The following is a 57671-nucleotide window of genomic DNA, read 5'->3' as shown; positions in this document are numbered from 1 at the left end:
CACTAATTCCCGATGGTAATGGTGAATTCACTGAAGGCATGGGTCTATTGGTAGATAAATCAGACTTGGGGTTTGGGAAGCGATCGTGGCGCTATTCTATGCTGGTGAGAGATGGTGTAATTAACCAGATGTTTATTGAGCCAGAGGAGCCAGGAGATCCCTTTAAGGTGTCCGATGCTGAGACAATGCTCAGATATATCAACCCCCAAGCAGTTAAGCCCGAAGTAGTTTCCCTGTTTGCAAAAGTGGGTTGTCCATTCTGTGCCCGTGCTAAGGCAATGCTCAAGGAACATGGCATTAACTACGAAGAAATTACCTTGGGTAAGGATATCACCACACGGTCGTTAAAAGCAGTTGCGGGTGCAACAACAGTTCCCCAAGTGTTTATCGATGGTAAATTAATTGGTGGTTCTGAGGCATTAGAAGCCTACTTCGCTGCTAAATAGTTTTCACTAGGGACGCACAGATGTGCGTCCCCATAACGCGTTCAAAGATTGCTCTTTTAGTTTTGAGGTTTAGTAACGGCGATCGCGTTTCAAGTCATAAATCACTTTCTTTAAATACCATTTATCCGATTGACCTTGGTGCATCTGCTGCTGTTTGAGTAGTCGTTCGTCCCTCATCACATCACCATTAAGTAAAACAAATAAACGTTATCTTCTAATTATTTCAAAGAGAATATGTTTGCCAGAATTCGTCTAATTTTAAGTCAATTTTTTAGCAAAACAAGAACAATCAACAACGAACCTCTGAATAAAGTAAGTTTGATTGTCATTATTATAATTGATGTTTTTATCTTAATTAATGTTTTTACCGGACTCGATGATATTAGTAGATGGCAGATAAGTCCTACTGAGGCTTATCCATGTTATTCAGAATGGCAAAGTTATCGGACAAAAACTACTAAAGACAAAGACTACGAAATTGTTAGACTTTCATTACCATCTTACACAAGCAATCAACTAAGTTTTCGGCGAAACTATCAACAAGCCGAAGCAGGACATCTGGGTAAGGTTTCTCAAACGTGTTTGCAATATGCCGATTACAAAGATAAGATTAACAATCCTGAAAAGCAGCAAATTATTAAAACTATCGATCAAAAACAAGCAAAAATTAGTAGACTTGAACAAACCAATGGCACTATTAAATCTCAGTATGACTCAACGCTATTAGAAAAAATTGCAGGTCAGGGTCGCGAACAATCAATTAATCAAGTGAGTGCCGAAAAAGCTAAACAGGCATTAGAAGAAAATAATCGCCAAATTTCTACTCTTAAACAAGAAAATTCTACTCTTAAAAATGAACTACTTGCCAAACCGGAAAGTATTAATTTTATAGCCTTTCTTAAAAATGACAATCAATTCCGAGAAGTTGACAAAGGCTATCAGCAGGCATCATTTTGGTATCCAAGTATCCAGCTTGCTTTTCAGTCACTCTTTCTGCTACCTTTAATTATCATTGCCTTATCAGTTCACAAATTTGCTCAAGGAAGAGGATATGGGCTTGTATCGCTAATTAGCTGGCATTTGCTCGTCATCTTTTTTATACCACTAATTGTTAAAATATTTGAGTTTCTGCAAATAGGTGCAATATTTAAATTTTTATTTGATATTATCAGCGCCCTTTTTGGTGGTTTGCTTTTCCTGATAAATTATATTTATATTTTGCTGATTCCAATTATTGGTTTTGGAATTATCCAGTTTTTTCAAAAATTTGTCTTTAATGTTAAAGTCCAGGCAGCTAGCAGAGTTCAAAAATTACGCTGTGTAAATTGCGCTAAGAAAATTCGACAGGCTGATACTTACTGTCCGCACTGTGGCTATTATCAGTACATTGAATGCCAAAACTGTCATAATATTACTTATAAACATTTGTCGTACTGTAAACATTGTGGAACTTCTCAAGATTCCAGTAATTTGTAATCAGTAAAGTAGTTAATCGGTATTTTTAACTTAGATATGGAAAAAGTAGAAAACGCTAATCAAGAGAGTCAGTCACCACTTTCTTTTCTGACAAATCTGTTGATTGCTCGTTGGCGATCGCTCTTACTCCTCTTGATCGGAGTATATTTACCTTTGCAGGTCTTTGAAATTCTGACAGTGAAGATATGGGACAATCAAGCAGGCTTCCTGTGGGATGTGCCTATTCTCTTAGCAGTTCATTCTACAGCCAACCCACAGTTAGATGTTTTAGCAGTGACACTGGCTACAATTGGTTTACCTTGGACGGCGCTAATAATCTTGGGTGCGATCGCACTTATATTACTACTACAAAAACGCTGGCGATCGCTAGCTTATTTACTCACCGCCTCAGTGGGAAGCATCATCATCAGCCGCACAGCAAAGGAATTAATGCATCGAGTGCGCCCCCAATTATGGCAGTCTATTGCGCCTGAGTTTAGTTTTGCATTTCCCAGCGCTCATGCCATGACGAGTATAACTTTGGTAGCAATTTTACTATTCTTAACTTGGGCTAGCTCTTGGCGCTGGTTGGTTCTCATCTTCGGTAGTTTATACACAATAGCTATTGCGTGGTGTCGTCTCTATCTGGGGGTACATTTTCCTAGTGACATTCTCGCAGGTTGGATGGTTGCATTAGGTTGGACAATTGGTGTAAGTCTAATTATCAAACCGTATAAAACTACAGCCAAATCCACAGATAGCGATCGCCCTAAAGATGAAACTACCTTACTGCCTGAAGAAAGAAAGTTGATAACTGAGGAATAATATTCTTTCTGCTGAAAGGATTTTATATCCTCCTAAATTCCCCTGAAAATCTGTGACTTTGATTCTGTTGTTCCACTTTTTAAGAAGGATTACTGAGGAGCAATAAATTCCTCAGATTACAAACAAATATTTTTCAAACAACCTCTTAACTCAAAAACCATTTAAATTCAGCTATAAATAAACTTTTTAGACTTATTACGAACCTTGCAAAAGGTCATTAATTGAACTTATCCTCTGTTTGATTTGTTCCGTCAGAGAAATTCTTAATAAGTCAATGGTTTCGGCTGAAAAATTGAGTAATCCCAAAGCATAGAATAAGCTTGAAATGCCAATAACCAAAGCTAATAATCTCCCAAAGCAACCGGGATTAATTTCCACAAAGCCTAACTTAGATTGTCCAATAATGGCAATTGTTATAAAAACAATTCCTGCTATTAAAAATGTGCTATTTGGAGTTAAATCTGTCATTTGCCGATTAAGATGCCTCAATATTTATATTCTAACTATTATTAGTTTAAATTTCTGCCCTGACTATATACAAAAAAATTGTTGCTCAACATCCACCCACCCTACCCTAATGAGAATCTGGTCATTGCCGTATCGGTGTTGGATATCACGATATGCTAGAATTTATTGTATATTCTAATTTCTAAACCTATTAGGCAGCAAATAGCACAATTGTGTATAAATCGTTCTATTTAGCTCAGATATTGCAAAACAAACCTAGATTCTGCAACAAGGGAACTGACTCATATACCTCTGTAGAACTAGCCCCTTCAATGTGACTTCCAAAATCTCTGCGTCTCTTTTGCCTCTGCGGTTTAAAAATAATTTATTCAACCACTCCAGCCGCAGAGAAAAGAGGAATTATTGTCCAAAAATTTTACCCACCTTGAAAGGGCTACCTGCATCTGATTTTAACCTCAACTTTGCTTTTTACTATTTTGCTGAAACCATGTATTGGTAAAACTTTCAGCACTAAAAAGCCCGAGTTTTATTCCTTTTGTAGTAGACTTTAGTTTAGTTTATATATTAAAATACACTAAGCCGATAGGAATAGTGGTTTTATGGAAAGCGTCCAAAACGTCAGTCAAGAATTGAATGTAACAGGAGAAACAGTCCTAGAAGATTTACAACAGTCTACTCCAGAAGAGTTCAAAAAAGATATTTTCAAAAAACTCAGAGGTGGATTTTTTCTAGTACTGGGATATTTATTGTCACCACTATGTTGGTGGAATGACTTACTATTCAATCTGCCAATAGCTTATGGTTTTGGGTATGCATGTAGCTTACTTTCCCCAAAATTACTTCTACCTTGTTCAATTATAGGATACTGGCTCTCTAATATTGTGGGAATTCTCTTGATGCAATTCGGTTCTAAGGACATTTTTCAAAAAGAACCTCAAGAGCATAACCTCAAAAAAGAATTATTTACTGGTCTAATTTCTTCAACAGCTTATACCCTGCTGATTATATTATTGATCCAGTTGAAGATTCTCGATTCTCCAATTTTATTCTCCAACAATTAATTTAGCCGAGCGAATTTCTACAAAACAAAAAAATACCCGAATTCTTCAAGAATTTGGGTATTTTAGCCTTTGGATAAAGAGCCAACTATTTAATTAGTCAAATTTTAAAAGTTCACTTAAATTCAACAATTTTGGAGCATCCTTACTTACAATTAATGGCAGCTTACCATTCCATTTTTCTATTGCTTGCCTTTGCAGTATTGGCGGAGTTAAACCATCACGTAATAATCTGTGTGCCTCCGCTTCACCTTTGGCTAAATTAACTTTTGCTTCAGCCTCTTTTGTTGCTTTCAGCGCGACAAACTCTGCTCGTTTTGCTTCTTGTTCAGCAATCTGCTTCGCTTCCACCGCCTCACCAAACCGTTCTGAAAAATGGACATGAACTAGAGAAATATCATCAACTGCAACGTGATAGCTACTCAGTCGTGTAGACAATACATCATCTACTCCGCCTTTGACTTCTCCTCGTTTAGTAATAATTTCTTCAGCAGTATACTTTGCCATGATTGCCTTTATGACTTCTTCAACTGCTGGGTTAATAATCCGCATAACTACAGCTTGTTCATCTCCAATTTCTTGAAAAATGGCGTTTGCTTCCTGGGGAATAATATGCCAATTGATAGCTACATCGGCGAAAACATTTTGTAAATCTTTAGAAGAAGCCTCAGCCGAAATTTCCTGTTTTTGGACTCGAATGCTCAACTTTTTTACAGTATTGACTACAGGAATAATTAAGTGAAGTCCTTCTCCTAATATCTGGTTTTGTACTTCACCAAATTTCATCAATACACCACGTTCACCTGCATTTACAATCACACAAGGTGTGAGAAAGAGAGTTATCAGGAATAAAAGAGCAGTCAGTTTACCGGCACTGTTAAAAGTTGTATTTTTTATCATCTGTGTGAAACATGTATGCGTCTTGCATAGAGACACATATTTAGGAGTTGTAAGCTTCTTCTGGTCATGCTCTTATAACTTTGACTCTAAGTCAATTTTTATCTCCCTTTAGACAAGGTAACAAATCATCATTACCAATAAGTAGCAAGTTCCTGAATGAGCCAGCGTATAGGCATATAGGTAAGTCACAAATCTGTAATTGACTACCCTAACTTGGAGATAGTGAAGGTTTAGGTAGCTTTATGTTTACATAAATTACTGTAATAATATCGAAAAACAGTAGTATTTGAAAAAATAAAGGCAGTTCTTGCACGAGAGACTGCTAAAGGGAGAGCGCGAAAATCTGGACTGAAGCGATCGCCTGATTGAGAGTAATGTTATAGTAATATGGGCAATGCACTAACATTTCCCTCAAATCACGACATTTGAATATAGAGATAGATACTCAAATGTGTGAAAAGTACCTGGAGAGGTGTCCGAGCGGTTCATGGTGACGCACTCGAAATGCGTTTTGGGGAAACCCAACGGGGGTTCGAATCCCCCTCTCTCCGTTGAAAAGTATTCCTCTCGACGTAAGACCGTTGTGTTTTTATTGATGAGTGCCTTTTAACTTTTTACTTTTGCCTTGTTCGGTGAGATTAATTTTAGATTAAAGACAAAATCTAAAATTGACTAATTATTATCATCTTGTAGCTTTTCCTGCAATTTGCGATCGCTCTGCGGTTGATTATCAGTCTGTGAATTGTGCTTTTCCAGTGTTGGTACTACCACAGCAGAAGGATCTGACTGTTTCGATTGTGTGGGTGGTGTTGTTGGTATAACCACAGAATTTGGCGGAATCACCGGTTGAGGGGAAGCAGAATTCTGGTTAGAAGTGGGTAAGTTCTTTTGTGGTGATGGTGCGGGCGAAGCACTCCGAGATGACCTGATTGCCCGTAATTTCTCCACTAGCGAGGGTGTGGGGGAAACGCTAGGTGATGGTGCAGATTGCTCCAAATCGCTGCGTTGTGATTCTTGTGTAGGACTGCTGGGAGTTTCTTGTGGGGAAGAACGGCGATTACGCCGCCGCTTGGAATTAGAAACAGGTGTTGATTCGGTTGTTGAGGTGGCGTTAGTCTCTTTACCATTCTCGGAATTAGGTACTTTCGCATCTGGTTCTTGAGTTGGCTGTTCAAAAAGCGGCTTTGTGGTTGGCTGCGGCTGAGATTTCGGTAAGATGCTAGTGATGCCAAAACCTGCCGTAGCAGCAACCAGGGCTACGCCCATAGCAATTAACATTGATGAGCGAGGTTTTTTAGTCAGTATATTTTCCTTGGCGATACCTGGGTTGGGCTGCGCCAACACCGATGGTTTATGAATGCCATTTTGGGCAGTTTTCCCCAGCAAAGTTGCGGCTTGTTGGGCAGATAAATTGACAGTTGGAACTGCATAAGTTGCTAAAGCTTGCGCTGACAGATTCGCCTCATTTCCAGGTAATAGTTGTAACCATTCAGCAACTGTCGCTGGGCGAAAACGAGACTCCACCGCCATCCCGCGCATTACTGCTTGGTTGACAGCAGCACTCAAGTGTGGTTGCAGTTCGCGGGGAGAAGGCATTTGTTCGCGATCGCGCAATAATGCTGGCATCGGAACTTGTGCTGTCAACAGTGCATACAAGGTGGCGGCTAAACCATAAACATCGGTGGCTGGTGTGCGCGATGCTTGCGTCAAATACTGCTCAATTGGAGAATAACCTTCAGAAACTAGACCCGTGTGAGTCTGCCGGACGCTACCATTAAATTCCCTGGCAATGCCAAAATCAATTAATACTACTTCCTGGGTTCCAAGGCGTTGGATAATATTATCTGGTTTGACATCTCGGTGTAGCAAACCATTGTTGTGTACTACCTGCAAAGCTGCCCCAATTTGCCGGATGTAATGAATTGCTGTGGCTTCAGGTAAGGTTATTCCTGGTAATACAAATGCGTCTCCCAAGGTTTCGCCACGAATGTATTCCATCACCATGTAAGGCAGTCCGGCTTCCACAAAAAAGTCACTGACTCGGACTATATTTGGGTGGATACACGTAGCTAATCGTCTGGCTTCATCTTGGAATTGGCGCTCAAATTTCGCAAAATCAGGATGTTGTCGCAGCCGTTCATTGATGGTTTTCATCACCACCTCCTGACCCAAGTAGTGATGGGTAGCTTTAAACGTAATGCCAAAGCCACCCCGCCCTATTTCTTGAATTAGGGTATATTTTCCATCCTGCAAAATTGTGCCTGCTAACATAAAGAGTCCTGATTCCTGAGTGAGCAGATAAGTAGCGATTCCTGAGTCTTGAGGGATTCCCAAAAAATTTTCCCATATTTTTTATATAGGGCAGCGTTTCCGCCTGTCTATTTTACGGGATGATTTACCCGGATTTCTCACCACATCTCTCAAAGCCTTGTGCAGGGAAGGATGGGCAGGAGAGCGGGGGAGCAGGGGAGCAGGGGAGCAGGGGAGAGTTCAAAAACCAAGTTCTTTCCCCTCTGCCCCTCTGCTCCCCTGCCCCTCTGCCCTTCTGCCCCTCAAGCTTGTGAGAAATACGGGTTTAGTTGTTGGAACTCTCAAAGTGAGAAAGACCTCCCCGCGATCGCAAGAGTTTTATCTTTTTCAGATGATAACGCGAGAGTCAATAAATCTTGAAGTAGGAAACAGGCTTAAGCTGTCTTCCACCTGGACGATATTGGCGAGGAAGTACGGCTTTAGGCAACGAGCAATTCCGTGATTTGGCTTGAGAACACCAATTTAGTAATCTTTAATAATTAATAACCAATCTATTTAATGCAATTGACAATTGCCTCAGACAACGCGATCGCACAGTCAGTAAAGCAATTAATTGAGCGGGTACAATTTAGAGACTTTTCCCCACCTTTTTTAGGTGGGTTGGGGGGGATCAAAAAGTGCCTAAAATTACAGCCAACCACTTTTAAAACATCCTATTAGACATAGTTTCAACGTTAGTGCAGAAATTAAGCGAACGGATAGTTTTGACTGTTCTTTTTTCAGTTTTTCTGATAAATCCGGTTAAAATCGCTGACCTATGCCTAAATGCACTTTGCTTTCTCCCTGGTCATTAATGCCATAATCAGCCCGAATTAAGCCTAATGGTGAATTTAAGCGCACTCCAGCCCCATAACCAAAACCATACCCTGGTTTGCCTCGTACACCCGCAGGATCTCCTAATACAGTATCACCTGAGCCTAAGTCAGAAGCAAAGTCGGCAAATAATACACCCCCGACGATTGGTAAGACGGGAAAACGATATTCTGCGGAAGCTAATACATAACTGCGACCACTTCCCACATCGCCTGAATCGTAACCGCGCACTGAATTGGAACCACCTAAGTTAAAGCTTTCGTAGGGTGGTAAATTTCCAAGGACGGTACCAGCTTGCAGATTCACTGCAAATACTTGTGGCTGTTTGGTGTTAAATAATTGGACTGGTAAATATTGGCTGTAATTGGCTTTGAGACGATTTAGGGAAATATTCCCTTGACCAATGGGTATAGATTGTTCTGTACTCAAACTCAAAACGGAACCTTGAGTTGGGTTGAGGGGATTATCTCGTTTGTCTTTGGTGGCGGTGAAGGATACGGTAGTTAGGTCATCAATACCAGTTCCACTTGCGGAGAGGGGATTGCCCTGAACGTCCGTTGGGGTAATATTACCTTGGCGATCGCGAATACTAGTTCGAGTATAGTTTAATCCTAATGAGGTATTCCAGTCGTCGATTGGTCGCTGTAAGCTGACACTTCCACCAATTTTACCTTCCCGCACTGTGTCGCCGTTAGCTAGCTTAATCCTGTCATCAAAGGTTTCCGAAAGTTCCCGATTCCGAAAACCATTTATAGTGTACCCCAAGCGATCGGGGTTTGTTGTCCGATAGGGGCTGACAAATTTGCTATTAAACTGCAAGTCTCGGCTACTTACACCAACATTCAAGCCTAAAGTATCATTAATACCGCCGACATTCTGATCTTGATAGCTGATTGTACCTATCAAACCCTGGTCGGCATTATAACTCCCGCCCAAGTTAACACCACGCGCCCCAGTTTCTTTAAGTTGATAGACTAAATCAAGTTTTGTCGCATCTCCTTCTAAGGCGACATTCACAGTTTCAAATAAACCAGTCTGATATAACTGTTGGATATCTTGTTTAACTACATTTTCTTGGAAAATTTGACCAGGTTTTAGTTTGAGTTGCTGTTGCAGAAAATCTGGTTTGGTACGTCCCCCAACTGGATTACCCTTGCTATCAACGGTTTTACCCTCGTCGTTGACAAAACGAAATTTGATCTCACTCACCAAGCCTTCAGCAACATTCACAGTGAGAATGCCTTGAGAACTGGGTTTAATTGATAGGACTCGTGCTAAGTTATAACCATTGTCGGCGTACCATTTGTTAATTTGTGCTACTGCTTGCTGGAGTCTAACCGGACTGATAGTGGTTCCGATTTGAGATTGCAACTGTTGTTGGGCTACTTGGTAAGTGAGGACTTTAGCACCAGATAATTGCAGCGATCGCACAATCACCGGTTGCACTTGATAAACTACATTTAATCCAGCCTGTGTGCTAAAGCTATTCACACTGACATTGCTAAATAAACCTGTATCCAAAATTGCCGCTACATCTTTTTGTAGTTGGCTTTGACTGGTTTCTCCACCAGCCTGGGTTTTAATGACTTTACGAATGATATCCTGCAATTCTTGATTTGCTCCCACTACCTGGACATCTATAGCTGTAACTACTAAAGTGTTTTCAGTAGCAGGGGTTTTGGGAGATGCAGAGGGAGTGGGAGAAAAAGGGAGTGGTACGGAAGAATTTGCCTTGTCTACTTTGTTTTCAGCAAGCGGCTTGAGAGTTGGCTTGGCTGTAGGGGAGGTGGGGGAAATAGGGAGGATGACTGCTGAGTTTAAGATTACTGGGGAATTTTTGCTTCCACCTGTTTTTACTGCGATGGGATTTTGAGAAAATTGTTGTGCAACTATAGTTTCTGGGGAAGCAATTGTCTCTATGCGTGTGGGAGTGTCTTCAATTATTGGCACTACCAAGTTACCAGCTTTTGCCGTTGGAGTAACAGTTTTAGTCGATGCAGCCGTTGCTTGCTGAGTGACATTGGCAGCAGCTAAAGTAGCTAAAGTAAAAATTGCAGTAGCAGAAACTCGCATAATATTTAACCTAATTAACTGGGAGTTATATCAATTTTGGATTTTAGATTTTAGATTTAAAGACTTGACTAAAAAGCAGGTCTTAAGAATTTTAAACAATACATCCTTTCCGAATTTGCTGTTAGTTGTAGAAAAGTAAAGAAATAGCGATAATACTAACTTCCAGCTTCTTCGCCGATTTTCCTTTATACCTCTTACCCAAACAGACAGTTAATTTTGATATTTTGTTTCTATGAATAATGCATCCCGCTTATCTTTAGCTTCTAACTCCCAAACTCCAACTTCTCCTTTACGGTTACTTGTATTAAGTAATGGTCATGGAGAAGATATGATTGCAGTTCGGATTTTGCAAGAACTCCAACGACAATCAAACCCACCAGAGATATTTGCTTTACCTCTGGTGGGTGAAGGACGTGCTTATGAACAGTTAGATATCCCCTTTATCGGTTCAGTACTGACTATGCCTTCTGGCGGCTTTATTTATATGGATGGCCGCCAATTAGCGCGGGATGTCCGCGGTGGTTTATTTCAACTTACTCTCAGCCAGATAAAATCTATCCGCCGATGGGTGAGTTCTCAAAAAAAATTAGGTTATAAAAGAGCGATTTTAGCTGTGGGAGATATTGTTCCCCTGTTATTTGCAACTCTTAGTGGCGCTAATTATGCTTTTGTGGGTACAGCAAAATCTGAATATTATGTGCGGGATGAAGCTGGATTGTTGCCACGTAAATCTAAAGACGCGCGTTGGGAAAACTTTTCTGGTTCAGTTTACCATCCTTGGGAACGTTGGTTGATGAGTCGTCGCCGTTGTCAGGCGGTATTCCCTAGAGATGCACTGACGACCGAAACATTAAAACAATGGCCAATTCCCGCTTGTAATTTGGGTAATCCGATGATGGATGGTCTGGAACCGACGTTTTCACGCCAACAATTTTATAGCGAGAATGCCCAACAGCAAGAAAGAGTCCGACCTTTCGTAGTGACTCTTCTGCCTGGTTCCCGTCCGCCAGAGGCATATACTAACTGGGAAATAATTATGATTGCCGTATCTGCGTTGATGGCGAGTTTCCAAGAGCGAGGGTCAATCTTTTATACTTCTAGCACAGTAGTATTTTTAGGTGCGATCGCTCCTGGTTTAGACTCTAATATTTTATCCCAAAGCGTGCAATCCCAAGGCTGGCAAATTCAATCAGCATGTCCAATCAAACTTTCCGATCCAAACATCTTGACATTTAAGCAAAGAAATGCATATCTTTTACTGACCCAAAAAGCTTATAACGATTGCTTGCATTTGGGAGATTTGGCGATCGCAATGGCAGGTACAGCCACAGAACAGTTTATCGGTTTGGGGAAACCTGCGATCGCTTTTCCCGGTAACGGCCCACAATATAATCCCGCCTTTGCTGAAGCTCAAAGTCGTCTTTTAGGCTCATCTTTAATTTTAATTGAGCAGCCAACAGAAGTCGCTAAAATTGTACAGTCTCTATTCAAAGATCCTGATATTTTGCAGATTATTGCCGAAAATGGTGGGCGACGCATGGGAAAATCGGGAGCAGCACGAAGGATTGCTGATTGCTTGCAAGAACGATTGAGTTGAAGGGCTATTTAGTAGTCAATCTCCTTCATCTCCCCAATCTATAATCAGCATTCCTCATGCTACCAACCCAGAACGTAAGGCCCTCACAGCAGCTTGGGTACGGTCATCAGCACATAATTTATTTAGAATATTACGAACATGGGTCTTGACAGTACCAACTGTAATATAGAGTTTCTCGGCAATTTGACCATTGCTACATCCAGCTACAATCAACTCTAGAATTTCCAATTCCCGTTGAGTTAGGGGATATGTTTCCAAAACTTGCTCGTATTCTGATGCCAGCGCCTCAATTTTTACAGTCTTCGGCTTGTCAGAACCTTGGCTTTCTCCAGGAATACCTTGCCGCATCTTCCGCAATACCACATTGGCAATTGCCGGATCGATCCAAGAGTTACCGCCGTGAGTTGCTTGAATCGCTTCCGTTAATTTACTGATGCTTGTTTCTTTCATGTAATAAGAATCAGCACCCGCCGCGAAAGCTGCAAGTACAGCATCCTCTGTATGATCCATCGTCAGGATCAGAATCTTTGTTGAGGTTTGCCCGCTTTCAGCTTGCTGGCGTTTGAATTTACGGGTTAGTTCAATGCCATCCATATCAGGTAAACCGATGTCTACAACAGCTACATCTGGCTTTGCCGTTTCCAAAAGTTTTAACCCTTGAGTAGCATTTGCTGCTTCGCCAATTACTTTCAAAGCACTATGAGACTGCAATGCAGCTCGTAGCCCCATTCGCGTTAAGTCATGATCTTCAATTAAAATAATGCTAATTTCATTCATCGCTACACTCGCTCTGACGCTGTTTGCATCTTTCAAAATATTACCTTTTGTAAGTTGCTATCTATTATTTTCCCAAACTCAAGATAGATGATAACTGAACCAGTCTGCATCCATCGGTAGAAATAATAAATTTCCTATTTTTGAATATTTAGATAGAAGACATATCTAGCTGAAGATATATAGATACTTGGATAAAAAGTATGAAATATTGAGACGAATGCCAAACTTATCCCCCCTTTTTCAAAATTCAGCCTTCAGTTACCATGTTTTATTAGTTAATTGCTATCATCTTCTATAAAGTTTTGCAAAAGCTGAGGAAAATGGACAATTTACAACGGGTCAAAGCTTACCTACAAAAAGATGAACAAAGTTTCGAGGGGTTTTTAAACAATCCTTTAAATTCATCGGCTTGATGGCGCTGATGGGCATCCTTACCTTATACAAGGGAATCAGACGGCATTCAAATTTGATGAAGGTCTTGGTAATTTTCCGAACAATGCGAGACCGCGATCGCCAAAAGAATAACACAGGTTTCGCGATCGCTCAGAAAATTATCGAAACTCAAGGAGGTAGCATTACTTACAAATTCACAAAGCAATTTTATCTTAATCTAACCAATCTAATGGTTAAAACTGCTCAAGCTTATGGTACACGATAATGGTCTGCAACTCTCACCAATGGGTGACGACGGTCGCTACCTCACTCATTTACAATTGTATTAAGCTGAGTAAAGTATTTTATTTTACTTTAATCGGTTCTATCCGTTGTCTTCAGAGCAAAAGTTTTTGGTTTGTTAATTGCTAATTTTTTGAAGCCATTAGTCGTTTGCGAGGAGTTTAATTTCAATCCTCTGGTAACTTAACCAGATTGAGGATACAACAGACTGAATTTAACTCAAGGAAATGCTCAAAAGAGTGATTAACATCCTACTAAGGGAGGATAAACAAGTTGATGTGATAAATGTCAAGCAGACATTCAAAAAAGTTAATATTATTAACCCGGTTCACCCTTTATATATATTGTGCGGTAATCGCAGACAGCCTCCGAAAGTTACCGTGGAGCAACACTTGATTTTGCAAAAAGATTTGAAGATGCCAAAGACGGGCGGTATCGAATTTCCCCAAAAATTAAGTTCTGAGCCGCAATTGAGAGCAACTCCTGTAGTTGTGATGACTGTCTCAAATCAAGTTCAATAGTGAGTGAAAGCTGGAAACTAAAATTTAGCTGGATATGTCTTGAAGCCTTTAACCTTTTCGTTAAGACAATAGCAGCACCCAAAAGTATTGGATATTGTGCAAAATGCCTTTGTTAATCAAGTTACAGATTTTAAATATCCGAAAATCTTATATTCTTTAGTTGGATAATCTTAAAAGGTAAATGATATATATCAATATCTGTCTGGCTGCAAAAATAAAAACCGATGGAAGAGACGCTGAAAATTTTGGTTATAGATGATGACGAAGTAGACAGGGTGGCAGTCCGTAGCGCTCTGACTGAAGCAGGTGTTCAAATGGAACTGTCTGAAGTTAGTGATAGCAATGATGCATTTTCTGCCTTAAGCACTACTACTTATAATTGTGTTTTCCTCGATTCTCGCTTACCACTCGAGGATGGACTAACCTTGATTCAACAGCTACGTTATTCGGAAATTCAAGTTCCTTTAGTAGTTTTAGCTGGTCAAGAAGATGAACAAATTACTGTGGAATTAATCAAAGCTGGTGCTACAGACTATCTTTCTAAGTCTAGGATATCCACAGAAAACTTGGCACAGGTTTTGAGGAGTGCGATTCGGATTTCTCGCGCTGAAATGCAAGCAACTTTGGCAAAAAAGGAACTCATTCGTAAGAACCAGGAATTGGAGAGACAACAGCAACATATTCAAATGCAAAACTTCAAGCTATTGGAGATATCGCAGTTAAAATCACATTTTTTGGCAACGATGTCTCACGAACTCAGAACGCCGATGAACGCAATTATTGGTTTTTCGCAAATCCTGTTGCGTCCTAAGTTTGGTAAACTAACTCATCAGCAAGCAGATATGGTTGAGCGCGTTTTGAATAATGGGAAGCATTTACTAATGCTACTCAATGAAGTTCTCGACTTTTCCAAGCTGGAGGTAGGACGATTAGACTTGAAGGCGGAAATATTTGATGTATCAAAGATCGTAAATCAGGCTGTAGGTGAAATGCGTTCGCTAGCTGATGCCAAAAATATTTCATTGTTAGTGCAAAACGATTTGCAAAATCCTTCGGTATTTAACGACCCTGTGCGGATAAAACAAATTTTAATTAATCTGCTTTCCAACGCCATTAAGTTTACAGAGTCTGGTGAGATTGGGGTTGAGGTTAAGGAACTACCAGAAAAGAGAGTAGCAATTATTGTTCGGGATACAGGGATTGGCATCGCATCCAGAGATTTTAAACGTATTTTTGAAGCATTTCTACAAGTCGATCAAACTATCACTCGCAAATATCAAGGTACAGGACTGGGTTTAGCAATTGTAGATTCACTGGTACGAATGATGGGCGGCAAAATTTTTCTTGAGAGCAAAGTGGGCATAGGTTCAAAATTTAAAATTGAATTACCGCGTCAAATCACATTAACGAATGTAGCCGCCAATTGCCAAAATTCACCGTTAGATGATGAGGGAAATTTTTACTCTCCTAAAAATTCTCATCAGTCATCTTCTGAAGCCAGGGAAGCACCAATAGGATATCCTAAATTTAAAATATAAATTACTTCCAGAAAAGAATAAAAGTTAATTAATTATGTCTGTAATTGAAAATAATAAAATTTATCGTATCCTCGCAGTTGACGACATTCGAGATAATCTTATTTTGGTTCAAACAATTTTAGAAAGTGAGGGGTATGAAATTGATTTGGCTTCAGATGGAATAAAAGCTTTGCGGCAAGTTGAACAATCTCCACCCGATCTAATTCTGTTAGATGTGATGATGCCGGGGATAGATGGTTATGAAGTTACCCGTCGGATTCGGCAGAACCCCGCACTCTCTTATATTCCAATTCTGCTGATTACTGCCTTTCACGAATCCAGCGTTGTCGAAGGTTTAGATGCTGGTGCTGATGATTTTATTCGCAAACCATTTGATACTGATGAACTACTGGCAAGGGTGCGATCGCTCTTACGTCTCAAGCAGAGTCTAGACGAACAACAAAAAATGAGCCGCCAACGAGAAGACTTTGTTTCCCGTCTGACTCATGATTTGCGAACTCCTCTAGTCGCCGCCGACCGCATGTTGAATTTGTTTGAGATGGAAATATTCTGCAAAATTTCGCCGGAAATGAAAGAAGCGATCGCAGTTATGATTCGCAGTAACCAAAATTTGATGGAAATGGTAAACACTCTGTTAGAAGTCTATCGCTTTGAAGCAGGTAAAAAAACGTTGAATTGGGAGGAATGCAATTTACGTGAGATATCTCAAGAAGTAGTCGGCGAACTAAGTCCTCTAACTAATGAAAAAGGTTTAACTTTAACAATAGACACTAGTAAAATAGAGTCACTCGGTAATAATGCTGCTGTTATTATGGGCGATCGCTTGGAATTACGGCGAGTGCTAAATAATTTGATCGCAAATGCCATCAAATTTACAGATACGGGAGGCATAACAATCCGCATTTTTGAAACATCACCTCATTCAGGAAATCAAGATTCGGTAACGATTGAGGTACAAGATACAGGATATGGGATTGCGCCCGAAGATCGGGCAACAATTTTCGAGCGATTTCGCCAAGGTAAACATAAACGCTCAGGTAGTGGTTTAGGACTACATCTATCCCAGAGGATTGTAGAAGGGCACGCAGGAACTATCCATGTCGCCTCTGAACTAGGCAAGGGTACTTTGTTTACTGTGCAACTACCTAAGAACATTTCTTGAAGGAGACAGTTCTTGCTGGAGGCATATAAGACCTCTTGCATCAAAAATACAGAACCCCCACCCCTCAACCCCGATTTTTTACTCATAGTGTGGGAGGTGTGGGGAGTGTAGGGTGTTAGGGACTTTTGCAAGAGGTCTATAAAAGTTATTTACAATTTTTCTTCAGTAACTAATGTCAAACTAACCCATTCGCCTTTCTCGTTATAGCTGCGAATCATCCTCTGGCGCAGGTTTGCTTGGATTAACCAACCCGCTTCTAAGAATAAGGGTTGACGTAACTGTACCTTGAGGGGAGAAGTTGCAGAAGCGCCATCAGGTAACAATAATACTTGTACCTGCTTTTCTGGATCTTGGTCAAAGAGAACGATAGAACCTTTGATGGTAGCAGTTGAGGTAATTGTACGTTCCCCAAAAGAGGTACTTTGAATTAATCGCCCAGTATCATCAAGTTGTATTTTCAGAGTTGTAGAGTAAATATCAGGTGAACGCAAATCTCGATAGATTGTCACTGCTTGTCCTCGCCATTCTCCCAATAAATCATTTATCTGTAAGGGTGGACGTTGTGCTGCTGGAGTTCCAGCTAGATGTTCTCGAATCAGAGTTAGTCCATTGAGATGACCGTTTTTATCAAACAGTTGCACCAAACGTAAGCGGCGATTTTCATGAACAAAAGCGAGTTCTCCACCAAATTCGGAAAATGGCCCTAGCTGAATTAAACCTTCAGAAAATGAACCATTTTCAAAAAATAGCAGACCTCCTCCTACAGAACTAAATTCTCTGATTAAATCATCCTTTCTCGAACGACTTAGAGTTAGGCGGACTGTCTGGTTATTGTTCAAACTCTCCAGCGAAAGACGGCTAGAAGTATCGTTTAGAAGCGCACCTTGGGGAGAAAAATTGGTAAATGAACCTTCCCATACACCGAGATTTTGCAGAAAACATTCCCATTGCGATTTCATAACTATTTTTTCCTTTGTCATTGGTCATTGGTCATTTTATTAGCCTGTAGGTTTAATTTCATATTCGTTCAATCCAAAACTTCAGTTGTTATTTTAAAATTTTGAAAACTCCAAGTTCAAAGGACAAATAACCAAAGACTATCCTTTAGCAAAACATCTGACAGCAAATAAGCTTCCCATTAATCCTACAGCTGCACCGAAACTTAAGAGAATCAAGGGTAATAGTAAAATTTGGGCTGGAGTGAGTTGTACTCCGTTGGTGATAACTTGGATAAACTCAGGTTGATTGGCTAGTAGCTTACCGAGAAACTGTTGAATCACAGAAATGAAACTCCAAGCGATCGCACCACCAACTAAACCAAAAGCAATTCCTTGTAAAATAAACGGCAGGTAAATCCAAGCTGAGGTTGCTCCCACCAGTTGCATAATTTCAATTTCCTGTCGTCGTGCCATGACAATCAGCCGAATTGTGGTTGTAGTCACTGCGATCGCTGTTAAGGTCAGAATAATCGTAATTGTTAAAGTAATCCAGTTCAATCCCCGGTGCAACTGGGCAATGCGTTTAACTGCTTCATCGATATACTCCACGGTTTCAACTCCTGGCAACTTAGCCAGTTGCGTTGCTAAAGTTGGTACAACTTGAGAATTACGCGCTTTCACCTTCATCTCATCAACCAAAGGATTCTCACCTAGCTGCTGGGTAGCGCCCTCAATATCAGAAATTCTCATTTCCTTAACTAATTTAGTCCAAGCCTGTTCTTTGGTAACGCTTTGTATTGACGCAACCTCTGGCATTTTGGCGATCAGTGGCTCAATGTTTTCGACCCGCGTATCCGGTTCCAGATAAACTGATACTTCTAGCTGGCTACCAAACTGATAGAGGAGTTTTTCAACTTGCCAAGAGGTTTGTAAGCTCAAACCAAATAAAAACAGTAACACCGTCACAGTACTTACAGCTGCCCAATTCATCCAACCTCCCCGCAATAAACCGAGGAAAGTTTCTTTAAGCAGATAGTCTAGTTTGGTTAAAGACTTCAACATAATTCGTAATGGGCTACGCCCCGCTTCGCTAACGTAATTCGTAATTCATAATGCCCAATTCCCAATTCCCAATTCCCCACTCCCTAAATTGATAGAATAAAAATAGTACGAATTTTCACCACTAGCCATTGAGACTCATGCCTTCTGAAATTGCTGTAGAGAAAAAAAAGTTAAAAAATCCACCTTTGGAGCTTCATTATTTAGGCGATCGCGTGTTGCGTCAAACTGCAAAACGGATTTCTAAAGTAGATAACGAACTTCGCCAGATGGTGCGCGAAATGCTGCAAACTATGTACAGCAAAGATGGCATTGGTTTGGCTGCCCCCCAAGTCGGAATTCACAAACAACTAATTGTCATCGACCTAGAACCAGAAAATGCAGCTAATCTGCCTTTGGTGTTGATTAACCCCACCATTAAACAAGTAAGCCGCGAAATCTCTGTTGCCCAAGAAGGATGCTTGAGTATCCCTAACGTATATCTAGACGTAAAGCGCCCCGAAGTCGTGGAAATTGCCTATAAGGACGAGTATGGCCGTCCTCGGACATTAAAGGCTAATGACTTGCTGGGACGCTGTATTCAGCACGAGATGGATCATCTTAACGGTGTGGTATTTGTAGACCGTGTAGAAAACTCCTTGACTTTAGCCCAGGAGCTATCTAAGAATGGCTTCTCGTATCAAGCGGTGAAACCAATAGCATAGGGGGGTAGTAGTGTATTTAACTCCAAAAAGCAGTTTATTTCTGGGTGGTTCTTGTGTAAGTGCGATCGCAGCTGTCGGTTCGATTTTTGAACTCAGTTACGGACAACCAGATTTGGGTTTCCAAGTCACGGCGATTATCCTCGCATTGAGCATTCCACTCACCGGATTATTTTTCTTTGCCGCAGTTAAGGACGCAAGGGCTAACATGAAATAAGCATCAGGTACATAAAAAAGGTAAAAGGATGGAGGAAAAGGCAAAATTCATTCTTTTACCTTTTATTTTTATTTTATTTTTCGGTTGTTCTACGGCTCCCAAGGCTTTAAGAGTATCTATCTGTGCCGATGTTAAGCCAGTAATCCTAAAAATATTCATTCCTTCATAGGGTCTATCGGCTCTGAGAGTTTTTAAGCGATCGCCTATTGTCACATTCCAAAGTTTAATTGTCTGAACCTTGGCTACTACAAATTAGGGTTTGACCATCGGGACTAAATGCAACCGACCTGACCCAATTATTCCCATGCAAGGTTTTGAGACACTTGTCCATGTAGATATCCCATAATTTTACAAGTTTGGTCTTCGCTGCCGATCTGTGTAGACGCGGTTTCTAACGGCCCTTTTAACTTCTAAAATAGAAGAATGCTGTTAACTCCGACTCAACTACTGCGACTCTCTCAAGGACAACTCAACTTACTAGAAGTTTGTCCCCGTAAATTTCAACATACCTATCTCGAAAAACTCAATTCGCCCTCAAATCCCGAACAAGAAGAACGGCAAACTTTGGGTAGTCGTTTTCACTTACTAATGCAGCAGCGAGAAATGGGTTTGCCAATTGATAGTTTTCTGCAAGCGGATGCTAGACTGCAAAGCTGGATGCTAGCTTTTGCCGATGCAGCCCCAGAAATTTTAACGGCTGCATCTGATAATCAAACTTTCCGTGAGAGTGAACACTATCGCACTCTGCAAGTTCAGGATTATTTGCTGACGGTTGTCTATGATTTATTGATTGCTGATAACCAACAAGCGCAAATTCTCGACTGGAAAACTTATCCGAAACCACCCAATAAACGCAAGTTAGAATCAAACTGGCAAACACGGCTTTATCTGTATGTTTTGGCAGAAACTAGCGACTATTTGCCAGAAAATATTTCCATGACTTACTGGTTCGTCCAATCGGAGGGCAAACCGCAAAATATTAAATTTAATTACAATACTGCTCAACACACACAAATAGCAAAAAAACTTAATCAACTGTTAAATCAGTTAACTAATTGGCTGGAAGATTACCAAAATAACCAGCAGTTTCCTCAAGTTGTGGAGGGTAGCAAAACTTGCGATTATTGTCAGTTTGCTAAAAGGTGCGATCGCGATCGCACACAAGTTCCTGAAGAAGCAGCGAAAGACTCATTGCCAAATTTTGACAACATTCAAGAAGTCTCACTTTAATTTTATCCGCCGGATTTTTTATTCTTGGATCTCATGGAAAGTTAAAAGGTAATATAAAGTCCTTTTCGTAAATCTAAAGCATTTGAAAGCATTTTAATTAAAAGCGAATTATTTTAGCAATGTCAGAACAACAGTGGACTATAACAGCAACCGAACAACCCCCTGAGTGGTTCATCCAAGCGGTGAAACAGCATACACCCCTATCAAGTGGAATGTATGCGGCACAATTATTGTGGAAACGGGGAATTAAAGATAATCAACAGTTAACAGCTTTTATCAACTATAAAGCTTATCAACCAGCGAGTCCCTTTGAGTTTGGGCAAGAAATGCACTTAGCGATCGCACGATTGCAACAAGCATATAATACCAAAGAAAAAATTGCCATCTGGGGAGACTTTGATGCTGATGGGATTACCGCCACATCTGTGCTTTGGGATGGATTAGGGCAATTTTTTAAACAAAATACTCAGTTAATTTACTATATTCCCAATCGGCTGAAAGAATCTCACGGACTCAATAATCAAGGGATTGATAATTTAGCAAAGCAAGGTTGCAAATTAATTGTTACTTGCGATACTGGCAGCACGAACGTTGAGGAAATTATCTACGCCAAACAGCTAGGCATAGATGTAATAGTTACAGACCATCATACTTTACCTACCGAACGCCCACCCGTCACAGCAATTATCAATCCCCGCTATTTTTCAAGGGAACATCAGCTATTTAATCTTTCTGGGGTAGCGGTAGCTTATAAATTAGTCGAAGCACTATATCAAACTCTGCCTAATATTGCAAAATATCCCTTAGAAGATTTATTAGATTTAGTAGCAGTAGGATTAATTGCCGACTTAGTGCAGTTAAGCGGAGATTGTCGTTATTTAGCACAATTGGGAATTCAACGACTGCAAGCAGATTTTCAACAGCCGCCAGCAGCGCGTCGCCGTCCGGGGGTGGGGCGATTATTAGAATTGTGCCAGAAAAGTGGCGATCGCCCCACAGATATTTCCTTTGGTTTGGGGCCAAGAATCAACGCTGTCAGCCGCATTCAAGGTGATGCCAGTTTTTGCGTTGAATTATTAACCAGTCGAGATGTCAAACGTTGTCACGAATTAGCCGAAGTTACAGAACTTGCAAACACCAGGCGCAAGTCTTTGCAAAAAGATGTGCAAGCGCAAGTAACACAAAAACTTATTCAATTAGATTTATCAACCACCAGCGTCATAGTCCTAGAAGATGCCCAATGGCCTGCGGGTGTGTTGGGCTTAGTTGCTGGACAGGTGGCACAAGAAACAGGCCGCCCGACTATTTTGTTGAGTACAGAAGGATTGGGGGAGCAGGGGAGCAGGGGAGCAGAGGGAGCTGGGGGAGCTGGGGGAGAAATTTCTTCTAACTCAGCACGGGCTAAACGCCCTGCTATCGCTAACAGCACTCAGCACGGGCTAAACGCTCCGCCACTGATAACAGCACTCCCATTAGCGCGTGGTTCCGCCCGTTCGGTGAATTCTGTCGATTTATACCAACTGGTAAAAGACCAAGCCCATTTGTTACATCGCTTTGGTGGACATCCCTTTGCAGCAGGTTTGAGTTTGTTGGTGGAGAATATTCCTTTATTTACAGCTGCGATTAATCAGCAGTTGCGCCAATCTTTGGGTAGCACAACCTTAACGCCAACCGTGCAAGCAGACTTGACGGTAACAGTTGCAGACTTGGGGAAAGAGTTATTTTTGGAATTGAAAGTACTAGAACCTTGTGGAATGGGTAATCCTGTTCCGAAATTGCTAATTCAAAATTGTTGGTTTGAAAATGCTTGGCATCGCAATCAGCAGGATTGGCAAGGGAAAAAGGTACAGTACATTAAAACCGAGTTTGACATTCGGGATGATTCCGGCAGAAGTGCTTTTCCGGGCTTGTGGTGGGGACACTACAAAGATGAATTACCCATAGGAAGGTGTGATTGCATAGCCGAATTAGACTACAACACCTTCAAAAAACGTTATGAAATCAGATTAATTGCCGTGCGTCCTAGTGTTGACTCAGCACTTAACACTCGAAATGGGCTAAACGCCCCGCTATCGCTAACACCACTTATCTTAGACTTACGAAATCAGAAATACCCAGAGTCGGCAACTCAAGACGGGCTAAACGCCTCGCTAACAGCATTGACTCTCAAAGATTGTCCCACGAGTTGGGATAATTTACGCTTATGGTTGCGGCGATGTCTAATGACAAGCCGCTTTGCGTCTACGCTTGACAATCAGCAACAATTAGCGATCGCTTGGTCTAAACCCAATCACCAACCACCTAATCAAATCTGGCTGACTCTTGTCGGAATTGCCAAATATCTCAGTCGCACAAATCAACTAGTTACCCGCGTCCAACTTTTAGAGAAAATTGGCATTAGCGACCAAACCTTACTTGTAGGAATCAAAGCTTTAAAATTTTTAGGGTTCACAGTCAAACGACAAGACAATGATTTACAATTTGCTTGGCATCCGAGCGATCGCACAGAAAATCTTGCCGATGAAGCAGTGACAAAGTTTTTAGCTGCTGTCCGCGAAGAACAATTCCAGCAACAGTATTTTGCTGACGTGCCTTTATCTACTATTATGGCGATCGCAAACTCCGACAATTATATGGGTGCAAACCTTTAAAAATAAAAGCCTGTATTCATTACTGAATCAGGCTTTTGAAGTTTGTTATTAAATTTGTACAGAAAACTTCAGTTTAATCACCGAATAGTGAATCCTTCCGGTCTGATAGCATCTTCCAAATCAACCCCCATCAGGTTAATCCCCTGGATGTTTGCATTTGTGAGATTTGTTTTTTCCAAGTCTGCGCCCTGAAGGTTAGCCATTTGCAGGTTTGCTCCCAGCAAGTTGGCTTTTTCTAGGTCAGCATCAAATAGGTTTGCTCCCAAAAGGTTTGCTCCCAAAAGGTTTACCTTACCTAAATCTGCTCCTTGAAAGTTTGCCCCTTGTAAGTTTGTTTGCTGTAAGTTAGCTCTTTCTAAGTCTGCATTTTGTAAGTTCGCATTCTCTAAGTTTGCCGCTTGCAGGTTTGCATCCTTGAGCATTGCTCCAGTTAGGTTACATCCGACACATTCATTGGTTTGTAATAAGTGTCTAACATTTGCCGCTACAGACACTACTGGCGATACAACTGGAGGTGTTAGCGAGGAAGTTACAGGCTCCATTGGCGATGTAACTGGAGGTATTACCGGGTAAGTTACAGCCTTCATTGGCGATGTAACTTGAGGTGTTACCGGGTAAGTTACAGTCTGCATGGGTGATTTAACTGGAGATATTGCTGGAGCTACTTTAGACCCCGTAGGTAGAGATGGTGTTAGTGTTAAAGCTCTAACGCTGGGCTGGTCAAAGAGAGAAAATCCTGCTACAAGTACCAGAAATACTGCTGTTACGAGCCACCGAGTTAATTTTTTAGAATTTGATTGATTCATTAGTTCCTTCCTGTGATTATTCTGTAGTAGTGGGTTTGATTTTATAGGAGCCATCAATAATCTGCTTTATTCTCACTTTAGATAAAAAGATTGATAACATCAAATGTTTTTTTGATTGTAATTGATAAATTCAAGTGATTGAAATATCTTTGTGGATGGGAAACGATCGCGTGATTTTTTGGTTATATCAGGGAATAGCACTCATCTGCGACACCGATAGCGAACGCGAACAGCGTCTCGCAGAGAGCGTCATAGCTCTTCGTAGACATCACTTAATGCCTAATTAGAAAACATTGCCAGACTAGGTAAGAGTCGATATGATTCACTTTTAATTAAAATGGAGAGTCCCAGGTAAATTAAGACAAAGGGGAAGACTTTTCGACCGTAGCGAGTTAAAACGGGAGTCATCAGAGGGTTACGAGTCAGGTTGTAAGAGAGTAAGCACCATACCCCAACAGTAAAATAGCAAACACACAGAATTACACCCAAACTTGGAAGATTGCTACTAGCAAACAACGGTACATAGATTCCAATGTTGTTTCCTCCATTGGCAACGGTGACAGCAGAAACGCGATAGGTTTGAGGATCGCGGATGGTTGCCAATAGTGATTTTTTTTGGCGTTCAGATTTGACAGGAGAGGTTAAGTCAACTGACACAGCTTGCACTGTCTCTGCTTCGTCTTCTCGGCTGATGAGATTACTGATACCAATGGCGACAGGAAGAAAACCTAGTAATCCAATCCAGGTGGTGGGAATCAGAAGACCGCCGAAGAAACCAGGAAGACTAGCAAGAATTAACGTAGTGAATCCAAGAAATTCACCGATAACAATATGCTTAGGACGAAAACTGCGATTGACTTTTCCGAAGAAAGCTGTCAAATATAAATTGTCGTCAAAGGTGGTTGCAAAAGCAGCAGATATCCCAATAATTAATGTACTAATTAACCAAGTCATAATTGTTACTCTCGATAATTAAATGCTGTTTGTCCTAGTCCTTCTCTGCTTGTCGCTGTGAGGACAGTTTGAAAGATTTTGTGACTGTTTTACCTAACGACAACCGATCGAGGTTCGCTAGTCATCAGCCAGTTCCCCAGTTTTTAGAGGGGATGCCTACGGCAGTAAAGTATGCGTACCAATCAAATTGGTGATTTTTTTCTCAGCAAGGTACCTTGGGAGCTGATGAAGTCAATATTATGGCTTGCAACCAAATAAGAGCAAATACTCTTGTTTTTCAAACTGATAAATAAAAGTGATTAGTAATTAAAGTCTTGAGGCAGCACCCCCGGCACGGTGTATACACAAGTCTTTGAGAGTGGCCTCATAGGCTTTTGATCCCCCCAACCCCCCTTAAAAAGGGGGGCAAAAGTCTCTTAAAGTCCCCCTTTTTAAGGGGGATTTAGGGGGATCTCCAACAATTTTGTGTACTGAGGTGTGTGTGTACACCGTAGCCTTTCTAAGGGGGGTAATTTGACTTGTGTGTACACGCCTTACTAAGGAGAGGGATTGAGGGTGAGGTTTGCTCTTATATTTAATTACGCCTACCTACTTATCAAAGACTCATTAATGGAGTTAAAAGCCTCTTTAATGAAGCTCAAAGGTTCATTAATGAAGCTCAGAACCTCTTTAATGAGTATCAAAGACTCATTAATGAAGCTCAGAACCTCTTTAATGAGTATCAAAGACTCATTAATGAAGTTCAAAGACTCTTTAATGAAGCTCAAAGGTTCATTAATGGAGTTCAGAACCTCTTTAATGAGTATCAAAGGCTCATTAATGGAGTTCAAAGACTCGTGGATAAATCAGCTTGACGCAAAATAGGCGATCGCTACCAACCTGAAAAGCCAAATTAAATTCTGACTTTCTTAATTACGAACTACGAACTACGAACTACGAATTACGAATTAAGTCTTGTACTCTCACTACCATTTGCCTAACTCCGTCAGCATCAGGAGATTGGATACGCTGTAATATCTCCAAGGCTGGCTGCAAATAATCTAGTGCTTGATTGTAACTGCCCTGTTCTTCTGCCATCCCCGCTAACCACCACAAAGTCATAGCCTGACCTTGGACATTACCGATTTGTTCATTGAGAGCGAGGGATTGTTGATAAAGGGCGATCGCTTCTTCGATTTCTCCGCTATTGGCTTTGAGTATTCCCAATTGGTGCAACGTCGCCGCCTTGCCTTGGACATTGCCGATTTGTTCAGTGATAGCGAGGGATTGTTGATAAAGGGCGATCGCTTCTTCTATTTCTCCGCTATTGGCTTTGAGTCTCCCTATTTCGTGCAACATCGCCGCCTGACCTTGGACATCGCCGATTTGTTCATCGATAGCGAGGGATTGTTGATAAAGGGCGATCGCTTCTTCTATTTCCCCTCTATTGGCTTTGATTTGTCCCAAGCTTTGTAACGTCATTGCTGTCGCTTGGAGATCGCTGATTTCTTCTTTAATAGCAAGGGATTGTTCAAAAAGGGCAATCGCTTCGTCCATTTCCCCTTTGTTGGCTTTGATATGTCCCAAGTTATGCAACGCCCCTGCCATGCCTTGGATATCGCCGATTTGTTCACTAAGAGTAAAGGATTGTTCAAAAAAGGCGATTGCCTGTTCTATTTGTCCTCTAATGGCTTTTAGATGTCCCAAGTTATTTAATGTCGTTGCCTTGCCTTGGACATTGCCAACTTTTTCTGTAAGAGCAAGGGATTGTTCAAAAAGGGCGATTGCCTGTTCTATTTCTCCACTACTGGCTTTGATATGACCCAAGTTGTTCAACGTCGTTCCCTTACCATAGACATCGCCGATTTCTTCTTTAATAGCAAGGGATTGTTCAAAAAGGGCGATTGCCTGTTCTATTTCTCCACTACTGACTTTGAGTATCCCCAAGTTGTTCAACGTCGCCGCCTTACCATAGACATCGCCGATTTCTTCTTTGATAGCAAGGGATTGTTCGTAAAGAATGATCGCTTGTTCTATTTCTCCACTACTAACTTTGAGCGTCCCTAGTTGGTGCAACGTTGCAGCTTTCTGTATTTTGTCTTCTGAAGGACAAACAGCAAGAACTTTTTGAGAGTGTTTTAATGCTTGCTTAATTAAACCCAGTTCTCGCTCCGACATAGCTAAATTATGGAGAATATGATAATTTTCACAAATTTTTAAAGTTACACAACAAATTTCAACAGCTTCCCGAAATCGGCTAACGTTATGCCATCTAGCTGTCAAAGCTATAACAACTTCCACAGCAATTTTGTCTACCTTCCCTTGCAACGCAAGCCGATGAATTTCTAAGCATTGTTCCTCAGTTGCAATGTTTGTCTCCCACCAAAGACGATACAACACCTCAGCCGCTTGCTTATACAAAGCTTCCCCATTTTCCAACTGCACAGGTAAAATGCGCGGCACTCGTAACGCCTCATCATGGCTCACTTCCAACAGCCCCAACGCCACTGCCCGACTAATATAATCTTCCAATTTAGCGATCGTGTCACAAACTGCGGCTAAAGCTGCCCTCGGTACTGGTAACTCAAACACCAAACCCCGTGACAACATCTCTCGCATGGTTGAATCCATCTGTTGCAGCAGCGCCTCTGCCAAAACTTGCTCTCGCAACTCCACCTGATCTGCTGCTAACCGGTTCAAAATTGCCGCCACATCAACAGTTGTATTTTGCAGAATCTTATCCAACCATTCCAGCAAGCGGGGATTACCATCAGCCAACTTCTGCGCTTGGGATTTTAACGCTTCATTCACCTGAGATTTAGCACTAAAAGCTGTGAGGCGATCGCACTTTTTTTGCAAATCTGTGCCTTGCAGTGCATCCAACGGCTGCTTGTGGAAATACTGCAACTGGGTAAATTCAAAATCGTAACGGCAGGTAATGATGATGCGGTGGGAAGTGGAATTTTCTCTAATTGCCCAAACTAAAGCTTTCATTACCTCTGCTGCTTCTGGTTGCAGCACATAACTCTCATTGCGGGGTTCCAAATTTCCTTCAAAGTCATCCAGCACCAACAAAAACGGCTTTGCTTCCTCATGCAACTGACAGAAAACTCGCCTCAGCCGAAATCTCAACTCTTCATCGTCATTTTGTAGGCTTTTGCGTTGTTCGTTGTCATCCAACTTTTCTGCCAAACGACTGACTAAACTCGCTTCATCAATGTGTCCCACCCAAACAACACGCTCAAAATTCGGCAATCTGTCGCACAGCCTAGCTGCTAAACTACTTTTACCCAAACCGCCCATCCCATGAATCAACACCCCTACCCCCTCTGTATCCCCCGCTTGGTAAGGGTGGGATAGAAAGGTTTGACTCAGCACCCGCAAACAATTTTGCAATTGGCGGCGACGACCAATAAAACTTTCCCGCGTCGGGACTTTCACCTTACCCGCAGGATCTAAAAACTGGGTAGAAACAGAAAGCGGTGGTGCTGGTTTCCGTCCACGAGTCCGCAAGGGTGTAACTAAAGAACTTGGTAAATTACCTGCTGCATACAGCCGCAATAAATGCCAATCCCGCGCTTTGTTCTTAATTAATGTTTGATCAGTACAAGCAAGAGCTTCGGTGATTTGCTTCCCCGCAGACAATTCCTCATACAATGCAGCAGCTGCGGCTGTTGCATCAGGATCTAAAACCTTTTGACCCCAACCCAAAACCGCTTTTGCACCCGATTTCAGCAATTCTTCAGCCATTGACGGCACAGAACCCGAATTGCCAGCTTGCCCAGTGCGACAACCAGAGAGGAAAATCAGTTTAGGCAGTCGAAATTGTAATTCTTGGGCGATATCAGAAGCACTGGCATAGAAAGCTTCACCGATTTCCGTTTCTGTAATGAAGCGCGGTTGTCCATCTTGGAAAGTAGCATGACCCGTCAGGTGTAAAACATCAAAATAATCCCTGTCGTAACCATCGACTAAATAACCCAACTCCAATAAACAGCCGCTTTCTTCCACCGTCAACGCTAAAGGTTGTCGCTTTGTCGCCTCCAAAATTCGTGCTTCCTCTCCCTCAAAATCCAGCACAGGTTTGACATCCAGGGGCGAAGTAGCCATAAACAAAACTTGCAGCGCCCGGTTTTCTGTTTCCCCGTCAATAGTTAATTTTTTTACCGTGCTATCTGACACCCAGCGCACCGGGACAATCGCCGGGACTCGCTGCACCAAAAAATTAACGCCATCGTGCAGTACTTCCCAAGGCAAATGGGCGAGTTTTTCTGCGGCTGCAATCCCTAACACAATCCCCTCATGCCTATACTTATCTAGCAAGCCTTGCAGCCAGCGATCGCTCCCATCCAACCAGTCATACAATCGCCGCCCAGTTACCGTATAATCCTCTGGTAAATCTGCAACGTAATAATCTCGCTCCGCCAACTGAATCAAGTCGGTGATTTCTGACAGAGGAAGCGATCGCTTTTCATACTTATTTGGATTATCAATAAAGTAACGTAGCTCTATGTAATTTTCATTAACTGGCTTGAGGTGAAGGTGGAGCGTTTGCACGTTCTGAATCCTGAAACTTCAGTACTTACCCCAAATTTACCACCGCTAATTCCAAAGACGTGATTCATCGCGTCTCTACGATTCTAAAATTTGGCGAATTTCTTCTAGGGTTGCATCCTTTAAAAGCAATCTTCTGCCATTGCGCCCGACAATCAACACCTTTTCAATTCTTTTACCAGACTGTTTAGCTTGATACTCTTGATACCACTTGCGGATTTGTTCAGCAATGGCAATGCCTCCCCCAACAATACCAATGATAGTAGCAACTGTGGCTACCACTGCCTCTCTTTCGGCTACATCAGAATTAACCCTATAGTTACCCGATATACCAGGAATTTCTAAAAACGCCTCTGTTGCTGCGATCGCATCTTCACCCTCAATCGCCAATTGAATTTCTGCCATAATGTTTATCTGCTAATTACTTCAGCCCGATCTTAAAATAATCCCACCACAATTTAATTTCTCGGTTTCCCTATGTTGTACATTCTTAACATGGTTTACAACGAACGGAATTCTTTATGCTGGTAAAGCAAAAGCCAAAGTGGTTAGGACATCAACAGATGATGAAACTTAGAGGATGTTTTAAAAGTGGTTGGCTGTAATTTTAGGCACTTGTTGATCCCCCCTAACCCCCCTTAAAAAAGGGGGAAGAATCAAAGTCCCCCAATTTATCGGGGAGCCACTGCGGTCTTGGGGTCTCCCCAAGTGAAGCAAGTGGCGTGGATTCAGGGGGATCTAAAACGTTTTGCTACCGACCAGAGGACTTTTAAAACATCCTCTTAGACACAAGAAGACTTTTCACCCAGTCCCCAGTCCCCAGTCCCCAGTCCCTTGCTCCTAATTCCCTCATCCCATAGATTGATTTGAAGTCCTCGCAGTGTTTCATCCCAGAGCTAGACGTAAGTTTTCTTCATAGTTACCTACTATTAGATGCGAAATGTACCTCACCGAACCGGAGACTGAGATAAAAATGAGGTCGTGGTCTAGCTAAAGTTTTGGAATTCGTCATCATGTATGAACTATTTCAAGCTGTCTTCAACGGTGATGAAAAAACTGCTCTACATCAGTTGATTTATGCGTTGAGTGCTTCAGATAAGCGTTATTTTCTAAGAAATGAGATTTTGCAAGCTTTTGCCGATTACTGTCATCAATCCCAAAAGCCAGCCTATTTTTACTACTCTTCTTCTGTTGGCAAACTGATACAGTATACTCACGAAATAATTATCGAAGAGGAACATACCTGGTTTGTGGTTCGACCGAAGATTGCTAATCAGCAAGTTTGGCGATTGACAGCCGATTTGAATAGCTTCGAGCAGATGACGCAACAAGCGCTGCTAGATGTAAGAGATCGCTTAGTCAACCGCTACCAACCTCACATCCTCGAAATTGATCTCCACCCCTTTTACGAAAATTCCCCAAGAATTGACGATCCTAGAAATATTGGTCAAGGTTTCGCCTTCCTTAACCGTTACTTGTGCAATCAATTGTTGACTGACCCCGAATATTGGCTAGAAATGTTGTTTAAAGCATTACAGGGCCTAAAATACGATGGGGTTCGTCTGCTGTTGAGCGATCGCATTCCCTCCGGTATTCAGTTAGCCAAACAAATTAAACTAGCACTTAACTTGCTAAATGAGCGATCGCCTAATGAATCTTATGAAAAATTCCGCTTAGACTTCCAAGAACTCGGCTTTGAGCCGGGTTGGGGTAACACTGCGGCGCGAGTCTCCGAAACACTAGAACTCCTCGACCGACTCATTTACTCTCCAGAACCTGGCATTTTAGAAGCATTCGTAACCCGCGTCCCTGCCGTTTTTCGCGTTGTCCTCATTTCTATCCACGGCTGGGTTGGACAAGAAGATGTTTTGGGAAGAGATGAAACACTCAGTCAAGTTATCTACGTCCTTGAACAAGCTCGCAGCTTAGAAAATGAACTGCGCGAACAAATAACACTTGCTGGACTAGATCAAGTAGGTATTAAACCCCACGTAATTATTCTCACCCGACTAATCCCCAACTGTGAAGGGACATTTTGTAATCTGCGTTTAGAAAAAGTTCAAGATACTGAAAATGCTTGGATATTGCGCGTTCCTTTTGGTGAATTCAATCCTGAAATCACCAATAATTGGATTTCTAAATTTGATATTTGGCCTTATTTAGAACAATTTGCTCTAGATGCAGAAAGAGAATTATTAACTCAATTTTCAGGTAAACCTAATCTGATTGTTGGCAACTACAGCGACGGTAACTTAGTGGCTTCTCTTTTATCTCGCCGGATGAAAGTTACTCAATGCAATATTGCCCATTCTTTAGAAAAGCCTAAACATCTATTTAGTAATTTATATTGGCAAGATTTGGAAGATAAATACCACTTTTCAGCCCAATTCACTGCTGATTTAATTAGCATGAATGCAGCCGACTTTATCATCACATCCTCCTATCAAGAAATTGTCGGCACACCAGACTCGATAGGTCAATACGAATCATACAAGTGCTTTACTATGCCGCACTTGTATCATGTGGTTGATGGGATTGATTTGTTTAGTCCTAAATTCAACTTGGTGCCGCCGGGAGTAAATGAAAATATTTTCTTTCCCTATAGCCAAAAAGAAGACCGAGATTCTCAGCTTCGGACACAAGTCCACGACTTACTATTTAGCCGCGAAGATCCCCAAATCTTTGGTAACTTAGAGCGCCCTAATCAGCGACCAATCTTTGCCGTTGATACCATTACTTCAATCAACAATCTCACTGGTTTAGCTGAATGCTTTGGTAAAAGTCAGGCGTTGCAAGAACGTTGTAACCTGATTATCTTAAGTAGTAAACTGCATCCAGATGAAGCGATAAACCGACAAGAAGCAGAAGAAATTCAAAAACTCTACGAGGTTATCGATCAATATCATCTCTCTGGCAAGATTCGCTGGGTGGGAATGCGTATCCCTAGCAGTCAACTCGGCGAAGCCTATCGGATACTTGCAGATTATCAGGGAATTTATGTCCATTTTGCCCGCTATGAATCATTCGGTCGTAGTCTTTTAGAAGCGATGATTTCTGGTTTGCCTAGTTTTACTACTCAATTTGGCGGTTCTTTAGAAATTATCGAAAACCAAGAAAACCGATTTAATGTTAATCCTACGGACTTAGAAGAAACAGCAAATAAAATTATCGAGTTTCTTGACCAATGCGATACTCATGCTGAATACTGGCACGAAGTTTCAGAATGGATGAGTCAGCGAATTCATAATCGATATAATTGGCATTTACATAGTAATCAATTACTACTGCTTGCAAAAATGTTTACTTTTTGGAACTTTGTTGCCCCAGAAAATAATGAAGCCAGAGATCGCTATATGGAAACCTTATTTCATCTCATTTATAAACCTAGAGCCGAAAATATTTTAGAAAAGCACATGGGGGGTAATTCGTAATTGGGAGTAGATTGGAGATTTTGAGTCTATAAAGGGGAGTTAGAACTTGAAGCATTAAGCTCAGAACTCCGTTCATCCACCTCAGAACTCCGTTCATCTCTCTCAAATACTCAAAATTCCCATTTCTCCCTAATCCTTACTCCCCACTTTATGCAAACAAAAGACCGTTCTCGCCATTTTATTTACACAGACTGGATATTAATCGAAACCCAGTTTGACCCTGACCAATTGCAATCTAAAGAAACCGTCTTTACAATCGGCAATGGCTATCTAGGAACAAGAGGCAGTTTTGAGGAAGGGTATCCTCATGCATTGCCAGCTACTTTCATCAATGGTGTCTATGACGATGTGCCAGTGGTGTACACTGAACTGGTAAATTGCCCTGACTGGCTACCCTTTACAGTGATTGTAAATGGCGATCGCTTCCGTCTCGATCAAGGTGATATATTAAGCTACGATCGCCAACTTGACCTCCGTCAAGGACTACTCACCCGTGCTTTACGTTGGCGTTCTCCCAGTGGAAAAACCATAGACATCAGCTTTGAACGCTTTGCTAGCCTTGCAGATCCGCACGTGTTGGCGCTACGCTGCCATTTAACGCCAGTAGATTTTGATGGGTTAATTGAAATTCAAGCTAGTATCAACGGCTATCCCGAAAATCAGGGTTTCAATCACTGGGAAGGACTAGATCAGGGCAAGACAGACCAAGGAATCTGGTTGCAACGCCGCACCCGCCACTCCCGAATTGAACTTGGTATGGCTGCTAAGGTGACAATAGTAGGCGCTGAAGCATCTTTGCAAGTCAATACTGCACCCGGTTATCCAACCTTAAGTACTAACTTTTCAGCTAAGGCACAACAGACCGTAACAGTAGAAAAATTAGTGACAGTTTTTACTTCGCGGGAGATTGATACCCCAGTCTCAGCCGCTCAAGAAAAACTCGCGCACCTGCCAGACTTCGCAACCCTACAAAAAGCTAATCAGCAGGCATGGGATGAGGTTTGGCAGCAAAGTGACATCCTCATTGAGGGGGATAGCACAGCTACTTTTGCTGTTCGCTACAATCTCTTTCAGCTACTAATTGCTGGCCCACTCAATGATGACAGAGTGAACATTCCTGCTAAAACTCTTTCGGGATTTGGCTATCGCGGTCATATATTTTGGGATACAGAAATTTTTATGTTGCCCATGTTTATATTTACCCAACCAACGATCGCCCGAAACCTACTCAGTTACCGTTGGCACACCTTACCAGGAGCTAGACGCAAGGCATCCCATTACGGTTATAAAGGAGCAATGTTTGCCTGGGAAAGTGCTGATACTGGAGATGAAGTAACACCACGTTGGGCACTCGGAAACGATTTTTATGGTGAAGATGTGCGGATTTGGTGCCGCGATCGCGAAATTCATATCAATGCAGATATTCCCTACGCCGCTTGGAATTATTGGCAAACCACTGGTGATCATGAGTGGATGCAAAAGTGCGGCGCAGAGATAATCTTAGATACCGCTATCTTTTGGGCCAGTCGGGTAGAATTCAATTCTGAGCGCCAACAGTATGAAATTCGGGGCGTAATCGGAGTGGATGAATACCATGAATTCGTTCACAACAACGCCTTTACAAACCGGATGGCGCAATGGCATTTAGAGAAAGCGATCGCAGTTTATGATTGGTTGGTTCAAAAATTCCCCGAACGAGCCAGAGAATTAGAAGAGAAACTGCAACTCACCTCAGAACAGCGAACGCACTGGCAAGATATTATCGCCAAAATATTGTTTCTCTACGATCCATCAACACAACTCATTGAGCAGTGTGAGGGATTTTTCCAATTAGAAGATATAAATTTAGCAGACGATCAAGGGCGCGATCGGTCTATGCAAACCGTCTTGGGTGTCGATCAAACTAACAAATATCAAGTAATAAAACAGCCAGATATATTAATGCTTCTTTATTTAATGCGAGAATCAGCAGATTTTCCCTATAGCGAAAAAGCATTGCAGGTAAACTGGGATTACTACGCACCCCGGACAGATATTACTTATGGTTCGTCTCTTGGCCCAGCAGTTCACGCCATCTTAGCTTCCGATTTGGGCAAATCAACCGAAGCTTACGAAGTATTTATGCACGCGTTAATGGTGGATCTTGAAGATAACCGAGGTAACACCAACGATGGAATTCATGGCGCTAGTGCTGGCGGCATTTGGCAAGCTGTAATTTTTGGATTCGGTGGCATCCAAATCACCGAAAATGGCCCCGTAGCCAATCCCCATCTACCTGATGGCTGGACGCGCCTAAAGTTTAAACTGCGCTGGGGCAATAAATGGCACGAATTCGATCTCCGCAAAGAACAAGTCGCACAAGATATAACTAGTCAACTCAAATATCCCCAATCCCTATCCCAAAATCCCCTCTCATCTTCTTCATCCCCCCAAATCCCCAATCCCCAATCCCCCAACATTCAAGGATTCATCTTCGATTTAGATGGTGTGCTAACAGATACAGCAGAACTTCATTATCTAGCTTGGAAGAAGTTAGCAGATGAAGAGGGTATACCATTTAATCGCCAGGAGAACGAAGCGCTGCGGGGTGTATCCCGTCGTGCTTCCCTCATGCTGATTCTTGGGGATAGACCATATACAGAAGCTCAAATCCAAGAAATGATGGAGCGGAAGAATGGCTACTATGTGGAACTGATGCAAAATATGACATCCAAGGATTTGTTACCAGGTGCGATCGCTTTTTTGGATGAATTGCGACAAGCTGGGATTAAAATCGGCATTGGTTCAGGTAGCAAAAATGCTCGCACAGTGATCGAGCGATTGGGCATTGCTAATAAAGTAGATGCGATCGCTGACGGTTATAGCGTGCAGCAACCCAAGCCAGCACCCGACTTATTTTTGTACGCAGCCAAACAGCTAGGACTTGAACCAGTACAATCTGTGGTTGTAGAAGATGCCGCAGCAGGCGTTGAGGCGGCTCTAGCTGCTGGAATGTGGGCAGTAGGACTCGGCCCCGTTGAACGAGTTGGAGCAGCTCACGTTGTTTTGCCCAGCCTAGCAGGTATCAAATGGGCAGATTTAAGAGCTAAATTGGGTGATATTACCAGGCAAAACCATTCAGGGACTTCCAAATAAAATTTATTAAACCGATGGCATCAAAATTAAACTCAAGCGATGAAATTGATAACTAAAAGAATGTAGAGATGTCGCAATGCTGCGTCTCTACAAGGTTTATGGATCAAGCAGATTTCATATTTTGAGATGTCTAATAACTGCTGAACAGCAAAAGCTAAGATCGTTCCAGTTGGGAATCTCAAATAAAACCCAACTTTAGAGATCCAAATTAGGAGTGAGAGCGTGAATTTGGACGATTTACCCTTACAGATACAGAATATGCGTCAGCGCGTTGCCCTTTTGCAACGCCGGAGTGAACAGCAAAAAGCACAAGAAGACATTGAACTCATTACAGATGTATTCAAGGAACTCTACCTAGCTTTAGAAGAGATGCAAATAGCTAATAAAGACTTACACCAACAGAATGAAAAATTATTCAGCGCTCAACAGTCTTTAATAGCACAAAATCAACGCTACCAAGAACTGTTTGAGGGAGTACCAGATGCCTATTTGGTGACTGACCCAAAAGGAGTAATTCAAGAGGCTAACTCTGCTGCAAATACTCTGTTGAACATCTCAAATAATTTCCTGTTGGGCAAACCTCTTGCAAATTTTGTGCTTGAAAAAGAACTGATTGCTTTTCATTTGAAACTGAATCATCTGCGCGATCGCACCGCAATTCCAAACTGGAAAATGCAAGAGTGGGAAGTAAACCTGCGACCGCGTGACAAAACATCCATTACTATTGCAGTGAAGGTAGCTGCTATCCGTAATCAACAAGGTAACTTAGTTGGTTTACGGTGGCTATTGCGGGATATTAGCGAAAGCAAGCGCACCCAAGCCAAGCTGCAATGGGCAGAAGAGGCGATGCGACAAGCGCTTGCTAAAGAAAGAGAGTTTAGTGAACTTAAATCCCGCTTGCTCACTACCACCTCCCATGAGTTTCGCAACCCCTTGGCTACCATCCACTCTTCTGCGGAACTACTAGAATGTTATCGCCATCTATGGAGCGACGAGCGACAACAGATTCACCTGCGTCGCATTCAAACATCTGCTATGCATATAACCCAGTTGCTGAATGATGTATCAGTGTTGAATCAAGATGAAACAGGCAAGTTAGAGTTTAATCCCACACCCTTAAATTTGGTGGAATTTTGCCGCGATCTATTAGCAGAGTTCAAACAGAGCGATCGCTCCCAACATGCGATCGTTTTTAGCAGTGAGTGCCAATACACCCCAGCTAACTTAGACGTTAAACTACTGCGGCAAATCTTAAGTAATTTATTGTCGAATTGTCTAAAATACTCTCCCATTGGTAGCACAGTTAAGTTTTCTGTCACCACTGCCAACGAGCGAGCTATATTCCAAACTCAAGATTCTGGTATTGGCATTCCTGCTTCTGACATTGAACACATCTTTGAACCCTTCCATCGTGCCAGTAATACAGGTAATATCCCAGGAATGGGATTAGGGATGTCCATCGTCAAGCAGGCTATAGATTTACATAGCGGCGAGATTATTGTCGAAAGTGCGATCGGTACAGGAACTACCTTTACAGTCATTCTGCCATTTTCGAGAAATTTGTATATATAACAGTTTGCACTAATCCTGCTTTTATCTCTGATTGGTTTGCTATTGATTTTTGTTGCTTTCTAATGGCTTGAAACCAAGACAGAGTAGTTCTTTGAGTCAATTCAACCTCAAAAAGGCTGGAGAATAATCAATCACTTTTATTTATTAAATTAAAAATAAAATATAATTGCTTCTATGCTTGAAGGTCTTTAAAGTAGAGTTAGCCGGTCAACAATTAGTTGATTGTAAAGTTTTTCTTAACAATAGCTTAGGGAAATAAACTTAAGGACTTTGTATATTTAAGTGTGAGTTTAAAATATTACGCCTGTGGTAATCTCTAACAAATCAGAATACGCGCTTCTAGCCCTGTTAGAGTTAGCAGCCTGCTACCCTAACGGTGAAGCCCTACAAATTCGAGAAATAGCGGTCTTACAAGATATACCAAACCGCTATTTGGAACAACTCCTGGCAACATTAAGGCGTGGAGGCTTAATTAAGAGTATACGCGGAGCCAAAGGTGGCTATGTTCTGGCACGAGACCCTGGAAAGATTACAGTGTTGGATGCTTTTAGCTGCATGGAAGGGTCAGATATTGTTGTATCTGATGTTGAGCCGACTCCCAACACGGTAGAAGGTGAGCTAATTCAGGAAGTCTGGCAGGAAGCACGTCAGGCTGCTAACTCCGTTTTGGAAAAATATACACTCCAAGACCTTTGTGAACGAAGATCGATCCGAAAGCAAAAAGAACTCATGTATTACATTTAGAAAGGATGAAGTGGTAAAATTGTCATCCTTAGCTTGATTTTATCCCTTTTTCTCGATGCAATGACCCTTTAAAGGATTGCAAGGTAGTGCGATCGCAAACAAATTTGGGTTTCAGTTTCACTGCATTCATCAAATTTAAATCCAGTTCCACCAGGTCACAATGTAAAGATAGTTTCTAGCGTTGAGAGGCTCTCCATCGCCCTATTTACCAGTGGTTGTACACCTATAGCTTTGTCCAGCCAACGGGTGAGAGTTGGTTTTTTATCTTGCTTAGAGTCAATACAAAGGTCATGCAAATTGCCTTGAATACCTTTGTCCAACAAGTCAATAAAAAGTAATAAGACTTAGAACTAAAATTATTCTTATTTAATAGATAAATGGCTAGATTGAATTTCTAAGTTGCCAAATTTACTAATAGTTAAACATCTACGCAGTCATCAAAATATTGGATTTGCCGAGGTACTCTATATTCCCACATCTACACTGTGAATTTTGGACAGCAATCTGGGAAAGATAAGTTTGTAACGATTGATGAACTTTGAAATTATAGAGACGGGTATTCATAATGTTACCAGAAATATTACTTCGGCAGTCAAGACATGAGAGTATGCCTATTATTGGTGGTACAACAAAAGCTGATGAACAGAATTTGCAATTAGAATCAACTTTGCAGGAATTACCCTCTTGGCAAGTTCACATCGAAGTAGAGCGTCCCGGCAATGATTTAGCTATCCTCTTTAAGCAAGAGCCTTTATTACCAGGAATTATCCTCAATAATAATCAACAATATGTGGGGATGATTTCACGGCGGAAATTTTTTGAGCAGATGAGTTATCCCTACAGTCTGGCACTATTTTCCGTAAAACCGATTAGAATTCTTTACAAGTTTTTCCAGACAGAGATATTAGTCTTTTCTGAAGATACGCTCATTGTCAATGCTACTCAGGCAACTTTACAACAACCACCCCAAATCACCTATGAGCCGATTTTAGTTAAAACTACGTCTGGAAAATATAAGGTAGTTGATTTTCATCAATTACTCTTAGCCTACTCCCAAATTCATGTATTAACACTCGTTCACCTACAGCAGGTAGAAGAACAATCTAGAATTGCCAAAGCAGGCTTTTGCGATCTTCAGCAAAACTATACGCGATTAATTCAAAATGAAAAGATGGCTGTATTAGGACAACTCGTTGCTGGTATTGCCCACGAAATCAACAACCCTGTCAACTTTATTGCTGGGAACCTTGTTCACGCCATCGAATATAGTCAAAATATACTCAATCTCATTAAATTATACCAACAATGCTATCCCGAACCAGAAGCGGAAATTAAAACTGCGATCGCACAAATTGAACTGGATTTTTTAACTACCGATCTCCCCCGTCTTCTCACTTCTATGGAGGTTGGTACCAGGCGAATCGAACAAATTATTCTTTCCTTACGAAACTTTTCTCGTCTGGATGAATCTGACAAAAAATTAGTTGATATCCATGAAGGTATTGATAGCACCCTAGTAATTTTACAAAGTCGTCTCCAAAATCACAAAATCGGTAAAAGGATCAACATAATTAAAGAATATGGCGAGCTTCCCCAAGTAGAATGCTATGCCGGGTTACTGAATCAGGTATTTATGAATATTTTGGCAAATGCTATTGATGCTCTCGAAGAGTCATTATTAATAGATAAAGGAAAAATTTGCATTCGGACTCAATTAACCAATGACAATCAAGTAATTATTCGCATTTCCGATAATGGCCCTGGGATTCCAGAGAGTTTGCAAAAGCGATTATTCGATCCATTTTTCACAACTAAACCCGTTGGGAAAGGAACTGGATTAGGTCTATCTATCAGCTATCAAATTGTTGTACAAAAACACGGTGGTCAGTTGGAGTGCATATCGCTTTTTGGCAAAGGAACTGAGTTCACGATCGCAATTCCAGTTCACCTAAATTCTTAACTTATTTAGAAAAAGGAGCCGGAAAAAATTAGTCCGAAAACAATCAGCAGTTTTTCTTCACTTACATATTTAATTCTAACTATAAGTTCCTGCTTTTTCACTTGTTATCGTAACAGGCTCTGAGACAATATCATCTATTTTATTAAACTCTCCAGCCCGCCAACTATCTGTTGTCCCCTTGATAAAACTGGCAATCGGGATTGCAATTAGCAAACCCAGCACTCCTCCTAATTTTGCCCCTAACAGCAAAGAAATCACCACCCACACGGGATTTAAACCAGTCAAATTACCAAGAATTCGAGGTGCAACAAAATTAGAATTAACTTGGTCGATTGCAACAGCTACACCTAAAACTTCAACTCCTAACCAAAAGTTTTGCAACGCCACCAAAAGACTGACTATAGCAATACCTACTCCTGTACCAAAAGGGAAGAGAGAAAACAAACCAATCCCGATGCCAAAAAGCAAAGCTAGGGGAACTTGCAGCGCCACAAATGCCAGTGTAATTGTCACACCTAACACGGCTCCCAATGTTGCTTGACCGATAAAGTAATTCTGAAAATCCTCTCGCAGTAATTCCCGCAATCTTAACCCAATATTATGGGGAAACCACTGAAATATTCCATCCCAAAGACGCTCGCCGTTTAATATTAGATAGACAGTCAGCACTACCGCCAGTAGCACGTTGAGAACAATACCAATAGTATCGACGGCAAAACTAAGGATTCTACCAGTAAAAGACTGAAGTTGGTTAGATAATCGATCGAGAACTTGGGTAAATAAACCGCTTAAATTAATGGGAAGCTGTTGTTGACTTAACGCCCAATCCTGGAAGGCTTGCAGTTGCTGAGTTCCAGAATCAATCCAACTGGGCAAAATATTGGCTAGCTCGTTGAGTTGCTGGATAATCAGAGGAACCAAGGTGATGCCTAAAGCAACTAAAATCACTAGAGTTAAAAGCAACACTCCTGCGATCGCTAAGTTACGTTTTACCCCTTGTTCTTGCAAAAACTGGATGGGATAGTTCAAGACAAAAGCCAGTAGGATGGCGGCGGCGATAATACTGACCAAGGGTTGAAAATACTGTACAACCTGGATTAATAGCCAACCATTGAGAATAGCAATAGGAAATGCCAATCCTATAGTTAACCATCGCGGTAGTTTGTTTGCTGATTGCATTATGTGATTACTCCACAAGAGTTATAACTTTATTTTGGCTTCTAGGATTGGGGAGGTAGGGGAGGAGAGGGAGCAGGGGGAGCAAGCAGGGGGAGCAGGGGGAGCAGGGGGAGCAGGGGGAGCAGGGGGAGTAGGGGGAGCAGGGGGAGAAGAATTAATAACTAAATGCCCAATTCTGAATTCTTAATCCCCGTTAAGAATTTATCCCCATAAAATCCAACATAATTCTCCGATGCATATTTCCTAAAGGTCTTACTTCGCCAGCGTTTTGCGAATAACAATTACCTTGGTGGATATCTTCTGGGGTCAATAATCCCATATCCCAGCCTTCATTCAAAACCAGTTGATTTAATTCCACCAAGAGGGGTGCATGAAAGACATGACGGACAACTCTTTCATCGGGATAACAGCCAAATTCCACAAAGGGTGGTAGGTTGTAGCCGATTTCTTCTAAAATTTCTCGCTTCACTGCTATATCTGGCGTTTCACCAGGTTCGATATGACCGCCAAATAGCGCCCAATAACCAGGGTAGAGAATACCGGGGATGTTGTCGCGTAGTTGCATGAGAAACTTGTTTTTTTGATAGAGAATTGCGATCGCTACATGCACAGGTTGATTGTTCATATATTAATTTTTAATTGCTAATTATTCTTCTTCTAGATAAACTTCCCCCAATTCTTTACCACCTAAAGGGATACTTCGGTAGCGAACTTTACCCTTAATCACCACTTGCGCTCCCTTACCTAGATTCTTTTGATTGGTGACAACCCAAATTTTGCCAGTGGAGTCATTAATTTGATAAGCCCATTGCTTCATCAAAGGAGCTTGGTTTTCCACCTGACCTTGGATGTAAACTGTAGCCTGATTGTCTTGTTCTGGTTTAATTTCTCGAATTGGGGTGACATTGGTACCAATTTTAAAATTAGTCCCATTCAAGCCAGGCGAGGTTAAACTACCACAACTAGAAAGTCCCACCACCAATAAAAAAATCAACCCCAGGCGGTACGGAACAATACTGTGTCTGTACAAGAACGCAAGGGACAAATTTTTTGTTTGTTGCATGAAAGCCATCGATTGAGCAAATTTTTGCTTCACTGCTTGGTTTGTCGCCAGTTTCATCAGGTCAGTTCCCATCTATAATATTCTCTGCGGTTTCAGAAACACACTCTCAACTGAGCAAAAAATGTTCTGAATTTCATCCTGCAATTCTTTATTCTTCAGATAAAGCTGTCGATCTGAGAAAATCAGCATTATGGTTTTACTCTGAGAGAAACGCTACGACATCAAACAGATACACACTAATAATTAAAAGTCAATAGTCAATATTTTTACTCCAGACTTCGGACAAAAGGCGAATTATAGATTAGTTAGGAACTTTTATGGAAACAAAAACTGCCAAACTTCTTGATGGTAAAGCAATAGCAGCAAAAATTCAGCAAGAACTTTCTGTTGCTATTACACAATTACAACCAAAAATTGGACGACCTCCAGGTTTAGCAGTGTTGATGGTTGGCGATAACCCAGCGTCAGCCGCTTATGTCCGCAATAAAGAAAAAGCCTGTGCTAAGGTTGGCATCGCCTCTTTTGGTAAGCATTTCCCGGCCCAAACAACCCTTGAAGAGTTAGAAGAGGTCATAGCTGCACTAAACCAAGACGAACGGGTGGATGGCATTCTGGTACAGCTACCCTTACCTAACCACTTGGATGCTGTGACTCTGCTACATCAAATCGATCCTGATAAAGATGCTGATGGATTACATCCAGTTAATTTGGGGCGATTAGTACGGGGAGAAACTGGTTTACGCAGCTGTACACCTGATGGTGTAATGCGGCTTTTAGAAGCTTATGAGATTCCCTTGCAGGGAAAACAGGCAGTAGTCGTGGGACGCAGTATTTTGGTGGGTAAACCTATGGCATTGATGTTATTAGAAGCTGATGCCACAGTCACGATCGCTCACTCGCGATCGCATGACCTGAAAGCCATCACCCAAAATGCTGATATTCTAATTGCAGCAGTCGGTCGTCCTGGATTGATCGCTGCTGATATGGTAAAACCAGGTGCTGTTGTGGTAGATGTGGGAATGAATCGCGTCACCGATGCTAGTGGCAAAAGTCGCTTAATTGGCGATGTCCACTTTGAATCAACAGCTGCTGTAGCAGGATTTATCACTCCCGTCCCTGGCGGTGTTGGCCCTATGACTGTAGCCATATTGTTGCAAAATACATTTAACAGCTATTCCAAAGCGGCAAGAAAAGAAAGAGAGTGAAGAGTGATGAGTAAGGAGTTAAAAGTTAAGAGTTATTAATGCTAATTCTTAACTCCTAACTCCTAATTCTTCATTTATTTCAGCGCCACAGCACCTTAAAATTGTGACGTATGAGACGAAAATCCCAAAATGTCAGGAATTAAAGAATGGTAGCAACTGATAACGTTCAAAAGATACCACCAGAGGAAGCCAAGTTTAACTTAGCAGTCTATCTAAAAGAGCGACAAAAGCTTTGCGATAATGCTTTGGATCGGGCTATCCCCGTCATTTATCCAGAAAAGATTTATGAGTCGATGCGCTACTCGTTATTAGCTGGAGGCAAGCGTGTCCGTCCCATTCTTTGCCTTGCTACCTGTGAAATGATCGGTGGCACTATTGAAATGGCTATGCCAACGGCTTGTGCTGTAGAAATGATCCACACAATGTCGTTGATTCATGACGACCTCCCAGCGATGGATAATGACGATTATCGTCGGGGAAAGCTGACCAATCATAAAGTCTATGGCGATGATGTGGCGATCTTAGCTGGGGACGGCTTGTTGGCACTCGCTTTTGAGTTTGTTGCCCTTGAAACCCCCCAAAGCGTTAAGAGAGAGCTAGTCTTGCAGGTAGTTGTCCGTCTTGGTAGGGCGCTGGGGGCAGCTGGTTTGGTTGGCGGTCAAGTTGTCGATTTAGAGTCGGAAGGTAAATCCGATATTTCCCTAGAAACGCTAAATTTCATTCATAAACATAAAACGGCCGCCCTTTTGGAAGCTTCCGTAGTTTGTGGCGGGATCGTCGCTGGGGCATCGTCTGAAGATGTGCAACGACTGACCCGTTATGCTCAAAATATTGGGCTAGCATTCCAAATCATAGATGATATTTTGGATATCACTTCTACCCAAGAGCAATTAGGTAAAACAGCTGGTAAAGACCAAAAAGCCCAGAAAGTGACCTATCCCAGCCTTTGGGGACTTGAGGAATCGCGCTCAAAAGCCCAAGAGTTAGTTGAAACAGCTTGTGTGGAATTAGAACCATTTGGGGAGAAAGCCAAGCAACTCCAAGCGATCGCTCATTTTATTACCAGCCGCAATAATTAGCAACCCTTTGTGGCATGATAAGTTCTTATACCGCAAGGGTTTCATTCATTGGAAGTGGGTGGTTTATTTACACGATGCTGTACTACTACCGCCCAGCAGAATTCAAAATTCAAAATTCAAAAAGCTTATTCGATCGGCTTTTAGGCAATTTTGAATAATTGGTCTGTTTTCGCCATGATGTACTAGGTTAATTTTGGATTTTGGGTTGAATCTAAATTGTTTCCTCAACCAAAAACTGCTGCTAATATTTACTAACCTAACCAAAATACCATGCAGGACATAGGCAACATTTTAGACAACCGGGTGCTGCTGGTTGCTCTGGTAGCTTGTTTAATTGCTCAAGCATTAAAGCTCGTAGTCGAGATCGTCAAACATCGCAAACTCAATGTACGTGTTTTGGTGACAACCGGAGGTATGCCCAGTGCCCATTCAGCTTTAGTTACAGCTCTAGCGGCTGGTGTGGGGCAAACACTGGGTTGGGCATCTCCTGATTTTGCCGTTGCGATGATTTTTGCCATCATCGTCATGTATGATGCAGCCGGGGTTCGTCAAGCAGCTGGTAAGCAAGCTCGCATCCTCAATCAAATGATTGATGAATTATTTCATGAAAAACCAGACTTTAGCCAAGACCGTCTGAAAGAATTACTCGGACATACACCAGTTCAGGTAATAGCTGGGTCGGCTTTGGGTATAACTATCTATTGGTTAGCTAGGTCTGCTTATTAAGCTAGGGCAACAAATTTTTGTTTGAGCGACTATTATTAATTGGTAACTGGTAATTTGTCAGTTGACAAATTACCAACTTGGTAGATCGCATCAGTCTTTCAGAAAACTTAATATCACTACAAGCGCACAGTTGAGCGCAGCAGAATCACCTTACGACTATCTACTATGCTGGCAACAAAACCGCCATTGTTCAGCTTCTGTAATGTGTTGTATGCTTCACTTTGGTTGGTTGTGTATACTGCTAGCAAATAAGGGCGTTGTCCATAAGAAACAAAACCTACGTTACCTCCTACTGCTTGCTGTACGCTATTTACTAGTTCAGGACGGTTGTAATAATCTACCAACACTGCATAACCCTCTCCTAATGCTTGGGGATTATAGTTAACTGTCTGCTGAGGTGGCTGTTGCTGTAGTTGTGCCTGTTGTTGTGGCTGTTGTTGTGGCTGCACATCTGCTGTTGTTGGTCGAGTGGTGATGATGGCAGACAAGCCAACAATATTGCTTACATACCTTGCCCATCGATTGGCATCATCAATTTTTTTAAAGCCCCCGATTCGCGTCACAGTTTCGTTGAGATATTTGCAGGTAATGGTCTTTAGTTCAGGTGGTAAGGCACTACGCAACTGCTTTTGATTATTTGCTGTGGGACTGACTACTAATAAAAGATACTCACCCGAAGTCGGTGGTTGACAAAGGGGAATGGCTTGTTGAGCAAAAACAGAACTCATGCCACTAATCAACCCTGCGATCGCTAATCCTAAAATACTTGGTATCTGAAATCTATGCACAAAAGTTAGATTATGTAAATCAAGGTGTCCTAGAAGATTTTATAAGAAAAAAGCTGAAAACCTAGCTACTTCAGTATGGCAACGAAAGTAGTGTTACAAAATATATTTTGTCTTTACCAAATAAAATTGGGGAATGGGGGAGCAGAACTATATGATGATTGACCAATGCCCCATACCCAATGCCCAATTTCTAAGATACGGTAGCCAACGATGCTAAAGCATCTGGTATTGTCTCAGAAGGAGCCTGGAATTCTCCAGTGATGACGTACTCTAAACGCAGTTTTAACCAAGTAATAAATTGAGGATTAGTTGAAATAATTGCTACCGCTGGTTGGGGACACTTTGCCTTTAGCTGTGCAAATTCGGGTGCTTCCAAGAAAGCTGGTTGCTGAACCAACCAAAAATCTAGTTGTTTTTCTTGTTCGTGGTAGTGACGAGTGCGTTCTTTGATAACTTCGTGTATGGGTTCTTCTTGAAGAAGAAAGCGAAGACTTGCCAAAACGTAATAGTATGTTTGCATTTTCATCCTTTGGTTGCTGTGTGAATCATGTAAGGGCACAGGATTACATTCTGTACCCTTATGAACTAACTCTTACGGGATTTTTTGAACCAAGAACTGAACGGACAAGCACTTGTCGGCTTTTGGGCATTTGTCTGTTTGCCACCAGATGTTAGCTTTTCCAAGAACAAATTATTGTCGAAGTAGTGTTCTAAGGAAATAACCTTCAAGTCATCGGTAACTTTGGCAATGCTCATACCGATAATTTCTATTGTCTCTCCAGTCGGCGCATGGCCTTTGTATTCTCCGTTAAAATGTCCCCAATGCCGCCATTTGAATGTGACATTTGGTGGCCCTGAGTAAACTTCCAGCACTTCCCAAGGAAATCCTTGAGGAAATGTTGTGTGGAAGACTTTTGCGGATGATTCAAAGCTTTCTTCTGAAGCCTTGTAATGCTCTGAATCAGGCATAAATAAGTTGTAAGTACCTTGGGCCGATACATCTGCTGCGGTGTACTCTACTCCACCATTGGTACTCACCCGAAACTGTTCATTGACAATAGATAACCACTGTTGGGGGTTAGCTTTGAAAGATACCTCCATCTCGAAGGTTCGCACCAAGTTTTGCACGATCGCTTCTAGTGTACCTTCAAGGTGATTGTGGATACTTTCTTGGGCAAGATTCTCTTTTGAACGAGAATAATCAGGCGGTGTCTGATAGCGCCACTCGACATCAGTGCTTTCTGCTATCACTTTATCTCTATCCTGTACCCAAAGTGGCAGGTCGTTAGATTGTGTTGCGCTCATAGAAGTTTTTGCTGAAGATTTGATCCCAATTTCTAGATTTCGCAGTGACAACCCCTCTTTTAAGATACGGGAGCAGGGGAGCAGAGGAGCAGGGGAGCAGGGGAGCAGGGGAGCAGGGGAGCAGGAGAGAAGTTGTAGTAAATTTTTCCCCTCTGCCCCTCTGCCCCTCTGCCCCTTATACCCCATTCCCCCTTATAGCTTGCTTCATCTCGCGGACTGCCCTTTCTATACCTACTAATGCTGCCCGGCTGATGATGGTATGACCAATGTTCAGTTCTTCCATGCCTGGAAGCGCAGCCACTGGATAGACGTTCCAATAGGTGAGTCCGTGACCGGCGTTGACTCGCAATCCAGCTTGAATCGCTTGTTCACAACCTTTAGCTAATATGGCTAATTCTCGGTGGCGATTTGTTTCATCCTTGGCCTCAGCATATTGTCCGGTGTGCAATTCGATAAACTGTGCCTGCACCTTGATAGATGCTTCAATTTGTGCTATTTCAGCATCGATAAATAAACTAACTGGAATGTTAGCACTTTGCAATTTATCGACTATCTCACCTATTCTAGCAATTTGGAGGGTAATATCTAGTCCGCCTTCTGTTGTGACTTCTTCGCGTTTTTCGGGGACTAAAGTCACGTAATCTGGTTTGATATCGAGTGCGATCGCTAGCATTTCATCTGTTGCGGCCATTTCTAAATTAAGATGCGATCGCACTGTTTGCCGCAATATCCGCACATCCTTGTCTTGGATATGCCGCCGATCTTCGCGCAGATGCACCGTAATTCCATCAGCACCCGCTAATTCTGCCAGTACCGCAGCCGCCACCGGGTCTGGTTCCACCGTCTGTCGCGCTTGCCGGATGGTGGCGATGTGGTCAATGTTAACGCCAAGTGTAGGCACCCCAAATTTCTCCCAAATCCACAGTCCTCAGAACTTGATTTTACCGGAAATAGTGAGAATTTTACTTGAGAGTTAAAAACACGTTCGCTTACTTTCTGTGGGAACATCTCATCAGCGTATAAACGCGCCATGATTTAAGCAACCTTATTAGCACGAATTGCAGCTTCAATTTATTCAGGATAAGCATCTGCAAATATCCAAGCATTAATTAAATCAGCCGCGCCAATATGAGGATAATCTTGCAAAAGTTGGACTTTGGTAATTCCCAGGCGACGTGCTTCAACTAATAACCAAATTGCAATCCGAGTTCCAGCGATACAAGCTTCTCCACCCCAAACACCGGGTATTTTAGTGATAAGCTGTCGCGCCTACAAGTTGCCTCATAATCTTTTAGGTAAAATCTGTAAACCCTCTCCTCTGCTCCTCTGCTCCTCTGCTCCCCTGCTGTCTCAATGTACAAATTAAAAACACAACAGCTTACCTTTTACTCTATGTTGATGGTTTGAGTTAGGCTTTGGATAAATTGCCATTTTTTCGGTTGGAAGTAGTGCCAGGATTTGATTTTCTAGTTCTTGGAGAGTTATATAGCATCTTAGCTCAATTTGTATTGTAGTTATTTAACAAAGTTTAGGGGTAAATCTCCGTTACAAAATGTAATTGCGTTAGCAAAAGCTGATTTTTGGGCAAACTACTTTAACTAAATAGCTGATTTAACAAGAGTTGATGAAGTATGACTAGAGCAGTTGAGCCGATTGACAAGCTTTTGAACTATCGAATTAGCGAACAACTTTATGCAGGTTATAAAACCTTAGTTTACCGTGCAATTCGAGAGACCGATCTAACTCCAGTCGTAATTAAACTGCTCCAGCAGGAGTATCCCAGCTTCAACGAACTGCTGCTATTTCGTAATCAGTACACAATCGCTAAAAATATTGACCTACCTGGCATTGTTCGTCCCTACAGCCTGGAACCTTACCGCAACAGCTATGCTTTGGTGATGGAAGATTTTGGCGGTATTTCCCTCAGAGATTGGATGAACGGAAAAATGGGGGGTAAGCAATATAGTTTGACAGAGTTCTTAGAAATTGCGATCGCTCTGAGCGATATTCTTGACGGACTCTATCGCCATCGGATTATCCACAAAGACATCAAGCCTGCCAACATCCTGATTAACCCGAAAACTCAGCAAGTCAAGTTGATTGACTTTAGCATTGCCTTTTTTTTACCCAAAGAAACCCTGGAAGTTCACAGTCCTAATGTCTTAGAAGGGACTCTCGCCTACCTTTCCCCAGAACAAACCGGGCGAATGAATCGCGGAATTGACTATCGCAGTGATTACTATTCTCTCGGCGTTACCTTCTATGAATTGCTGGCTGGACATTTACCCTTTCAGTCTAATGAGCCGATGGAGTTGGTTCACTGTCATATTGCCAAGCTTCCAGAAGAATTAGGAGGCAGGGGGGAAGAAGAGATTCCCCAAGTTCTTTGTGACATTGTGATGAGATGGATGGCGAAAAATGCTGAAGACCGCTATCAGAGCGCATTAGGGTTGAAATTTGATTTAGAAAAATGTTTGTCTCAATTACAAGATATTAAAGAGATTAAATCCTTTCAATTAGGGGAGCGGGATATTTGCGATCGCTTCATCATCCCAGAAAAGCTCTACGGTCGCCAAGCGGAAGTTGAAAGCTTACTGGATGCCTTTGAGAGAGTCAGTCAGGGAAGCACCGAAATTATGTTGGTAGCAGGCTTCTCTGGTATTGGCAAAACTGCTGTGGTTAACGAAGTCCACAAACCAATTGTGCGACAACGGGGTTACTTTATTAAAGGTAAATTTGACCAATTCGGGCGCGATATCCCTTTCTCTGCCTTTGTGCAAGCCTTAAATAATAGCCAAGATAAATTTGAAAAGGCAAAAATTTATGGTATTCAGATGTACCTAAAAATGACTCAAGGCGAAAATATCGAAGCTGGCATTAAAGGTGGGTTGAAAGGTTTAAGCATCATGGGGATGCATTTACCTGTTACTTCTGAAGAACAGCAAACTGCGATCGCAACTGAATTTAAAGAATTAAAAGTTAAACTGCAAACGATTCGTACAGCAGATTTATTCGATTTGCCGGAGATGACAGATCCAGATAAGAAAGTCTGTATGGGTCTTTTAGCCGACCTTTGGGGAATAGCTTATATGGGAGGAGATCAAAACCTTAGTTGTTTGGCTCCTTTATTAATGATCGGTTTATCGTTGACTTATGGCAATGCTGAAAGTTCTGGTTTTGCTTATTGTCTATATGGAATGAATTTAGCAAATCAAGGTAGTTATAAAACCGCCTATGAGTTTGGGAAGTTAGCAATAAAACTCGATCGTCACTTCAATAGCAGCCAATTTATTTTTAAGACCAATAATATCTTTGCACACACGATTAATCCCTATAGTCAGCATTTAAAAACTAATTTACAGTTTTCTGAAAAATCATTCCAAGTCTGTCAAGAAACTGGAAATTTAGTGTTTGGTGTTTGGGCTGTTTCGTTTCTAATTTGGGCAATGTTAATTAAGGGCGATCGCCTATCAGATGTTTACGCAGAAACGGAAAAATATCTTAGCTATGTTCAACAGGTAAATGATGCCAATATGCTGTATGCGTTTACTTTACAGAGGCAGTTTTTATTGAACCTGCAAGCAAAATCTCAAAACACCGATTTATTAGACGATCGCAATGACGAAGATATTCCCTATATAGAAGTGTGGAGACAGAAGAATAACTTTGATCATGGAATTAATTGGTACTGCTTTCTGAAAATCCAATTATCTTACCTTTATGGTCGCTATGAAGATGCCATTCAATCGGCACAAGAAGCTGAAAAAACTCTTGGCTCTAATTCTGCTTTCTTCCAAATTATTCAGTATCACTTCTATTATCCGCTTAGTTTGTTAGCCATCTATCCCAATGCAACATTAGAGAAGAAAAAGCAGTATTGGGACACCATCCAAGAACATCAACAAATCCAAAAAAATTGGGCGGATAATTGCCCACAAAACTTTCTCCATCGATATCTCTTATTGTCTGCGGAAATGGCAAAAGTTTCTAGCAATTATATGGATGCAATTGAGTTATACGATCGCGCCATTACTAAAGCCAAAGAAAATGAATACCTCAACGAACAAGCTCTTGCTAACGAACTCGCAGCCAAGTTTTATTTAGAGTGGGGAAAAGAGCGCATTGCCCAAGAGTATTTGATTAATGCTTACTATGGTTATACTTGCTGGGGTGCTAAAACCAAAGTCGATGATTTAGAACACCGTTATCCACAACTTCTAACCCCAATTTTACAACAGAGGCATTTCCGAAGTGACTCCGAAAGAGGATCGCTACTCACGCCCAATGAAACCTTGGCAAATATTGACACCATTGCTACCTTGCACCCAAGCATTAATAAATCAGTAACATCTAGTAGCAATACGTCAGTAATGCTAGATTTGGCAACAGTTCTCAAAGCATCTCAGACTCTCTCTAGTGAAATTGAACTGGATAAATTACTTACAAAGCTGCTGCAAGTGGTGATTGAAAATGCTGGAGCCGATAAGTGTGCGTTACTACTGCTCAAAGAAGGTAGATTGGTCGTTGAGGCCACTGCTCAAGTTGGGCAACAATCAACGGTGTTACAGTCCATTTTTGTAGAAGATAGTGCAGACGTTCCCCATAGCATAATTTATGCCGTTAAACGCACCCTGCAACCTACCGTCATCCTTGATACAACATTCCATCCAATCCTGATCGCGGATTCCTATATCATTCGTCAGCAACCCAAAAGCTTGCTGTGTACACCGATTCTGCATCAAGGTAAACTGTTAGGGATTTTGTATTTAGAAAACAATCTAATTACTGGGGCATTTAGCAGCGATCGCGTCAAAATTCTCAATTTGTTATGCACTCAAGCTGCAATCTCCCTAGAAAACGCCCGACTTTATCAGCAAGCACAAGATACTCTAGAAAATCTGGGACAGACAGAACAATTCTTGCGGTTAATTATCGACAATATCCCCCAGTCTGTTTTTTGGAAAGACCGCAATAGTGTTTATTTAGGCTGTAACCATAACTTTACTCAAACTTGGGGTCTAGGAGTGCCAGAAGATGTTATTGGTAAAACAGATTACGATCTTCCCTGGGCTAGTAAGCAATCAGATTTTTTTGTAGCACGCGATCGCCGCATTATGGAATCTGGACGACCTGAATTCAATATTATTGAAACATTACAGCAAGCAGACGGTAAACCAATTTGGTCGAATACAAACAAAATCCCTCTAAAAGATAGAGAAGGAAAATTTTTTGGTATCCTTGACACATCTGAAGACATCACCGAACGCCAGGAAGCACAACAATTACTGCAACAGCAAAAGCAACAATTAGAACAAGCTTTGCAAGAACTCCAAACAATGCAATTGCAATTGGTACAGGGTGAAAAAATGTCTGCTCTTGGTAATTTGGTAGCAGGTGTTGCCCATGAAGTAAACAATCCGATTGGCTTCATTGCTGGCAACTTAGAACCAGCCAAAGATTATGTTAAAGATTTGTTTGGACTAGTTAATCTTTATCAAGAAAAATTTCCCAATCCTGGCTCAGATATTCAAAACGAAATTGATGCCATCGACCTTAATTATTTACGCGAAGATTTACCTAAACTGCTAAACTCAATGAAATTGGGTGTTAGCCGTATCCGCAGCATCAGTACCAGTTTGCGAACCTTCTCCAGAGCAGATAAAGATTATAAAGTTCCCTTTGATATTCACGAAGGCATTGATAGCACTATTCTCATTCTCAGACACCGTTTAAAAGCTAATGAAAACCGTCCGGCAATTGATGTAGTGAAGAATTATGGCAAACTACCCCTAGTGGAATGCTTTGCTGGACAACTTAATCAGGTGTTTATGAACTTGTTAGCAAATGCCATTGATGCACTTGAACAATACAATACAGAACGGAGTTTGGAAGCCATTCTAGCTAACCCCAATTGCATCACTATTCAAACTCGTGTAGCAAACTCAGGGCAGCATATTTGGATTAAGATTGCTGATAACGGAGTGGGAATGTCACCGCAGGTCAAGGAACGAGTATTCGATCATTTATTCACCACCAAGCCTGTAGGAAAAGGCACTGGATTGGGATTAGCGATCGCTCGGCAAATTGTAGTAGAAGGACATGGTGGTTCACTCTCTTGCACTTTAGAAGTTGGACTGGGTACAGAGTTTGTCATTCAAATCTCTACTCAACAACAATAAAGAATGCTGTTAATGGTAGCGAGGCGTTTAGCCTGTGCTGAGTAATTTCTACTTTACTCAGCACTTTTAATTGTTAATTTTTAATTTTTAACTTGGAGGAAAGCGACGAAAATGTTTAAATTACGCAAACGTTGGTTGAAATGGCGATCGCGTAATTTCGTATTACTATCAATTTTGGTAATTCTGTCCCTTAGTATCAGCGTCACCGCAATCATTAGTTACAACATTGTGAAAGGGCTATTGCTCAATAGTCTGAAGCAGCAAGTGCTGTTAAAAACACAACAAGGTCAAAATGATATTGATAACTGGTTAGCCATTCGGAAGACAGAAATTAAAACTCTGGCAAATTCTGCTGTAGTGCGATCGCTAGATTGGTCTGTGATGGAACCTTACTTACAATCTGAAGTGAAGCGGATGCAAACATTTTTGCTCATCGCGTTTGCCACACCAGATGGTGCATTGATTAATACTCAGGAAGGTCGTCCGAATGTCAAAGATCGAGAATTTTTTCAGCACAGTATGGCAGGTGAAACGATAGCTGCCGATCCAATTATTGGGCGCACAAACAATCAGTTACAGATTCAGATTAGTTCCCCGATTCCCGGCAAAACAGGCACAAAACCAGCAGGTGTGTTTATGGGAGGAATTGAGATTAATCGGGTAGTTGAGGCGATCGGCAATTTACATCAAGGTGAGGGTAGCTATGCCTTTGCACTAAATTCTCAAGGAGTTCCCATAGCTCATCCCGACATTCGATTGATTGGCACACCGGAAAAAGCTGCTAAGAGTTTTCTCAATTCACCTAATCTCCAGTTGGCAAAAATCACTCAAAAGATGGTAGCTAAACGCACCAATATTGAATTGGCTCAACTGGATGGAAAGTGGAATTATGTTGCTTATACTCCTTTGAAAGAAGCAAATTGGTCAGTAGCTCTAGTTGTACCACAAGAAAATATTGAATCACCATTGCAGGCGTTGAACCTGTTAGCTACGGTTCTGGGAGGATTGCTTGTAGTTGGGTTAATCGGTGGATGGCGACAGGTACAACTATACGAACAAATTCGCGATCGCGCCTTGATTTCTAGCCAGCAGGCGCAACAACTCAGTGAAACGTTGAAAGAATTGCAAAACACTCAAGCTCAACTTATCCAAACTGAAAAAATGTCTAGCCTGGGTCAACTAGTGGCCGGAGTCGCACACGAAATCAATAATCCCGCCAATTTTATTCATGCCAATCTCAACCATGCCAGTCAATACAGCCAAGACATTCTCGATTTGCTAAAGCTTTATGAACAAGCCTACCCAAATCCTACACCAGAAATTAGCGATCGCTCCCAAGAGATTGATATTGAGTTTCTCGCAGAAGATTTACCTAAACTAATGGCATCGATGCAAGTGGGAACCAAACGTATCCGTCAAATTGTGCTGTCGCTGCGTAATTTTTCCCGCCTTGATGAAGCAGACATGAAGTTTGTAGACATTAATGAAGGATTAGACAACACTCTGATGATTCTGAATCATCGCCTGACAGCCACGCCTAATCAATCAGAAATTCAAATCGTTAAGAAGTACGGTGATTTACCTCTAGTAGAATGCTATGCAGGGCAGCTCAATCAGGTGTTTATGAATGTTCTAGCCAATGCGATCGATGCTATAGAAGAGTCATTAGTAAAAAATCAAGGACAAATTTGTATTCGGACTGAACTCAGTGATGATAAGCAAGTGATGATTCAGATTTATGACAACGGAATTGGTATGTCAGAAGAGGTAAAGGAACGAGTATTTGACTATATGTTTACTACGAAACCTGTGGGCAAAGGCATCGGATTAGGAATGGCGATCGCTTATCAAATTATCGTAGACAAACATGCAGGAAGTATTGAAGTTGATTCAACCCCAGGACATGGCACAGAGTTTACTATCCGTATTTCTTTAAAGAGTAAAAATTGCTAAAAAATTGAAACAACCAACGATTATAGGACTTACGCAAAAACTCTCTGAAACTCTTATTTCTCCGTGTCGCGCCAGTTGCTATAAGTCGGGGAACCCGCCCAACGTACTGGCTTCTCTGCGCCCTCTGTGGTTCGTTTTTTCATGATTTTGCGTAAGTCCTGGATTATAACAGTGATTTTTTAGATAATTTTTATCATCATACTCAGAGGATAAATAAACAAGTATTTCGCTGTGATTTTAGATATTTAGCGATCCCTCCTTTTTAAGCTATCTATTATAAACATCTTTCTTAACAAAAGCTTTGACAAAAGCCGTAAATTGTGTACGTTCTAAACGAAGACCCAGAAGCATAGCCAACGTCAGCAAATGGAACAATAGATCGGACAAGAACTAGAAAGAACCGAATTAGGTGACGCGAGAAGAACCAAACGATTACCCAGATGACCAAATGAAGCCAAAACTCACGATTCTTGCTTCATTTGGGCATAGGCTTTATAAACACCCTTCACGTTGTACCAGTTGAGAAAAATTCGGGCAATTTCTAAAGCTAATTGCGGTTTACCTAAATTAATTAGCCATTGCAATAATGGAGCCATTGTCCGTTCATTCAGTGCGCCATTGAGTGACAAAATTCCCCAAAGTAAGCGATGTAGCCAAGTCATTTGAATCATCATTCGCACCTCCCATGTAGGATGCTTTTGATAAAATAAAACTCCCATCCGTCCGCGTTGAATTTCTTGGTCAATTAATCGGGGAATTTGCTCTAAGTTAAATGCTGGATGCCAGTGATATCCAACGGCTTCTGGACATTTTATTAGTGTCAAACCTAGTTTTTTTAGCCGCACACCCAATTCTAAATCTTCCCAGCCATAGAGTTGAAAGCTGGTGTCAAAAAGTCCCGCTTTTTCTAACCAATGTTTGGCAATTGCTACATTTCCAGTAGCAAAAAAAGCTGCTGAAAAATCTGTTACCTTGTAGGGTTCAGCCGTTGGCTTGTCGAAATTACAAGTATTAATAACTGCACCGTAAGTAAACAAGCGATCGCTCCTCAATTTCTCCTGTCCCTGCATGAGTGCGTTAGCATGAGCTTGCAAGAAATTACTCAGCACAACTAAATCACTATCAATGAAGATAATTGTGTCTCCCTCCGCCTTCTTTACCCCTAAATTCCGAGCCGCAGATGGACCAGCCCGATCTTGCTGAAACCATCGCACATGGGGAAACTCGTCTTTGTGTGCTGCTAACCACTCCAATGTGTCATCAGTAGAACCATCATCCACCAAGACAATCTCGTAACCAGTAACCGAACTTGGCTGACTTAACTCCTGCACCTCCAAGGCACGGAGGCACTTTTCTAAAATCGGTTGACGATTATAAGTCGGTATAACAACGCTGAAAAACACAGTATCACCCATAACACTATTAACCCATCTCCAGAATAGGACAGATGGGGCACTGACACTGTTCCTTATCTGATTGATTAGGGTTAAGAAAGTAGCAAGAGGTTATATTTCAATTAACTGAAATATAACCTAAATTTAATTATTGCCAAATAAACTAGATAATAATAAAGAATATACTCATATATAAAAACCAATTAATTAAATTATTCTATTATTAATTAGTTATTAAAATATACGGAAAT

At 41.6% G+C, this 57671-nt stretch carries 44 protein-coding genes, 1 tRNA gene and 1 pseudogene (1 of these 46 running past the window's edge); 25 read left to right on the top strand and 21 right to left on the bottom strand.

The genetic code is table 11. From position 1 onward, the window contains the following. The 3 genes from V7K42_RS26430 to V7K42_RS26420 all read left to right on the top strand — a co-directional run. A protein-coding gene (locus V7K42_RS26430) for a glutathione peroxidase (protein WP_334920341.1) crosses the window boundary here: on the top strand, nucleotides 1-446 show its 3' portion. Its footprint begins 289 nt before the window's first position; only the last 446 of its 735 coding nucleotides appear in the window; its start codon lies off the left edge, out of view; it ends in the stop codon at nucleotides 444-446. Between the two features lie 234 nt (nucleotides 447-680). Further along, entirely contained in the window at nucleotides 681-1922 is a 1242-nt protein-coding gene (locus V7K42_RS26425) for a hypothetical protein (RefSeq protein ID WP_334920339.1), read from the top strand. 36 nt (nucleotides 1923-1958) lie between these two features. Further along, nucleotides 1959-2726, top strand: a complete 768-nt coding sequence (locus V7K42_RS26420) for a phosphatase PAP2 family protein (RefSeq protein WP_334920338.1) — start codon at nucleotides 1959-1961, stop codon at nucleotides 2724-2726. Between the two features lie 195 nt (nucleotides 2727-2921). Here the strand turns inward: V7K42_RS26420 and V7K42_RS26415 are convergent, their stop codons facing one another. After that, on the bottom strand, nucleotides 2922-3194 hold the full coding sequence (locus tag V7K42_RS26415; RefSeq protein WP_334920336.1) for a hypothetical protein: 273 nt from the start codon (nucleotides 3192-3194) through the stop codon (nucleotides 2922-2924). A gap of 599 nt (nucleotides 3195-3793) precedes the next feature. Here V7K42_RS26415 and V7K42_RS26410 point away from each other — a divergent pair. Next, entirely contained in the window at nucleotides 3794-4255 is a 462-nt protein-coding gene (locus tag V7K42_RS26410) for a hypothetical protein (RefSeq protein ID WP_334920334.1), read from the top strand. A gap of 93 nt (nucleotides 4256-4348) precedes the next feature. On the opposite strand, the gene V7K42_RS26405 is transcribed toward V7K42_RS26410, so the two are convergent. Further along, the gene (locus tag V7K42_RS26405) at nucleotides 4349-5152 is read right to left on the bottom strand and encodes a prohibitin family protein (protein WP_334920332.1); all 804 of its coding nucleotides are present in this window, start codon (nucleotides 5150-5152) and stop codon (nucleotides 4349-4351) included. A gap of 466 nt (nucleotides 5153-5618) precedes the next feature. On the opposite strand from V7K42_RS26405, the gene V7K42_RS26400 reads away from it, so the two are divergent. After that, nucleotides 5619-5703: transfer RNA gene (locus V7K42_RS26400), tRNA-Ser, on the top strand. A 121-nt stretch (nucleotides 5704-5824) separates the two neighbouring features. Here V7K42_RS26400 and V7K42_RS26395 read toward each other — a convergent pair. After that, nucleotides 5825-7423: a serine/threonine-protein kinase gene (locus tag V7K42_RS26395; RefSeq protein WP_334920386.1), complete on the bottom strand. Its 1599-nt coding sequence runs from the start codon at nucleotides 7421-7423 to the stop codon at nucleotides 5825-5827. Nucleotides 7424-8203: 780 nt separating this feature from the next. Then, on the bottom strand, nucleotides 8204-10348 hold the full coding sequence (locus V7K42_RS26390) for a BamA/TamA family outer membrane protein (protein WP_334920330.1): 2145 nt from the start codon (nucleotides 10346-10348) through the stop codon (nucleotides 8204-8206). Nucleotides 10349-10580: 232 nt separating this feature from the next. On the opposite strand from V7K42_RS26390, the gene V7K42_RS26385 reads away from it, so the two are divergent. Then, the gene (locus V7K42_RS26385; RefSeq protein ID WP_334920328.1) at nucleotides 10581-11945 is read left to right on the top strand and encodes a lipid-A-disaccharide synthase-related protein; all 1365 of its coding nucleotides are present in this window, start codon (nucleotides 10581-10583) and stop codon (nucleotides 11943-11945) included. Between the two features lie 54 nt (nucleotides 11946-11999). Here V7K42_RS26385 and V7K42_RS26380 read toward each other — a convergent pair whose 3' ends face one another. Beyond that, the gene (locus tag V7K42_RS26380) at nucleotides 12000-12722 is read right to left on the bottom strand and encodes a response regulator transcription factor (RefSeq protein ID WP_094330507.1); all 723 of its coding nucleotides are present in this window, start codon (nucleotides 12720-12722) and stop codon (nucleotides 12000-12002) included. 469 nt (nucleotides 12723-13191) lie between these two features. Between V7K42_RS26380 and V7K42_RS26375 the strand changes: the two genes are divergently transcribed. The 4 genes from V7K42_RS26375 to V7K42_RS26360 all read left to right on the top strand — a co-directional run bounded on the left by V7K42_RS26375 (nucleotide 13192) and on the right by V7K42_RS26360 (nucleotide 16618). After that, nucleotides 13192-13380 carry a hypothetical protein gene (locus V7K42_RS26375; protein WP_334920326.1) on the top strand — a complete coding sequence of 63 codons (189 nt, stop codon included), beginning with the start codon at nucleotides 13192-13194 and terminating at the stop codon, nucleotides 13378-13380. A gap of 256 nt (nucleotides 13381-13636) precedes the next feature. Beyond that, nucleotides 13637-13918, top strand: a complete 282-nt coding sequence (locus tag V7K42_RS26370) for a hypothetical protein (protein WP_334920324.1) — start codon at nucleotides 13637-13639, stop codon at nucleotides 13916-13918. 224 nt (nucleotides 13919-14142) lie between these two features. Beyond that, nucleotides 14143-15456: an ATP-binding response regulator gene (locus tag V7K42_RS26365; protein WP_334920322.1), complete on the top strand. Its 1314-nt coding sequence runs from the start codon at nucleotides 14143-14145 to the stop codon at nucleotides 15454-15456. Between the two features lie 34 nt (nucleotides 15457-15490). Then, the gene (locus V7K42_RS26360) at nucleotides 15491-16618 is read left to right on the top strand and encodes a hybrid sensor histidine kinase/response regulator (RefSeq protein ID WP_334920319.1); all 1128 of its coding nucleotides are present in this window, start codon (nucleotides 15491-15493) and stop codon (nucleotides 16616-16618) included. A gap of 149 nt (nucleotides 16619-16767) precedes the next feature. Here V7K42_RS26360 and V7K42_RS26355 read toward each other — a convergent pair whose 3' ends face one another. Continuing rightward, complete coding sequence (locus tag V7K42_RS26355) at nucleotides 16768-17577, bottom strand: DUF3598 family protein (protein WP_334920317.1); 810 nt, start codon at nucleotides 17575-17577, stop codon at nucleotides 16768-16770. 138 nt (nucleotides 17578-17715) lie between these two features. Further along, nucleotides 17716-18618, bottom strand: a complete 903-nt coding sequence (locus V7K42_RS26350) for a cell division protein FtsX (protein ID WP_334920315.1) — start codon at nucleotides 18616-18618, stop codon at nucleotides 17716-17718. Between the two features lie 137 nt (nucleotides 18619-18755). Here V7K42_RS26350 and def point away from each other — a divergent pair, with 137 nt between their 5' ends. Further along, on the top strand, nucleotides 18756-19319 hold the full coding sequence (def, locus tag V7K42_RS26345; RefSeq protein WP_094330502.1) for a peptide deformylase: 564 nt from the start codon (nucleotides 18756-18758) through the stop codon (nucleotides 19317-19319). A 10-nt stretch (nucleotides 19320-19329) separates the two neighbouring features. Continuing rightward, entirely contained in the window at nucleotides 19330-19533 is a 204-nt protein-coding gene (locus V7K42_RS26340) for a hypothetical protein (RefSeq protein WP_012410393.1), read from the top strand. 223 nt (nucleotides 19534-19756) lie between these two features. Here V7K42_RS26340 and V7K42_RS26335 read toward each other — a convergent pair whose 3' ends face one another. Beyond that, entirely contained in the window at nucleotides 19757-19864 is a 108-nt protein-coding gene (locus tag V7K42_RS26335; protein ID WP_334920313.1) for a hypothetical protein, read from the bottom strand. Between the two features lie 92 nt (nucleotides 19865-19956). On the opposite strand from V7K42_RS26335, the gene V7K42_RS26330 reads away from it, so the two are divergent. After that, nucleotides 19957-20763, top strand: coding sequence for a PD-(D/E)XK nuclease family protein (locus tag V7K42_RS26330; RefSeq protein WP_334920311.1), 807 nt, complete (start codon nucleotides 19957-19959; stop codon nucleotides 20761-20763). A 119-nt stretch (nucleotides 20764-20882) separates the two neighbouring features. Next, a complete protein-coding gene (locus tag V7K42_RS26325) occupies nucleotides 20883-23414 on the top strand; it encodes a single-stranded-DNA-specific exonuclease RecJ (protein ID WP_334920309.1) in 2532 nt (843 codons plus the stop codon). A gap of 77 nt (nucleotides 23415-23491) precedes the next feature. Here V7K42_RS26325 and V7K42_RS26320 read toward each other — a convergent pair whose 3' ends face one another. Then, nucleotides 23492-24220, bottom strand: coding sequence for a pentapeptide repeat-containing protein (locus V7K42_RS26320; protein ID WP_334920307.1), 729 nt, complete (start codon nucleotides 24218-24220; stop codon nucleotides 23492-23494). A 134-nt stretch (nucleotides 24221-24354) separates the two neighbouring features. Here V7K42_RS26320 and V7K42_RS26315 point away from each other — a divergent pair, with 134 nt between their 5' ends. Next, nucleotides 24355-24507: a hypothetical protein gene (locus tag V7K42_RS26315; protein ID WP_334920305.1), complete on the top strand. Its 153-nt coding sequence runs from the start codon at nucleotides 24355-24357 to the stop codon at nucleotides 24505-24507. Here V7K42_RS26315 and V7K42_RS26310 read toward each other — a convergent pair. From V7K42_RS26310 to V7K42_RS26300, 3 genes are all read right to left on the bottom strand, one after another. After that, nucleotides 24500-25174, bottom strand: coding sequence for a cadmium resistance transporter (locus V7K42_RS26310; protein ID WP_334920303.1), 675 nt, complete (start codon nucleotides 25172-25174; stop codon nucleotides 24500-24502). The genes V7K42_RS26315 and V7K42_RS26310 overlap by 8 nt on opposite strands. Before the next feature lie 933 nt (nucleotides 25175-26107). After that, nucleotides 26108-29710 carry a tetratricopeptide repeat protein gene (locus V7K42_RS26305; protein ID WP_334920301.1) on the bottom strand — a complete coding sequence of 1201 codons (3603 nt, stop codon included), beginning with the start codon at nucleotides 29708-29710 and terminating at the stop codon, nucleotides 26108-26110. Between the two features lie 75 nt (nucleotides 29711-29785). Continuing rightward, on the bottom strand, nucleotides 29786-30112 hold the full coding sequence (locus tag V7K42_RS26300) for a hypothetical protein (RefSeq protein WP_334920300.1): 327 nt from the start codon (nucleotides 30110-30112) through the stop codon (nucleotides 29786-29788). Nucleotides 30113-30720: 608 nt separating this feature from the next. Here V7K42_RS26300 and V7K42_RS26295 point away from each other — a divergent pair. The 5 genes from V7K42_RS26295 to V7K42_RS26270 all read left to right on the top strand — a co-directional run bounded on the left by V7K42_RS26295 (nucleotide 30721) and on the right by V7K42_RS26270 (nucleotide 40549). Further along, the gene (locus V7K42_RS26295; RefSeq protein WP_334920298.1) at nucleotides 30721-33138 is read left to right on the top strand and encodes a sucrose synthase; all 2418 of its coding nucleotides are present in this window, start codon (nucleotides 30721-30723) and stop codon (nucleotides 33136-33138) included. A 150-nt stretch (nucleotides 33139-33288) separates the two neighbouring features. After that, entirely contained in the window at nucleotides 33289-36273 is a 2985-nt protein-coding gene (gene pgmB / locus V7K42_RS26290; protein ID WP_334920296.1) for a beta-phosphoglucomutase, read from the top strand. Between the two features lie 222 nt (nucleotides 36274-36495). Beyond that, nucleotides 36496-37845 (top strand): PAS domain-containing sensor histidine kinase, encoded by a 1350-nt coding sequence (locus tag V7K42_RS26285; RefSeq protein WP_334920294.1) that lies wholly within the window; start codon nucleotides 36496-36498, stop codon nucleotides 37843-37845. A 306-nt stretch (nucleotides 37846-38151) separates the two neighbouring features. Next, nucleotides 38152-38589, top strand: coding sequence for an RrF2 family transcriptional regulator (locus tag V7K42_RS26280; RefSeq protein ID WP_334920292.1), 438 nt, complete (start codon nucleotides 38152-38154; stop codon nucleotides 38587-38589). A gap of 607 nt (nucleotides 38590-39196) precedes the next feature. After that, on the top strand, nucleotides 39197-40549 hold the full coding sequence (locus tag V7K42_RS26270) for an ATP-binding protein (RefSeq protein WP_334920290.1): 1353 nt from the start codon (nucleotides 39197-39199) through the stop codon (nucleotides 40547-40549). A gap of 75 nt (nucleotides 40550-40624) precedes the next feature. On the opposite strand, the gene V7K42_RS26265 is transcribed toward V7K42_RS26270, so the two are convergent. From V7K42_RS26265 to V7K42_RS26255, 3 genes are all read right to left on the bottom strand, one after another. Next, on the bottom strand, nucleotides 40625-41728 hold the full coding sequence (locus V7K42_RS26265; RefSeq protein ID WP_334920288.1) for an AI-2E family transporter: 1104 nt from the start codon (nucleotides 41726-41728) through the stop codon (nucleotides 40625-40627). 193 nt (nucleotides 41729-41921) lie between these two features. After that, nucleotides 41922-42353, bottom strand: a complete 432-nt coding sequence (locus tag V7K42_RS26260) for an NUDIX hydrolase (RefSeq protein WP_334829000.1) — start codon at nucleotides 42351-42353, stop codon at nucleotides 41922-41924. A gap of 21 nt (nucleotides 42354-42374) precedes the next feature. Beyond that, nucleotides 42375-42848: a hypothetical protein gene (locus tag V7K42_RS26255; RefSeq protein ID WP_334920286.1), complete on the bottom strand. Its 474-nt coding sequence runs from the start codon at nucleotides 42846-42848 to the stop codon at nucleotides 42375-42377. 260 nt (nucleotides 42849-43108) lie between these two features. Between V7K42_RS26255 and folD the strand changes: the two genes are divergently transcribed. The 3 genes from folD (at nucleotide 43109) to V7K42_RS26240 (ending at nucleotide 45801) form a co-directional block, all read left to right on the top strand. Beyond that, nucleotides 43109-43996, top strand: coding sequence for a bifunctional methylenetetrahydrofolate dehydrogenase/methenyltetrahydrofolate cyclohydrolase FolD (gene folD / locus V7K42_RS26250; RefSeq protein ID WP_334920284.1), 888 nt, complete (start codon nucleotides 43109-43111; stop codon nucleotides 43994-43996). Nucleotides 43997-44142: 146 nt separating this feature from the next. Continuing rightward, nucleotides 44143-45075 carry a geranylgeranyl diphosphate synthase CrtE gene (gene crtE, locus V7K42_RS26245; protein WP_334920282.1) on the top strand — a complete coding sequence of 311 codons (933 nt, stop codon included), beginning with the start codon at nucleotides 44143-44145 and terminating at the stop codon, nucleotides 45073-45075. 270 nt (nucleotides 45076-45345) lie between these two features. Then, nucleotides 45346-45801: a divergent PAP2 family protein gene (locus tag V7K42_RS26240; RefSeq protein ID WP_094344173.1), complete on the top strand. Its 456-nt coding sequence runs from the start codon at nucleotides 45346-45348 to the stop codon at nucleotides 45799-45801. Nucleotides 45802-45917: 116 nt separating this feature from the next. Here the strand turns inward: V7K42_RS26240 and V7K42_RS26235 are convergent, their stop codons facing one another. The 5 genes and pseudogenes from V7K42_RS26235 to V7K42_RS26215 form a co-directional block, all read right to left on the bottom strand. Continuing rightward, the gene (locus V7K42_RS26235) at nucleotides 45918-46589 is read right to left on the bottom strand and encodes a hypothetical protein (RefSeq protein WP_334920280.1); all 672 of its coding nucleotides are present in this window, start codon (nucleotides 46587-46589) and stop codon (nucleotides 45918-45920) included. Nucleotides 46590-46779: 190 nt separating this feature from the next. Then, complete coding sequence (locus V7K42_RS26230) at nucleotides 46780-47109, bottom strand: MgPME-cyclase complex family protein (protein WP_094344192.1); 330 nt, start codon at nucleotides 47107-47109, stop codon at nucleotides 46780-46782. 65 nt (nucleotides 47110-47174) lie between these two features. After that, nucleotides 47175-47894, bottom strand: a complete 720-nt coding sequence (locus V7K42_RS26225; protein ID WP_334920278.1) for a SnoaL-like polyketide cyclase — start codon at nucleotides 47892-47894, stop codon at nucleotides 47175-47177. Nucleotides 47895-48069: 175 nt separating this feature from the next. Beyond that, complete coding sequence (locus V7K42_RS26220; RefSeq protein ID WP_334920276.1) at nucleotides 48070-48795, bottom strand: pyridoxine 5'-phosphate synthase; 726 nt, start codon at nucleotides 48793-48795, stop codon at nucleotides 48070-48072. A gap of 170 nt (nucleotides 48796-48965) precedes the next feature. After that, nucleotides 48966-49151: pseudogene (locus V7K42_RS26215) on the bottom strand (DUF433 domain-containing protein); the annotation flags it as partial. 374 nt (nucleotides 49152-49525) lie between these two features. Here V7K42_RS26215 and V7K42_RS26210 point away from each other — a divergent pair. Both V7K42_RS26210 and V7K42_RS26205 read left to right on the top strand, forming a co-directional pair. Next, nucleotides 49526-54073: a protein kinase domain-containing protein gene (locus V7K42_RS26210; RefSeq protein ID WP_334920274.1), complete on the top strand. Its 4548-nt coding sequence runs from the start codon at nucleotides 49526-49528 to the stop codon at nucleotides 54071-54073. A 111-nt stretch (nucleotides 54074-54184) separates the two neighbouring features. Continuing rightward, complete coding sequence (locus V7K42_RS26205) at nucleotides 54185-56026, top strand: sensor histidine kinase (RefSeq protein ID WP_334920272.1); 1842 nt, start codon at nucleotides 54185-54187, stop codon at nucleotides 56024-56026. Between the two features lie 461 nt (nucleotides 56027-56487). Here V7K42_RS26205 and V7K42_RS26200 read toward each other — a convergent pair whose 3' ends face one another. After that, entirely contained in the window at nucleotides 56488-57441 is a 954-nt protein-coding gene (locus tag V7K42_RS26200; protein ID WP_334920270.1) for a glycosyltransferase family 2 protein, read from the bottom strand. Nucleotides 57442-57671: the final 230 nt, after the last annotated feature.

Origin of the sequence: Nostoc sp., assembly GCF_036917455.1 — a bacterium.
Taxonomy (GTDB): Bacteria; Cyanobacteriota; Cyanobacteriia; order Cyanobacteriales; family Nostocaceae; genus Nostoc.
Note: the sequence above shows the minus strand (reverse complement) of the source record. Positions and strands in the feature narration are given on the sequence as shown.

What these genes read in the sequence shown, in the direction of transcription:
- V7K42_RS26310 (WP_334920303.1), bottom strand. Translation starts at nt 25,174, where the DNA reads ATGACTTGGTTAATTAGTACATTAATTATTGGGATATCTGCTGCTTTT.
- V7K42_RS26355 (WP_334920317.1), bottom strand. Translation starts at nt 17,577, where the DNA reads ATGAAATCGCAATGGGAATGTTTTCTGCAAAATCTCGGTGTATGGGAA.
- pgmB (WP_334920296.1), top strand. Translation starts at nt 33,289, where the DNA reads ATGCAAACAAAAGACCGTTCTCGCCATTTTATTTACACAGACTGGATA.
- V7K42_RS26410 (WP_334920334.1), top strand. Translation starts at nt 3,794, where the DNA reads ATGGAAAGCGTCCAAAACGTCAGTCAAGAATTGAATGTAACAGGAGAA.
- V7K42_RS26265 (WP_334920288.1), bottom strand. Translation starts at nt 41,728, where the DNA reads ATGCAATCAGCAAACAAACTACCGCGATGGTTAACTATAGGATTGGCA.
- V7K42_RS26240 (WP_094344173.1), top strand. Translation starts at nt 45,346, where the DNA reads ATGCAGGACATAGGCAACATTTTAGACAACCGGGTGCTGCTGGTTGCT.
- V7K42_RS26420 (WP_334920338.1), top strand. Translation starts at nt 1,959, where the DNA reads ATGGAAAAAGTAGAAAACGCTAATCAAGAGAGTCAGTCACCACTTTCT.
- V7K42_RS26230 (WP_094344192.1), bottom strand. Translation starts at nt 47,109, where the DNA reads ATGCAAACATACTATTACGTTTTGGCAAGTCTTCGCTTTCTTCTTCAA.
- V7K42_RS26255 (WP_334920286.1), bottom strand. Translation starts at nt 42,848, where the DNA reads ATGAAACTGGCGACAAACCAAGCAGTGAAGCAAAAATTTGCTCAATCG.
- def (WP_094330502.1), top strand. Translation starts at nt 18,756, where the DNA reads ATGCCTTCTGAAATTGCTGTAGAGAAAAAAAAGTTAAAAAATCCACCT.
- crtE (WP_334920282.1), top strand. Translation starts at nt 44,143, where the DNA reads ATGGTAGCAACTGATAACGTTCAAAAGATACCACCAGAGGAAGCCAAG.
- V7K42_RS26225 (WP_334920278.1), bottom strand. Translation starts at nt 47,894, where the DNA reads ATGAGCGCAACACAATCTAACGACCTGCCACTTTGGGTACAGGATAGA.
- V7K42_RS26200 (WP_334920270.1), bottom strand. Translation starts at nt 57,441, where the DNA reads ATGGGTGATACTGTGTTTTTCAGCGTTGTTATACCGACTTATAATCGT.
- V7K42_RS26425 (WP_334920339.1), top strand. Translation starts at nt 681, where the DNA reads ATGTTTGCCAGAATTCGTCTAATTTTAAGTCAATTTTTTAGCAAAACA.
- V7K42_RS26390 (WP_334920330.1), bottom strand. Translation starts at nt 10,348, where the DNA reads ATGCGAGTTTCTGCTACTGCAATTTTTACTTTAGCTACTTTAGCTGCT.
- V7K42_RS26385 (WP_334920328.1), top strand. Translation starts at nt 10,581, where the DNA reads ATGAATAATGCATCCCGCTTATCTTTAGCTTCTAACTCCCAAACTCCA.
- V7K42_RS26205 (WP_334920272.1), top strand. Translation starts at nt 54,185, where the DNA reads ATGTTTAAATTACGCAAACGTTGGTTGAAATGGCGATCGCGTAATTTC.
- V7K42_RS26380 (WP_094330507.1), bottom strand. Translation starts at nt 12,722, where the DNA reads ATGAATGAAATTAGCATTATTTTAATTGAAGATCATGACTTAACGCGA.
- folD (WP_334920284.1), top strand. Translation starts at nt 43,109, where the DNA reads ATGGAAACAAAAACTGCCAAACTTCTTGATGGTAAAGCAATAGCAGCA.
- V7K42_RS26320 (WP_334920307.1), bottom strand. Translation starts at nt 24,220, where the DNA reads ATGAATCAATCAAATTCTAAAAAATTAACTCGGTGGCTCGTAACAGCA.
- V7K42_RS26405 (WP_334920332.1), bottom strand. Translation starts at nt 5,152, where the DNA reads ATGATAAAAAATACAACTTTTAACAGTGCCGGTAAACTGACTGCTCTT.
- V7K42_RS26325 (WP_334920309.1), top strand. Translation starts at nt 20,883, where the DNA reads ATGTCAGAACAACAGTGGACTATAACAGCAACCGAACAACCCCCTGAG.
- V7K42_RS26300 (WP_334920300.1), bottom strand. Translation starts at nt 30,112, where the DNA reads ATGGCAGAAATTCAATTGGCGATTGAGGGTGAAGATGCGATCGCAGCA.
- V7K42_RS26395 (WP_334920386.1), bottom strand. Translation starts at nt 7,423, where the DNA reads ATGTTAGCAGGCACAATTTTGCAGGATGGAAAATATACCCTAATTCAA.
- V7K42_RS26330 (WP_334920311.1), top strand. Translation starts at nt 19,957, where the DNA reads ATGCTGTTAACTCCGACTCAACTACTGCGACTCTCTCAAGGACAACTC.
- V7K42_RS26260 (WP_334829000.1), bottom strand. Translation starts at nt 42,353, where the DNA reads ATGAACAATCAACCTGTGCATGTAGCGATCGCAATTCTCTATCAAAAA.
- V7K42_RS26350 (WP_334920315.1), bottom strand. Translation starts at nt 18,618, where the DNA reads ATGTTGAAGTCTTTAACCAAACTAGACTATCTGCTTAAAGAAACTTTC.
- V7K42_RS26295 (WP_334920298.1), top strand. Translation starts at nt 30,721, where the DNA reads ATGTATGAACTATTTCAAGCTGTCTTCAACGGTGATGAAAAAACTGCT.
- V7K42_RS26335 (WP_334920313.1), bottom strand. Translation starts at nt 19,864, where the DNA reads ATGGACAAGTGTCTCAAAACCTTGCATGGGAATAATTGGGTCAGGTCG.
- V7K42_RS26210 (WP_334920274.1), top strand. Translation starts at nt 49,526, where the DNA reads ATGACTAGAGCAGTTGAGCCGATTGACAAGCTTTTGAACTATCGAATT.
- V7K42_RS26365 (WP_334920322.1), top strand. Translation starts at nt 14,143, where the DNA reads ATGGAAGAGACGCTGAAAATTTTGGTTATAGATGATGACGAAGTAGAC.
- V7K42_RS26270 (WP_334920290.1), top strand. Translation starts at nt 39,197, where the DNA reads ATGCCTATTATTGGTGGTACAACAAAAGCTGATGAACAGAATTTGCAA.
- V7K42_RS26375 (WP_334920326.1), top strand. Translation starts at nt 13,192, where the DNA reads ATGAAGGTCTTGGTAATTTTCCGAACAATGCGAGACCGCGATCGCCAA.
- V7K42_RS26360 (WP_334920319.1), top strand. Translation starts at nt 15,491, where the DNA reads ATGTCTGTAATTGAAAATAATAAAATTTATCGTATCCTCGCAGTTGAC.
- V7K42_RS26415 (WP_334920336.1), bottom strand. Translation starts at nt 3,194, where the DNA reads ATGACAGATTTAACTCCAAATAGCACATTTTTAATAGCAGGAATTGTT.